45 protein-coding genes and 1 pseudogene are annotated in these 43,586 nt (G+C 60.6%); 19 read left to right on the top strand and 27 right to left on the bottom strand.

Going from position 1 to position 43,586, the window contains the following annotated elements:
- Both MPJ51_RS12590 and MPJ51_RS12585 read right to left on the bottom strand, forming a co-directional pair.
- The coding region (locus MPJ51_RS12590) for a nuclear transport factor 2 family protein (protein WP_298387050.1) at positions 1 to 718 on the bottom strand (718 nt) is incomplete at its 3' end.
- 215 nt (positions 719 to 933) lie between these two features.
- Complete coding sequence (locus MPJ51_RS12585) at positions 934 to 2,091, bottom strand: acyl-CoA dehydrogenase family protein (protein WP_298387047.1); 1,158 nt, start codon at positions 2,089 to 2,091, stop codon at positions 934 to 936.
- A 213-nt stretch (positions 2,092 to 2,304) separates the two neighbouring features.
- On the opposite strand from MPJ51_RS12585, the gene MPJ51_RS12580 reads away from it, so the two are divergent.
- The 5 genes from MPJ51_RS12580 to MPJ51_RS12560 all read left to right on the top strand — a co-directional run bounded on the left by MPJ51_RS12580 (position 2,305) and on the right by MPJ51_RS12560 (position 10,006).
- On the top strand, positions 2,305 to 2,937 hold the full coding sequence (locus tag MPJ51_RS12580; protein ID WP_298387044.1) for a pyridoxamine 5'-phosphate oxidase family protein: 633 nt from the start codon (positions 2,305 to 2,307) through the stop codon (positions 2,935 to 2,937).
- A 76-nt stretch (positions 2,938 to 3,013) separates the two neighbouring features.
- Positions 3,014 to 5,491, top strand: coding sequence for a heavy metal translocating P-type ATPase (locus MPJ51_RS12575; protein ID WP_298387041.1), 2,478 nt, complete (start codon positions 3,014 to 3,016; stop codon positions 5,489 to 5,491).
- Entirely contained in the window at positions 5,488 to 5,877 is a 390-nt protein-coding gene (cueR, locus tag MPJ51_RS12570; protein ID WP_298387039.1) for a Cu(I)-responsive transcriptional regulator, read from the top strand. Before MPJ51_RS12575 ends, cueR begins: the two co-directional genes overlap by 4 nt.
- Positions 5,878 to 5,968: 91 nt before the next feature.
- Complete coding sequence (locus tag MPJ51_RS12565; RefSeq protein ID WP_298387036.1) at positions 5,969 to 6,841, top strand: NAD(P)-dependent oxidoreductase; 873 nt, start codon at positions 5,969 to 5,971, stop codon at positions 6,839 to 6,841.
- A gap of 84 nt (positions 6,842 to 6,925) precedes the next feature.
- A complete protein-coding gene (locus tag MPJ51_RS12560) occupies positions 6,926 to 10,006 on the top strand; it encodes an aminotransferase class III-fold pyridoxal phosphate-dependent enzyme (RefSeq protein WP_298387033.1) in 3,081 nt (1,026 codons plus the stop codon).
- A gap of 65 nt (positions 10,007 to 10,071) precedes the next feature.
- Here the strand turns inward: MPJ51_RS12560 and MPJ51_RS12555 are convergent, their stop codons facing one another.
- Positions 10,072 to 10,548 carry a hypothetical protein gene (locus MPJ51_RS12555; RefSeq protein WP_298387030.1) on the bottom strand — a complete coding sequence of 159 codons (477 nt, stop codon included), beginning with the start codon at positions 10,546 to 10,548 and terminating at the stop codon, positions 10,072 to 10,074.
- On the bottom strand, positions 10,545 to 10,712 hold the full coding sequence (locus tag MPJ51_RS12550) for a hemin uptake protein HemP (protein WP_298387027.1): 168 nt from the start codon (positions 10,710 to 10,712) through the stop codon (positions 10,545 to 10,547). The genes MPJ51_RS12555 and MPJ51_RS12550 overlap by 4 nt, the downstream gene beginning before the upstream one ends.
- Positions 10,713 to 10,935: 223 nt before the next feature.
- On the opposite strand from MPJ51_RS12550, the gene gph reads away from it, so the two are divergent.
- The gene (gene gph, locus MPJ51_RS12545; RefSeq protein ID WP_298387024.1) at positions 10,936 to 11,607 is read left to right on the top strand and encodes a phosphoglycolate phosphatase; all 672 of its coding nucleotides are present in this window, start codon (positions 10,936 to 10,938) and stop codon (positions 11,605 to 11,607) included.
- 197 nt (positions 11,608 to 11,804) lie between these two features.
- On the opposite strand, the gene MPJ51_RS12540 is transcribed toward gph, so the two are convergent.
- The 8 genes from MPJ51_RS12540 to MPJ51_RS12505 all read right to left on the bottom strand — a co-directional run bounded on the left by MPJ51_RS12540 (position 11,805) and on the right by MPJ51_RS12505 (position 20,514).
- Positions 11,805 to 12,977, bottom strand: a complete 1,173-nt coding sequence (locus MPJ51_RS12540) for an acetate/propionate family kinase (RefSeq protein ID WP_298387021.1) — start codon at positions 12,975 to 12,977, stop codon at positions 11,805 to 11,807.
- 239 nt (positions 12,978 to 13,216) lie between these two features.
- Entirely contained in the window at positions 13,217 to 14,143 is a 927-nt protein-coding gene (locus MPJ51_RS12535; protein WP_298387018.1) for a 3-hydroxyacyl-CoA dehydrogenase NAD-binding domain-containing protein, read from the bottom strand.
- Complete coding sequence (locus tag MPJ51_RS12530; RefSeq protein ID WP_298387015.1) at positions 14,143 to 14,883, bottom strand: SDR family oxidoreductase; 741 nt, start codon at positions 14,881 to 14,883, stop codon at positions 14,143 to 14,145. Before MPJ51_RS12530 ends, MPJ51_RS12535 begins: the two co-directional genes overlap by 1 nt.
- Positions 14,884 to 14,925: 42 nt before the next feature.
- Positions 14,926 to 15,720: an SDR family oxidoreductase gene (locus MPJ51_RS12525; protein ID WP_298387012.1), complete on the bottom strand. Its 795-nt coding sequence runs from the start codon at positions 15,718 to 15,720 to the stop codon at positions 14,926 to 14,928.
- Positions 15,717 to 17,252 carry a choline-sulfatase gene (betC, locus tag MPJ51_RS12520; protein ID WP_298387010.1) on the bottom strand — a complete coding sequence of 512 codons (1,536 nt, stop codon included), beginning with the start codon at positions 17,250 to 17,252 and terminating at the stop codon, positions 15,717 to 15,719. The genes MPJ51_RS12525 and betC overlap by 4 nt, the downstream gene beginning before the upstream one ends.
- A complete protein-coding gene (locus tag MPJ51_RS12515) occupies positions 17,249 to 18,388 on the bottom strand; it encodes a ring-hydroxylating oxygenase subunit alpha (RefSeq protein WP_298387007.1) in 1,140 nt (379 codons plus the stop codon). The genes betC and MPJ51_RS12515 overlap by 4 nt, the downstream gene beginning before the upstream one ends.
- Positions 18,389 to 18,495: 107 nt before the next feature.
- Complete coding sequence (locus MPJ51_RS12510; protein ID WP_298387004.1) at positions 18,496 to 19,512, bottom strand: GlxA family transcriptional regulator; 1,017 nt, start codon at positions 19,510 to 19,512, stop codon at positions 18,496 to 18,498.
- Between the two features lie 27 nt (positions 19,513 to 19,539).
- Entirely contained in the window at positions 19,540 to 20,514 is a 975-nt protein-coding gene (locus tag MPJ51_RS12505) for a LysR family transcriptional regulator (protein WP_298387001.1), read from the bottom strand.
- 111 nt (positions 20,515 to 20,625) lie between these two features.
- On the opposite strand from MPJ51_RS12505, the gene MPJ51_RS12500 reads away from it, so the two are divergent.
- On the top strand, positions 20,626 to 23,052 hold the full coding sequence (locus MPJ51_RS12500; RefSeq protein ID WP_298386999.1) for an FAD-dependent oxidoreductase: 2,427 nt from the start codon (positions 20,626 to 20,628) through the stop codon (positions 23,050 to 23,052).
- A gap of 22 nt (positions 23,053 to 23,074) precedes the next feature.
- Here the strand turns inward: MPJ51_RS12500 and MPJ51_RS12495 are convergent, their stop codons facing one another.
- Complete coding sequence (locus MPJ51_RS12495; protein WP_298386997.1) at positions 23,075 to 23,344, bottom strand: DUF2312 domain-containing protein; 270 nt, start codon at positions 23,342 to 23,344, stop codon at positions 23,075 to 23,077.
- A gap of 166 nt (positions 23,345 to 23,510) precedes the next feature.
- Here MPJ51_RS12495 and MPJ51_RS12490 point away from each other — a divergent pair, with 166 nt between their 5' ends.
- Positions 23,511 to 23,729: a hypothetical protein gene (locus tag MPJ51_RS12490; protein WP_298386994.1), complete on the top strand. Its 219-nt coding sequence runs from the start codon at positions 23,511 to 23,513 to the stop codon at positions 23,727 to 23,729.
- A 9-nt stretch (positions 23,730 to 23,738) separates the two neighbouring features.
- On the opposite strand, the gene MPJ51_RS12485 is transcribed toward MPJ51_RS12490, so the two are convergent.
- The gene (locus MPJ51_RS12485; protein WP_298386992.1) at positions 23,739 to 24,032 is read right to left on the bottom strand and encodes a hypothetical protein; all 294 of its coding nucleotides are present in this window, start codon (positions 24,030 to 24,032) and stop codon (positions 23,739 to 23,741) included.
- Between the two features lie 161 nt (positions 24,033 to 24,193).
- Between MPJ51_RS12485 and MPJ51_RS12480 the strand changes: the two genes are divergently transcribed.
- The 3 genes from MPJ51_RS12480 to MPJ51_RS12470 are packed head-to-tail and all read left to right on the top strand — an operon-like array spanning position 24,194 to position 25,629.
- Positions 24,194 to 25,057, top strand: a complete 864-nt coding sequence (locus MPJ51_RS12480; RefSeq protein WP_298386990.1) for an MBL fold metallo-hydrolase — start codon at positions 24,194 to 24,196, stop codon at positions 25,055 to 25,057.
- Positions 25,054 to 25,191 carry a hypothetical protein gene (locus tag MPJ51_RS12475; RefSeq protein ID WP_298386988.1) on the top strand — a complete coding sequence of 46 codons (138 nt, stop codon included), beginning with the start codon at positions 25,054 to 25,056 and terminating at the stop codon, positions 25,189 to 25,191. Before MPJ51_RS12480 ends, MPJ51_RS12475 begins: the two co-directional genes overlap by 4 nt.
- Positions 25,192 to 25,200: 9 nt before the next feature.
- Complete coding sequence (locus tag MPJ51_RS12470) at positions 25,201 to 25,629, top strand: TIGR01244 family sulfur transferase (RefSeq protein WP_298386986.1); 429 nt, start codon at positions 25,201 to 25,203, stop codon at positions 25,627 to 25,629.
- Here the strand turns inward: MPJ51_RS12470 and MPJ51_RS12465 are convergent.
- From MPJ51_RS12465 to MPJ51_RS12445, 5 genes are all read right to left on the bottom strand, one after another.
- Entirely contained in the window at positions 25,624 to 26,733 is a 1,110-nt protein-coding gene (locus tag MPJ51_RS12465) for a flagellar motor switch protein FliM (protein WP_298386984.1), read from the bottom strand. The genes MPJ51_RS12470 and MPJ51_RS12465 overlap by 6 nt on opposite strands.
- Before the next feature lie 78 nt (positions 26,734 to 26,811).
- A complete protein-coding gene (locus tag MPJ51_RS12460) occupies positions 26,812 to 29,493 on the bottom strand; it encodes an ATP-binding protein (protein WP_298386982.1) in 2,682 nt (893 codons plus the stop codon).
- Positions 29,481 to 29,798 carry a hypothetical protein gene (locus tag MPJ51_RS12455; protein ID WP_298386980.1) on the bottom strand — a complete coding sequence of 106 codons (318 nt, stop codon included), beginning with the start codon at positions 29,796 to 29,798 and terminating at the stop codon, positions 29,481 to 29,483. The genes MPJ51_RS12460 and MPJ51_RS12455 overlap by 13 nt, the downstream gene beginning before the upstream one ends.
- Positions 29,795 to 30,175, bottom strand: coding sequence for a response regulator (locus MPJ51_RS12450; RefSeq protein WP_298386978.1), 381 nt, complete (start codon positions 30,173 to 30,175; stop codon positions 29,795 to 29,797). Before MPJ51_RS12450 ends, MPJ51_RS12455 begins: the two co-directional genes overlap by 4 nt.
- Before the next feature lie 77 nt (positions 30,176 to 30,252).
- Positions 30,253 to 31,536, bottom strand: a complete 1,284-nt coding sequence (locus MPJ51_RS12445) for a helix-turn-helix transcriptional regulator (protein WP_298386976.1) — start codon at positions 31,534 to 31,536, stop codon at positions 30,253 to 30,255.
- A 188-nt stretch (positions 31,537 to 31,724) separates the two neighbouring features.
- On the opposite strand from MPJ51_RS12445, the gene MPJ51_RS12440 reads away from it, so the two are divergent.
- From MPJ51_RS12440 to aat, 4 genes are all read left to right on the top strand, one after another.
- A complete protein-coding gene (locus MPJ51_RS12440) occupies positions 31,725 to 32,261 on the top strand; it encodes a LuxR C-terminal-related transcriptional regulator (protein WP_298386974.1) in 537 nt (178 codons plus the stop codon).
- Positions 32,262 to 32,410: 149 nt separating this feature from the next.
- The gene (accB, locus tag MPJ51_RS12435; protein ID WP_298386973.1) at positions 32,411 to 32,908 is read left to right on the top strand and encodes an acetyl-CoA carboxylase biotin carboxyl carrier protein; all 498 of its coding nucleotides are present in this window, start codon (positions 32,411 to 32,413) and stop codon (positions 32,906 to 32,908) included.
- A 9-nt stretch (positions 32,909 to 32,917) separates the two neighbouring features.
- Positions 32,918 to 34,267 (top strand): acetyl-CoA carboxylase biotin carboxylase subunit, encoded by a 1,350-nt coding sequence (gene accC / locus MPJ51_RS12430; protein ID WP_298386970.1) that lies wholly within the window; start codon positions 32,918 to 32,920, stop codon positions 34,265 to 34,267.
- Between the two features lie 48 nt (positions 34,268 to 34,315).
- Positions 34,316 to 34,948 (top strand): leucyl/phenylalanyl-tRNA--protein transferase, encoded by a 633-nt coding sequence (gene aat / locus MPJ51_RS12425; protein ID WP_298386968.1) that lies wholly within the window; start codon positions 34,316 to 34,318, stop codon positions 34,946 to 34,948.
- On the opposite strand, the gene MPJ51_RS12420 is transcribed toward aat, so the two are convergent.
- The 6 genes from MPJ51_RS12420 to MPJ51_RS12395 form a co-directional block, all read right to left on the bottom strand.
- Complete coding sequence (locus tag MPJ51_RS12420) at positions 34,912 to 35,271, bottom strand: DUF2155 domain-containing protein (protein ID WP_298386967.1); 360 nt, start codon at positions 35,269 to 35,271, stop codon at positions 34,912 to 34,914. The two genes, aat and MPJ51_RS12420, sit on opposite strands and share 37 nt — an antisense overlap.
- The gene (mlaD, locus tag MPJ51_RS12415; RefSeq protein WP_298386964.1) at positions 35,268 to 35,720 is read right to left on the bottom strand and encodes an outer membrane lipid asymmetry maintenance protein MlaD; all 453 of its coding nucleotides are present in this window, start codon (positions 35,718 to 35,720) and stop codon (positions 35,268 to 35,270) included. Before mlaD ends, MPJ51_RS12420 begins: the two co-directional genes overlap by 4 nt.
- Positions 35,721 to 35,731: 11 nt before the next feature.
- Positions 35,732 to 36,115: an NADH:ubiquinone oxidoreductase subunit NDUFA12 gene (locus MPJ51_RS12410; RefSeq protein ID WP_298386960.1), complete on the bottom strand. Its 384-nt coding sequence runs from the start codon at positions 36,113 to 36,115 to the stop codon at positions 35,732 to 35,734.
- A 79-nt stretch (positions 36,116 to 36,194) separates the two neighbouring features.
- The gene (locus MPJ51_RS12405) at positions 36,195 to 36,551 is read right to left on the bottom strand and encodes a RidA family protein (protein WP_298386957.1); all 357 of its coding nucleotides are present in this window, start codon (positions 36,549 to 36,551) and stop codon (positions 36,195 to 36,197) included.
- Positions 36,552 to 36,744: 193 nt separating this feature from the next.
- Positions 36,745 to 38,013 (bottom strand): ATP-dependent Clp protease ATP-binding subunit ClpX, encoded by a 1,269-nt coding sequence (clpX, locus tag MPJ51_RS12400; RefSeq protein ID WP_298386954.1) that lies wholly within the window; start codon positions 38,011 to 38,013, stop codon positions 36,745 to 36,747.
- A 133-nt stretch (positions 38,014 to 38,146) separates the two neighbouring features.
- Entirely contained in the window at positions 38,147 to 38,779 is a 633-nt protein-coding gene (locus tag MPJ51_RS12395) for an ATP-dependent Clp protease proteolytic subunit (protein ID WP_298386951.1), read from the bottom strand.
- A gap of 323 nt (positions 38,780 to 39,102) precedes the next feature.
- Here MPJ51_RS12395 and MPJ51_RS12390 point away from each other — a divergent pair, with 323 nt between their 5' ends.
- Positions 39,103 to 39,438 carry a metalloregulator ArsR/SmtB family transcription factor gene (locus tag MPJ51_RS12390; protein WP_298386947.1) on the top strand — a complete coding sequence of 112 codons (336 nt, stop codon included), beginning with the start codon at positions 39,103 to 39,105 and terminating at the stop codon, positions 39,436 to 39,438.
- Positions 39,439 to 39,536: 98 nt separating this feature from the next.
- Positions 39,537 to 39,674, top strand: coding sequence for an entericidin A/B family lipoprotein (locus MPJ51_RS12385; RefSeq protein ID WP_298386944.1), 138 nt, complete (start codon positions 39,537 to 39,539; stop codon positions 39,672 to 39,674).
- A gap of 1,071 nt (positions 39,675 to 40,745) precedes the next feature.
- Here MPJ51_RS12385 and MPJ51_RS12380 read toward each other — a convergent pair.
- Entirely contained in the window at positions 40,746 to 41,195 is a 450-nt protein-coding gene (locus MPJ51_RS12380; protein WP_298386941.1) for a hypothetical protein, read from the bottom strand.
- A 222-nt stretch (positions 41,196 to 41,417) separates the two neighbouring features.
- On the opposite strand from MPJ51_RS12380, the gene MPJ51_RS12375 reads away from it, so the two are divergent.
- On the top strand, positions 41,418 to 42,398 hold the full coding sequence (locus MPJ51_RS12375) for an AAA family ATPase (RefSeq protein WP_298386937.1): 981 nt from the start codon (positions 41,418 to 41,420) through the stop codon (positions 42,396 to 42,398).
- Positions 42,391 to 43,257: an SIR2 family protein gene (locus MPJ51_RS12370; RefSeq protein ID WP_298386934.1), complete on the top strand. Its 867-nt coding sequence runs from the start codon at positions 42,391 to 42,393 to the stop codon at positions 43,255 to 43,257. Before MPJ51_RS12375 ends, MPJ51_RS12370 begins: the two co-directional genes overlap by 8 nt.
- A 63-nt stretch (positions 43,258 to 43,320) precedes the next feature.
- Here the strand turns inward: MPJ51_RS12370 and MPJ51_RS12365 are convergent.
- Positions 43,321 to 43,586, bottom strand: a pseudogene (locus tag MPJ51_RS12365) (elongation factor 4); the annotation flags it as partial.

Below are 43,586 nucleotides of genomic sequence, written 5' to 3'. Positions count from 1 at the left end.
TCTCGACCGTGTCCCAATGTTCGACAATCCGGCCATTTGCCACGCGAAACAGATCGTAAAACGCGCTGTGAGCGCCGTCGAACCGGCCTTCGCACACGGTCAAGACGAAATCCCCTTCGGCGAGAACGCGATGCAGATGCTGATAGTCAACACCCCGCTCCTCCCCATGCTGCGCCATTAGAGATTGTTTTAAATCCCCCAGATCGTCGCCAAGCCGAGGATTGTGTTCAACGAAATGAACCGCGCCGATATCAAAGTCGATACGGGCCACGTCGCCGCCAATCAGGGCGCCTTCGACAAAAGCACGCACAAAGGCGCGGTTCTCCTCGGTCCGTCCCGGATCGCTGACCTCGGTCACACCATCCACCATGCTGTGCCCCGACCGGTTCGGACCAAGGCGTTTCTGGATATTGTCCCAATGCTCAACCGCCCGCCCGTCTTCGAAACGAAACACCTCAAACCCGATATTGCGCCGCGAGAAATCGTATTCAGTATGCGCAAAGACAAAATCACCATCTTCGAACGCCCGCACAATGTTCACCCGAGGCGACGTCTCGGAAAGGCGTTTGAACAGCACGGCCAACCCCTCACTGCCTTCATGGGTTTGCGGGTTGTGCTGGATATACCTGGCTTCGTTGACGACCGCGATCGGGCCGGGATCACCGGTCTCGATGCTCTTGAGCAAGGCGCGGATACGATCCTTGTTACTGGCTACCATATCAGACCCTTCAAAATGGTACGAAGACGCGTTCAGAATGCCCGCAAAGATGACATGCGACAACCAGTTGACGGAAAAGGGCTGCGCGGCCTTCGGCCTTGCGTCCTGCGGACGGCAGGGGGGCCAGGCTCACGCGGGCTGCGCCCGCGTGAGCCTGGCCCAACGGGAGGAGACGTTCCGACAGGAATGTCGACGACGGGCGGGAGCGCTTTGGTTCAGACGTCCAGTGAACGGGCGATCAGTTCCTTCATCACCTCATTGGTGCCGCCATAGATCATCTGCACGCGCGCATCCGCGTAAAGGCGCGCAATCGGGTATTCCATCATGTAGCCATAGCCACCAAACAGTTGCAGGCATTCATGCATGACCTCGTTCTGCACCTCGGAGCCCCAGTATTTCACCATCGAGGCGGTGGCCGCATCCAATTCACCCACCTCAAGCTTGGCGATGCAGTCATTGACGAAACTGCGCAGCACTTCGGCCTTGGTCTTGCATTCGGCAAGCTTGAACCGGGTGTTCTGAAAATCCATCACCCGCTGACCAAAAGCCTTACGCTCCTGCACGTATTTCACCGTCTCGGCGATGGCAAAGTCGATCGCGCCCAGCGCCATGATGCCGATGGTCAGACGCTCCCACGGCAGTTGCTTCATCAACTGATAGAACCCCTGCCCCTCTTCCGGGCCCAGAAGGTTGGTCATCGGCACTTTCACGTCCTCAAAGAACAGCTCGGCCGTATCGTTGCCCTTCATCCCCAGCTTCTTGAGGTTGCGCCCCCGGCGAAACCCCTCGGCCCCCTCAGTTTCAACTACGATCAGGGACACACCCTTTGCGCCCAAGGATTTGTCGGTCTTGGCCGCCACGATCACCAGATCGGCGGACTGGCCGTTGGTGATGAAAATCTTCGACCCGTTGATCCGGTAGGAGTTCCCATCCTGCTCGGCCACTGTCTTCACCGCCTGCACGTCAGAGCCGGTGCCCGGTTCGGTCATCGCCAGCGCGCCGATCATCTCGCCCGAGGCCAGTTTGGGCAGCCATTTTCTCTTTTGCTCGTCGCTGCCATAGGCGGTGATGTAATGGGTTGCGATGGACTGAATGCCGTATCCCCAGCCGGCATCCCCCCGCGCGCTTTGTTCGTACAAAGTCACCGCATCAAAACCCATGCCGCCGCCGACACCGCCATATTCCTCGGCAATCGAACCCGCCATCAGCCCGGTTTCTCCGGCTTGCCGCCAGAAATCGCGATCCACGGCACCGTTTTCGACCCAAGTCTCGGTGTTGGGTACAAGCGCGTCATCCAGAAACCGACCCGCCATATCGGCAAACATCCGGTGTTCGTCGGTGACCCAAGCGGCAGTGCTGGTGAACAGAGACATTGTGACCTCACTCAATCTGATACTGCCATGAATTTAGCCCTGACCACGTCTCTCGCCAATCCACGTGACGTGGCGTCCTGCAACGAGGCTACGCAACGTTTCGCGCGAATTTACATTACCGGATAAGGATTTGCTGCCGGACCAGAGTGTCCTAAATATTGACGGATGAATGATCGGTCACCTCGCCCGAGGCGGCCACGCAGAGGATAGTCCATGCCGCATACCTTTTACCAACTGACCTTCACCCCCGCCGTTCGCGCCCATCAGGACCGCATGGGGTCCGCCGGGTCCTACACCAAGTTCATCGAGCGTGGATCGCTGCATGGCAATGAAATCGGCCCGAATGAGAAAGGGTTTATCGAGGCGCGGGACGGGTTTTATCAGGCCACCGCCTCGGAAACCGGTTGGCCTTATGTGCAGTATCGGGGCGGGCCTGTGGGGTTTTTGAAGGTGCTGGACAGCCGCACCATCGGATATGCGGATCTATCGGGCAACAAACAGTATATCTCGCGCGGGAATCTGGACGACAATGATCGGGTTGCGATGATCCTGATGGATTACGCCAACAAACGCCGCCTGAAAATTCTGGGCCGGGTGTCCTTTGCCGAAGGGGCCGAGGCGGCAGCAGACCTCTACCCCGAAGGCGCCGAGACCGAGGCAGAACGCGCCGCCTTCATTCATGTCGAAGGGGTGGACTGGAACTGCCCGCGCCACATCACGCCGCGCTTTACCGAAGCTGAACTGCGCCCGCATTTGAACGAGTTGGGCCGTCAGATGGCCCTGTTGCAGGCGGAAAATGAGCAGTTGAAGGCCGAACTGGCCCAACTGAAAGGGACTGCCGGCTAAAATACCGGAAAATCCCTTGACCTTCCTGTGGCTGGAACCCCCATGTGAGGGGCAAACCGGTATCAGGACGACTCGGATGACGGACCACCTGCCTATTCAGATCAAGATCGAGGGTATGAGTTGCGCCTCTTGCGTGGGGCGGGTCGAGGGTGCTTTGCGCGCGGTGCCCGGCTTGAACAGTGCGTCGGTCAATTTCGCCACGAAGACAGCGCAGATTGATTATCACTGCAAGCTCTCGGTCATCGCAGATGCGCTGAAGACAGCGGGGTATCCGGCGACCACCCGGCAGGCGGTACTGCAGGTCGACGGGATGAGCTGCGCCTCCTGCGTTGGGCGCATCGAAAAGGTGCTGAATGCCAGCCCCGGCGTGATTGACGCCCATGTGAACCTTGCGGCGCAAACTGCGACGGTCACCTATGTCGAAGGCGCAAGCACCCCGGCGGCGTTGGCGGCAGGCGTGGCCAAAGCCGGATATACGGCGCACCCGGCGGACACTCAGCCCGGTCACGACAGGTCTGCCAAGACCGATGAAATTGCCACTCTGACCCGCGCAACATGGATTGCGGCATTGCTGGCCTTGCCCGTCTTTGTGTTGGAAATGGGTGGGCATATGATCCCCGCCTTTCACCATTGGGTACAGGCGACAATTGGTGGTCAGACCAGCCATTTGATCCAGTTCGCATTGACCTCGGTCCTGCTGCTGGGTCCGGGGCGGGTGTTCTATACCAAGGGCATCCCGTCGCTGCTGCGCGCGGCACCGGATATGAACGCGCTGGTCGCGTTGGGGACCGGGGCAGCCTATCTCTATTCCGTGGTGGCGACCTTCACGCCGCAACTGCTGCCGCAGGGCACCGCCAATGTCTACTATGAGGCCGCCGCCGTCATCGTGGTTCTGATCCTGCTGGGCCGCCTGATGGAGGCGCGCGCCAAGGGGCGCACCGGGGCTGCGATCCGCAAGCTGGTCGGGCTGCAACCCAGCACCGCCCGGGTCGAACGGGATGGCGTGTTCACCGACCGCCCGATTGCCGAGATCATGGCCGGAGACATCCTGCAAATCCGCCCCGGCGAGCGGGTTCCGGTGGACGGACGCGTTCTGGACGGCAGCTCTTACGTCGATGAAAGCATGATCACGGGTGAGCCTGTCCCGGTCGGAAAAGAGGCGGATGACGATGTGGTTGGTGGCACGGTGAACGGCACCGGAGCGTTGCGCATTCGTGCCACTCATGTCGGGGCCGATACGGTTCTGGCACAGGTCATTCGCATGGTCGAACAGGCCCAGGGCGCGAAGCTGCCCATTCAGGGGCTGGTCGATCGGATCACCCTTCGATTTGTCCCGGCGGTGATTGGGGTTGCGGTGCTGACCGTTTTGGTCTGGCTGCTGATCGGTCCCTCCCCCGCGCTGCCGCTTGCTCTGGTGGCCGGGGTGTCGGTGCTGATCATCGCCTGCCCCTGCGCCATGGGGCTGGCCACGCCGACCTCAATCATGGTGGGCACGGGCCGGGCAGCAGAACTGGGCGTTCTGTTCCGCAAGGGCGACGCGCTGCAACAACTGCAGCAGGCGCGCGTGGTGGCGCTGGACAAGACCGGGACGCTGACCCTCGGGCGGCCCGAACTGGTGGATGTGATCCCTGCCAACGGGTTTGACCGCGCCGAGGTGTTGCGTTTGGCAGCGGCAGTCGAGGCCCAATCGGAACATCCCATTGCCACGGCGATCACCCGGGCGGGACCGAAGGTTTTGCCTGAAGTGACTGCGTTTCAATCCCTGACCGGACTCGGCCTGCGGGCTGAGGTTGACGGGCGCTCAGTGCTGGTCGGATCGGATCGTTTGATGGCGCAAAACGGCATCAATCTGGGCGCTCTGGCGCCCGAGGCGGCCAAACAGGCCAGCGCTGGGGCGACACCGCTTTATGTGGCTGTGGACGGCAAAGCTGCTGCGGCGCTGGCGGTTTCGGACCCGATCAAACCCGGCACCCGCGCGGCTCTGGCGCGCCTGCACGAGATGGGGCTGACGCTGGCCATGATCACCGGCGACAATGCCCGCACGGCGCAGGCCCTCGCTGATGAGCTTGGCATCGACCATGTCACCGCCGAGGTTCTGCCCGACGGCAAACTAGCAGCAATCGACGCCCTGCAAGAAAAACTCGGCCCGGTGGCCTTTGTCGGCGACGGCATCAACGACGCCCCGGCCCTGGCTGCGGCGGATATTGGGATTGCCATTGGCACCGGCACGGACGTGGCGATTGAGACGGCAGATGTGGTGTTGATGTCCGGTGACCTGCGCGGCGTGGCCAATGCGGTCGAGATCAGCCGCCGCACCATGCGCAACATCCGGCAGAATCTGGGTTGGGCCTTTGGATATAACGTAGTGTTGATCCCGGTCGCCGCGGGCGTGCTCTACCCGTTTGGCGGCCACCTGTTGTCGCCCGCTCTGGCCGCCGGGGCCATGGCCCTGTCCAGCGTCTTTGTCGTCTCGAACGCCCTGCGCCTGCGCCGCGTCCGCGCCAGCGTTGCCGAGGCACCCGAAGCGCTGCAAACGCGCGAGGTTCACTCATGAATATCGGAGATGTCGCCAACCGGACCGGGCTGCCCGCCAAGACGATCCGCTATTACGAAGAGATCAACCTGATCAAACCCTTGCGCGACGCCAACGGCTATCGCCGGTTCCGTGAGCAGGACATTCACAAGCTGAATTTTCTGGGCCGCGCCCGGGCTTTGGGCTTCACCATCGAAGATTGCCGCACCCTGCTGGCGCTTTATGAAGATGAAAGCCGCGCCAGCGCCGATGTCAAACGAATCGCACGCGAACATCTGGGCCAGATCGACGCCAAGATTTCCGACCTGCGTGCGATGCGCGACACGCTGGGTCATCTGATCGACGCCTGCGCCGGGGATGACCGCCCCGACTGCCCGATCCTGCGCGATCTGGGCGGCAAGACGTAACGCGGGGTTGCCCTTTCGTCCGGGCTTTGCTTTGTCATGCCCCGAGACTCCGGCCCCTGTTTCGGGACCGGACAGAGGAGAGGATCAGCAAATGGCAAAAGTCGCATTCCTTGGCCTGGGGGTCATGGGTTATCCCATGGCCGGGCACCTTCAGGCCGCCGGGCATCAGGTCACCGTTTACAACCGCACATCCGCCAAGGCCGAGGCCTGGGTGGCCGAGCATGGCGGCACGATGGCCACCACCCCGCGCGCGGCTGCCGAAGGGGCAGAGTTTGTCATGGCCTGCGTCGGCAATGATGACGACCTGCGCATGGTCTGCACCGGAGAAGACGGCGCCTTTCACGGCATGTCCGACGGGGCGATCTTTGTCGATCACACCACCGTCTCGGCCAAGGTGACGCAGGAATTGTACGGCACCGCCAAAGGGCGGGGGATTGCCTTTGTCGATGCGCCGATCTCGGGCGGTCAGGCGGGGGCCGAAAACGGGGTTCTGTCGATCATGTGTGGCGGTGATCTACCCGCATATGAGGCCGCCGAGCCGGTGATGCAGATCTATTCCAAAATCTGCCGCCGCATCGGAGACTGCGGCGCGGGCCAGTTGACCAAGATGTGCAACCAGATCGCCATCGCCGGGGTAGTTCAGGGCCTCAGCGAGGCGCTGCATTTCGCCGAGAAAGCCGGTCTGGACGGGCGCGCGGTGGTTGAGGTGATCAGCCAGGGCGCGGCGGGCAGCTGGCAGATGGTGAACCGGTATGAGACCATGCTGGACGACCATTTCGAGCACGGCTTTGCCGTAGACTGGATGCGCAAGGATCTGGGCATCTGTCTGGACGCGGCCAATGAAAACGAGGCATCCCTGCCGCTGACGGCGCTGGTCGATCAGTTCTACAAGGATGTGCAAAAGCTGGGGGGTGGACGTTGGGACACCTCGGCATTGATCAAACGGTTGCGGGCGCTGGACTGAGGCAAGGGGGCGCTGCCCCCGTCGCAGCAAGCTGCGACTCCCCCGAGGTATTTTTGAACAGAAGAAGGCGGCTGGGCTGAGCATATGACAGACGGTTCGAAAGACGATTTGACGGCATTCTGGGCAAAGGCACTGCGCCGGGTTTGGGGGCTGGAGGCTCGGCTGACCCGGCTGGACGGAGAGTATGACCTGAACTTTATGGTCCGGGCGACCAACGGGCAGGATTACGTGCTGAAGGTCATGCGGGCGGGTTGTGCGCCGAACCTGGTCGATCTGCAGATCAAAGCGCTGGCGCATATCGCATCCGAGGCGCCAGGTCTGCCCTTCCCCAAGGTTTTTCCCAGCGTGGCTGGGGATTTGCTGCCGGAAATTGCCGATCAGGACGGGCAGCCGCGTCTGGTTTGGTTGCTGGAGCGCTTGCCCGGACGGTGTTACGCCGAGACCGCGCCGAAATCCGAGGACCTGATCCTGAAGCTGGGCCGGGTTCTGGGGGCGACGGATCGGGCGCTGGAAGATTTCGCACATGACGGCCTGCACCGGGCAGGTTTCAAGTGGGACATGATGCAGGCGGCGTGGATCGCACGACAATTGGGTGCCATCGCCGATCCGGGCCGACGTGCGCTGTTGCAAGAGATCACCGGCGCGTTCAGTGCGATTTCCGGCGATCTGGCGCGTTTGCCGCAACAGGCCATCCACAATGACCTCAATGATTACAACATTCTGGTCGAGGGCGAGTTGAGCGAACGCCGCAGTGTCTCGGGCCTGATTGATCTGGGCGATATGTGCGCCGCGCCGCGCGTGTGCGATCTGGCGATTGCCGGTGCTTATGTGGTGCTGGATCACCCCAAGCCCGAGCAGGCCTTGGCCGCCTTGGTGCGTGGCTATCACGCCGCCCATCGCCTGAGCGCTGATGAGGTCGATCTGATCTGGCCCCTGCTGCGCATGCGGTTGGCGGTTTCGGTGGTGAACTCGACCCTGATGGCGATCGAGAACCCGGATGATCCTTATGTGACCATCAGTCAGGCCCCCGCCTGGCGCTTTCTTGAGAATGACCGTATCAACGGCGACCTGATGACTGCGCGCCTGCGCGTGGCCTGTGGTCTGCCCGTGGTTGACGGTGCTGAGCGCATTCATACCTATCTGGAGGATCACCGGACCCATTTCGCGCAGCTGTTCGATCACGATCTTGGCGACGCGCCGATGGGGTCTTTGTCTGTTGAGAATTCGACCTGGCCACAGAACCCCTTTCACATGCCAGCCGAAGAATCCGCACGGGTTGGGGAAGAGCACAGCGATGACCTGTGGCTGGGATATTACAACGAACCGCGTCTGATCTATGCCGAACCCGGGTTCCGCAAGGGACCGTGGAAAGCCTCGGACCGGCGCACCGTGCATCTGGCGGTGGATGTCTTTGCCCCGGCGGGCAGCGTTCTGCACGCGCCGCTGAGCGGGCGGGTCGAGGTGGTCGAGAACCGCGACGCGCATCTCGACTATGGCGGGGTGGTGATCCTGCATCACGAAACGCCCGAGGGCGACGCCTTTTACACGCTCTACGGTCATCTGGACCCCGAGGTTTGTGACCGCCTGAAACCGGGCGACCCGGTGGCGCAGGGGGCGGCCTTTGCCCGGTTGGGGGATGCCAACCAGAATGGCGGCTGGGCGCCGCATGTCCATTTCCAACTGGCCCTGACCACTGACGGGATGGGCGCGGACTGGCCCGGTGTGGCTGACCCGGATGAGTTGGGGTTGTGGAATGCACTCTGCCCCAATCCGGCGGCCCTGTTGAACCTGCCGGACGACAAGGTGCTGTATCGCCCGACCGACAAACAAGCGGTTCTGCAGGGTCGGAGGGACCATTTCGGCGGCAACCTGTCGCTGACCTATGACGACCCGGTGATGCTGGTGCGCGGGTGGAAACATCACCTGTTCGACGAATGGGGGCGGCCCTATCTGGACGCCTATAACAACGTCCCCCATGTGGGCCACGCCCATCCCCGCATTCAGGCGGTGGCAGCGGATCAGTTGAAGCGGATGAACTCAAACACCCGCTATCTGCACCCGGCGCAAACCACTTTTGCCGACAAGGTGCTGTCCAAACTGCCGGATCATTTCGAGGTCTGTTTCTTCGTCAACTCGGGCACCGAGGCCAATGAACTTGCCCTGCGACTGGCCCGGGCCCATACCGGCGCAAAGGGGATCGTGACACCGGATCACGGCTATCACGGCAACACAAATGCGGCGGTGGCAATCTCGGCCTACAAATTCAACAAACCCGGCGGCGTGGGTCAGGCCGATTGGGTTGAACTGGTCGAGGTGGCGGACGACTATCGCGGCTCTTACCGGCGCGATGATGCGGAACGCGCCACAAAATTCGCGAATTTTGTGGACCCCGCAATCGCCGCTTTGCGCGACAAAGGTCAAGGCGTGGCAGGGTTTATCGCCGAAACCTTCCCTTCCGTCGGGGGGCAAATTATCCCGCCGAAAGGCTATCTGCCTGCGGTTTATGAGAAAATCCGCGCGGCGGGTGGCGTCTGCATCGCCGATGAGGTGCAAACGGGCCTTGGACGGCTGGGCGAGTATTACTTTGGCTTCGAACATCAGGGCGCGCTGCCCGATATCGTGGTGATGGGCAAACCCATCGGCAACGGGCATCCTCTGGGCGTACTGGCAACCACCCGCGCCATTGCTGACAGTTTCAACAACGGGATCGAGTTTTTCTCGACCTTTGGCGGCTCAACCCTGTCCTGCCGCATCGGGAAAGAGGTTCTGGACATCGTCGACGACGAAGGCCTGCAGGACAACGCCCGCGTCATGGGCGACCGCTTGATGGAAGGGCTGCGGCAGATTGAAACCGACTTCCCCTGCGTCGGCGACGTGCGCGGGATGGGCCTGTTTCTGGGTGTCGAACTGATCAACCCGGATGGCTCGGAAAGCACCGAGATCTGCGCTTACGTCAAGAACCGGATGCGCGACCACCGTATCCTGATCGGCAGCGAGGGGCCCAGGGACAATATCCTGAAAATCCGCCCGCCCCTGACCATCGAGGCCGAGGATGTGGACATGATCCTCTGGGCGTTACGGAACGTTCTGGCCGAGATGGGTGATTACTCCCCTGCCCCGGTCTGCGACCACGATCACCACCACGCCGGATGCGGGTGCTGCTGAAACGTGGCGATCGAGCGTAGAAAAACAAAACCCCGGCGATAATTGCCGGGGTTTTGCTGTGCCAATCAGTGCACCATGGCTGAGGGCGCATGATGCCCTGTTGTAGGCACGGGGGTTGCAGAGGTCATTCGTCTTAGAACCAGCCCAAGCTCCTCGGACAAAGAGGCCAGTGCCGGGGCAAAATCAGGCCGCACGATCAGCGAGGCCATCATCATTGCATCTTCGCGCGCCCCTTCCGAGGCGGCACCGATCATCTGCGCAAAGCAGTTTTCATCCGCACCCAGACAGGAACATCCCAGCCCGTGACGGATCAGGGGACGTCGTCCGTGATGGGCGCACAACGAGCACAGCCGGTCCAGCGTCATCATCGCGGCACGCCCCTGATCGGCGCCCAGCGCGATATCGAAATCGCTGGCCGCATCGGCGCGACCGGATTTCCCATCACCCCAAAGGCGCAGATACATGACCGCACCAGCCTCAATCGGGTTCAGGTCGGCGATACGCCCGACAGCGGCCCCGCCGCGCGAATTTGGTCCACTCATTTCGTCAGGATCAACTTACCGGCGCGGGTGATCCGCAGGGTGTAAAGCTGATCGCCCAGCTCGATATGGGCCAGGTTGCCGCCATTGGTCAGCTCTTCGGCCTTGTGGGCCGGCAGCATCGAAACAGCATAGCCTTGGGTCGGGGTCGGGTTTTGCGCGTTCATCGGGACATCTCCAGAGCGTGTCGGGCAAAGTGCCGTATCTGTTAATGGTTTTTGTGATCTGGCTGACCCTGAACGGGTTGGCTTTCTGTTCCTGAGCTTTAATCTGATTAATTTAGTAAGGAATGTCAAGTCCCGGTTTTCAAACCTTTTCGAATGCGCAGAGTTGCGCCGTGACACCTGCCCGGTTTAGGGCTGGAATCAACGGAAACCAAAGGCGACCCCTATGACTGCAACTGTTGTTTTCGATCTGGACGGTACATTGATCGACAGCCTCCCTGACCTGTCTCAGGCAGTGAACCGAATGCTGGCGGATGTGGATCATGCACCGCTGCCACAATCGACGGTCCGGCGATTCGTCGGCAACGGCCTGCCGAAGCTGGTGCAGCGGACGATGGATCATTGCGGGCTGCCCGCCGCGCGCCATGCGGAGCTGACGCAAACCACTCTGCGTCATTACAAGGCCGCCGCCTGCGACAAAACCACTGTCTATCCCGGCGTGCCCGAGGCCCTGATCCGGCTGCGCGATATGGGCTGCGTTTTGGGCATCTGCACCAACAAGCCCGAGGCCCCGGCCCGACATGTGCTGGACGCGCTGGGACTTGCCCCCTATTTCGATGCGGTTCTGGGCGGTGACACGCTGAGCATCCGCAAACCGGACCCTGCGCATCTGCAGGCCAGCTTTGACGCCCTGCCCGATGCCGGGCCCCGGATTTACGTGGGCGACAGCGAGGTCGACGCCGAAACCGCGCAGCGGGCGCGGGTGCCGTTTTTGCTGTTCACCGAAGGGTATCGCAAATCTCCGATCGCTGAACTGCCGCATCACGCCAGCTATGACCACAACAGCGCCTTGCCCGATCTGGTTCGTCGCATCGCAGAAACGCCCCCCGTCAAATAGAATTGAGGGGCCGGCCGAGGGGGTTTAGGCCGACCCCCCATAGGGGATTTCAAGTGAGAGTGGTTGGGCCGCTTGGGCCCTGGTAATGTATTCAACCTACCTTAGACGGATGGTTCGCGAAATTGGGGGTTTCCCGTAGTCGGGCAATTTTGTCAGATTTTTCCGGCGATATTTCGCTCAAAGTTCAGCGACCGGAGCTAGATCAGAAACCCCAACGCGGCGCGGGCGATGACCAGTTCCTCATTGGTGGGAATCACCATCACCTGAACGCGCGAGGTATCGGTTGAGATCACGCGCGCGTTGTCACCGTTGGCATCGGGGTTCAGATCTATTCCGAACCAACCCATATCGGTGCAGATCTGCTGACGCACCAGCGCCGAATGCTCGCCAATACCGCCGGTGAACACCACCGCATCCAGCCCACCCAGAACGGCGGTCAACGCACCCAGTTCGCGCCGGGCGCGGAAGGTGAAATATTCGATCGCCCTGCGGGCCTCGGGCCGGTCCGATTGCTCCAGCGTCCGCATGTCATTGGACAGGCCCGACATGCCCAGCAGGCCGGACTGGCGATACAGAAGGTCCGAAATCTCGGCCGCGCCCATGCCTTTCTGCTGCATCAGAAACAGCAGCGCACCGGGGTCGATCTGGCCACTGCGCGTGCCCATCGGCAGCCCGTCCATGGCGGAAAACCCCATGCTGGATCCAATGGATTCACCATTCTTCATCCCACACATCGAGGCCCCGTTGCCCAGATGCGCCACCACCACCCGCCCGGCATGGACCTGCGGCGCGGTCTCGGCCAGATGGCCCGAGATATAGTCGTAGCTCAGCCCGTGAAACCCGTACCGTCGCACGCCCATCTCGTAATACTCGATAGGCAGCGCAAACGTGTCGTTGACCCAGGGGTGGTGGCGATGAAAGGCGGTGTCGAAACAGGCGACCTGCTGCGCCTGTGGGAACCGCGCCATCGCGGCGCGCACGCCTTGCAGGTTGAACGGCTGATGCAGGGGCGCAAAGGGTTCCAGCATCTCAAGCGTGTTCAGATTGTCCGGCGCAAGCAGGATGGGCCTGTCGTGATCCGGCCCGCCATGCACGATCCGATGCCCGACCGAGACCACCCGGGCCGAGGGGAAATGCCCGGCCAGCAAGTTCAGCACACAGTCAATCGCACCCGCATGATCCTGCAACGCGCCGGGGGTCGCATCCGCAATCACCTCGCCATCGGCCATACGAGCGCAGAGATTGGCCGCAGGGCGCCCGATCCGCTCGACCGCGCCGGAACAGATCAGCGCAGGCTCCGGACCCTCTGCCGTGAACAGCGCAAATTTGAGCGAGGATGACCCCGCATTCAGCGTGATGATATGATCCATGCCCTAACCCGCCAGCACGGCCTTGAAAGGCCAGTCGGGAAGATCGGCTGCGTCAGCGATCTTCAACGGATCATATGGGGTAGTCCGGCTGTGCATCGGGTCACTCGGCGGCTTGTGTGGTCAAGGTCTAGCCCATGGATGCTGCGCATAGAAACAGGGTCTTTGAACGCGAACTGTAGGCAGTTTGAACCGGATGTCCATCCGCATTCCCCGACGGGAGACGACTGTCCAAAATCACCTCAGCGCAACCCCGCCACCGCCTTTTGCAAAGCCACGATCATCGCGTCGCGTTTTTGAGATAACTCGGCCGGTGACAGCCCCCCGGCCTCGGATGCGATGCCTTCGGTCAGTTGTCCGGTCACCTCGTCGGTCAGGTAGACTTGGCCCAGATCGTCCCACCAGCCATTGAAGGTGTCGGTGAAGTGGTCGCAAAAGGCCTGCAACCCGCCCTCACCCGCGCCAAGGTTGAACAACATGGTCGGCCCCATCGCCGCCCATCTCAGCCCCGGGCCGGACCAGATGGCCTTGTCCACATCCCCGACCGAGGCAACGCCGGTGGCGACCAGATGGATCGCCTCGCGCCAGATCGCGGCCTGCAGGCGGTTGGCGACATGGCCGGGCACCTCCTTGTGCAGGCGGATCGTGGTCTTGCCGATGCTTTCGTAAAATCGCTGCGCATCCTCGACCACGCCGGGGGCGGTGCGGTCATTTCCCAGCACCTCGACCAGAGGGATCAGGTGCGGCGGGTTGAACGGATGGCCCAGCACAAACCGCGACGGATCGGCCCAGCCCGGCTGCATCTGCCCCAGTGTCAGGCCCGAGGCCGAGCTGGCAATGATCGCATCCGGTGCCAGTGCGGGTTCGATTTCGGCAAAGGTGGCATGTTTGATCGGCAGTCGCTCGGGCACGCTTTCCTGCACGAACCCGGCCCCTTCGACCGCTGCGGCGGCGCTGGCGTGGAAGGTGATCGCGTCAGGGGTGCCTCTTGTCATCAGCCCCAACTCGGTCATAGCGGGCCATGCGGTTTCGATATAGTCGCGGACCCTGCCTTCGACTGCCGGGTCAGGATCGAACAGAGCAACCGACCGCCCCGAAGCCAGAAACAACGCCGCCCAGCTGGCCCCGATCACCCCGCCGCCCAGGCAGGCTGTATGCTGAAACTCCATCAGAACAACCCCGGATTAAGCGGAGAGGCCGCCGTCATGCCGCCATCCACAGTAAACATCTGACCGGTCGCGAACCCAGCCTCGTCCGAGGCCAGCCAGACTGCCATGCTGGCGATATCCTCGGGTCTGCCGAACCGGCGCGTGGCGTGGCGGGTCAGCGCGTCCTGCCGGGCGGCCTGCGGGTCGCGGGCCAGATCGAAACCTGCGTCCAACATGCCGGTCTCGATCCAGCCGGGACAGATCGCGTTGCAGCGGATACGCGGCCCGTGATCGACGGCAATCGAGCGGGTCAGCCCATGCACGAACGCCTTCGACGCGTTATATAGCGCCATGGACGGGTCCGCGACCCTGCCCGAGATCGAGCCGATATTGATGATCGACCCGCCTTGCGGCATGCGCGGAATAAACGCGCGGCACATGTTGAACACGCCCCGGCAATTGGTGCCGATCACCGCATCCCAATCCGCATCCGAACTGTCTGGCACGGTCTTTTCGACCTGAACACCTGCGTTGTTGACGAGGATATCAATGCCGTCCGCTTCATTCGCCAACCGCTCAACAGCATCCGCGTCGGTGACGTCCAGCGTGTACCAGATGACGTCTTCAGCCAGCCCATCCGGTCGGGGGCCACGTCCGCAGGTGGTGACCGCAGCGCCCTCACGCGCAAAAGCATCGACAATCCCGCGTCCGATTCCCTGCCGCCCGCCGGTGACCAGCGCCCGTTTTCCTGCCAACCGCATCAGCCTGCCCCTCTCCCGTGTCGCGCAAACATCACGCTGCCCTCACAGTTTCATCTGCTGCACCTGTGCGCTCAGCCCGCCATCCAGAACCCAAAGCTGCCCGCTGGCATAGCGCGCCTCGTCCGAGGCGAGCCAGTTGACCAGATTGGCGATATCCTCGGGCGTGCCGTAGGTGCGCATCGGATGCACGTCACGCACCGCCTGTTGCAACTGGTCAATGCTCTGACCGCCCCCGCCCGAGCCATCGCCGGTGAAGAAACTCTGCAACATGGGGGTGTCCACATAGCCCGGGCAGATGGCGTTCACGCGGATGCCTTCGGGTCCATGATCGCAGGCCATCGCCTTGGTCAGCGCGTGCACCGCGCCCTTGGTGGCGCAATAGGCGGCCAGCCCGGGATCGGCGATGAACCCGTCATAGCTGCCGAAATTGATGATCGAGGCCGAGGCGCCCGACGCCGCCGCCTTGCGCAGCAAGGGCAGCGCGTGTTTCGAGGTCAGGAATGTGCCGGTCACGTTCACCGCGAAGGACAGGTTCCATTCCTCCAACGTCGTCTGTTCGATGGTCTTCTCAATCTCGATCCCGGCGGCGTTGACCAGAATGTCCAACTGGCCGGATTCGGAACCTACCTGCTCCATCGCTGCAATCGCGTCATCCTCTTGCGTGACGTCCAGCTTAAGAAATGTGCTGCCGTCGTCGTCATGCGCCGCCAATGATCCCGGCGGCGTCAGATCAGCGGCATAGACCTTTGCCCCTTCGCGCAGGAAACGTGCCACAATAGCGCGCCCGATCCCGCCGCGCCCGCCGGTGACCAGCGCGGTTTTGCCTTTCAGCATCATTCGTCATTCTCCTTCAACGGCGGATAGCGATAGCGGGCCGCCGCAACGGTCCAGTCCATATGGTTGCGCACATATTCCTGCGTGGCATCGCGCGGAGGGTTGTAATCCCACGATTCACCCGCCCCAGCCTCCATCGCCGCATGCAGGGCGCGGCGGGATTTTTGCGTGGCGATCACATCAGCGCGCAGTTGTTCACTGTCCCATCGGCGCGCGACTTCGGCGGCAAATCCCGCCGATGCCTCGGCATAGGCCGGGTCGTCAGCCACATTCACCTTCTCCAACGGATCGACGTCCAAATCGTACAGCTGCGGCGGATCGGGATCGCAATGGATGTATTTCAACGACCCGCGCCGGATCATGAAGACCGGAAAGGGCGTCATCTCGGCGCAATATTCGCCGATGGCTTCGTCCACCGGATCGGCCTCTGCGCGCGCCAGCGGCATCAGGGAGCGGCCATCCACCGGCTCGCCAAACATCGCGTTGTTGCCGCCTGCGATTTCGACGAAAGTCGGCAACAGGTCCAGCAGGGAACAGGCATTCGGGGCCGAGCCCTGCGCCACGCCCGGCCCCGCCATGATCAGGGGAACTCGGGCCGAATGTTCAAAGAAGTTCATCTTGTACCACAGGCCGCGCTCACCCAGCATGTCGCCGTGATCGGCGGTAACGAGGACGATGGTATTGTCCAGCTCTCCGGTCTCTTCGAGCGCCTTGACCATCGCCCCCACCTTGCTGTCGAAATAGCTGACATTGGCCAGATATGCGCGGCGGGCGCGGCGGATTTCTTCTTGGGTCAGAGGGATATAGCTCGCCTCGATCCCGTCCATCACCCGGCGCGAGAACGGGTCTTGTTCCTCGGGCGTCAGGGTGAAATCCGGCATCGGCACGTCGGTGTCGTCATACAGGTTCCACCATTCGGGCTTGGCCACATAGGGGTCGTGCGGGTGGATAAAGCTGGCCACCAGACAGAACGGAGCCTCATCCCCCGCCGCCCGGTCCCGCCCCCGGTCGATCAGCCAGCGGCGGGCGGCGAACTCGACCTCGTCGTCATAGTCGGTCTGAAAGGTGGCAACCGCCACGCCGCTCTCCTTGACCGTTTGCATGTTGTGATACCACTTGTCGATGCGCTCATCCGGGGCCTCCCAATCCGGGGTCCAGGCGAAATCGGCGGGGTAGATATCGGTGGTCACGCGGTCCTGAAACCCGTGTTTCTGGTCGGGGCCAACAAAGTGCATCTTGCCCGACAGGCAGGTCCGATAGCCCAGCGCCTTGAGGTAATGCGCAAAAGTGGGGACCGAGGCGCGGAACTCGCTGGCATTGTCATAAGCGGCAATCCGGCTGATCAACTGCCCGGACATGAAGGCAAACCGCGACGGCGCGCAGAGGGGTGAGTTGCAATAGGCCCCATCAAACCGCATCCCCCGCGCGGCCAGCGCATCGATATGGGGGGTCTTGACGGTCGGGTGGCCGTAAGCGCCGCAGAAATGCGGCGCCAGTTGGTCGGCCATCACCACGACGATATTGGGTCGCCTCATGGGGCGGCCTGCGCGTAGGCGTCTAGCACCAGACCGTGAAAATGGTGCACCGCGTGTTCCGATTTCCCCGATCCGTTCGGATCATGGACGATGCGGCCTTGGGTGAAGGCAGGCGTGCTCATCCCCCGCTGTACGCTTTCGACGATGTCGATATCCTCGCGTTGCAGAACCTCGTCCAGATAGCGGATGGCTTCCAGTTCCGCTTCGTCCGGTTCGGGGGTTTCGAGGAAGAAATCATAGGTCTCCAACGTCCGGTCGGGGCCAATCGGAATGATGTTCAGCACGATCATCGAGGATCGCCCGGGGTATCGCATCAGACAAGTCGTCGGCCACAGCCACCAAACCGCATGGGTCCGCACCGTGGCGTTCGAGACGTCATAGGCGGTGTTCGCGCCCTTGCCCGCCTCGGCCATGTGGCTGGAATAGATGCCATAGGTCGTCACCTTATAGGTGTCCATATCGACCAGATCGCAGAAATCCTTATGCGCGGTCGGGCAGTGGTAGCATTCGAGGAAATTGTCGACGACATTCTTCCAGTTGGATTTGATATCATAGGTCAGCCGATGCCCGAATGTCAGGCTGTCGATATCCGGGGCCCAGTGGCGAATCTCGGTTTCCAGATTGCCTGACACCTCGCGCAGAGGGCGCGCCTCGGGGTCAAGATTGACGTAGATGAATCCCGCGAATTCCTCGACCTGCACCTGATCCAGACAGATGTCCGAGGTGTTGAAGTCGTTCAGGTTCTCGGTCTCGGGCGCACGGACCAGTTGGCCGTCCAGCTTGTAGACCCAGGCATGGTAGGGGCACATGATCCGGGTCGTCTCGCCCTCACCTGACAGCAGATGATGAGCGCGGTGCTTGCAGACATTGTAGAAGGCACGCAGCGCGCCCTCGCGATCACGCACCACAGCGATGGGGCGGCCCGCGATCTCGACCGTCACATAGGACCCCGGCGCGCGCAGCTTTTCCACATGGCAGACCCACTGCCATGTCTTGGCGAGAATCCCGTTCTGATCCACCTGAAACCAGGCCGGATCGACATACGCCTCGGCCTTCAGAGATTGAGTGTTGAACGGGTCAGGGCTGTAGCCGTCAGCAATCCGCGCGAATTGGGTTTTGGAGGGCAGCTGGGTCATGGCGGTCTCCGCGATTTAGGGCCGGGTTTGGCGTATGGTGTTCATGATCTTCGGAAAATCGAACCACGTCTTAACTTTTTCAGCCTCTATTTTGCCTAAATACGCCATCACAAACCGGCCTTGCGATGCATCGGCCAGGCCCTGTATTCGAACGGTACGCGCCCCTCGATCCGATCGCGGCTGGGCGGTAATCCGAACCTGTCCTTGTAGGCCCGGCTGAAATGCACCTGACTGGCAAAGCCCGAGGCGATGGCGACCTCGGCAATCGGCATCTCGGTCTGCGTCACCAGCCCCCGTGCCCGGTCCAGCCGGATATCGCGATAATACAGCGCCGGTGTCTTCTTGATATAGATGGCAAATAGCCGGTCCAGTTGACGGTGAGAGATCCCGGCCCGTTTGCAAATCTCAGGCACCGGCAAGGGGTCTTCCAGATGGGCCTCCATGATCTGGATCGCCGATTTCAACGTGGCCGGGACGATTGCGCCCAAGGGCTCACTGCCTTCGGGCTGTTGTTGCGCGGCAGGGCCACGCAGGCGGTCGTGGAAAATGTAACGGGCCGCCGCATTGGCCAAAGCACTGCCATGGATGCCCTGCACCATCTGCAGCCCGAAATCTACCGCTGCGCTGCCGCCGCAGCAGGTGACCCGGTTCCCGTCCAACTCATAGAGATTCTCGACCACCTCAATATCTGGATAAAGCTCCTGAAAGGCGTCGATATGCTCGTAGTGGACGGTGGCGCGGCACCCTGCCAGCAACCCCGCCTGCGCCAGAATGAACGCGCCGGTATCCAGCGCGCCAAGCGTTGCCCCACCGCGCGCCCAAGTCCGCAGGGCGGTGCGCAGCCGTGTGGTCAGGTGCCGTTCCGGTGTCCAACTGGCAGAGACGATAACGATATCCGCCGGATGGGCCGTAACATCTGCCAAAGCGGTGGTGTCGATACCCGCCCCGTTGCTGGCTGCGCAGTATCCCCCGGCCTCGGACACGAAATCCCATTTGAAATAGGTCTTTCCGTCCAGATAGTTGGCTGCGCGAAACGGATCGATGAACCCCATCGTCGCCGAGATATTGAAGCTGGGCGCAACGATCACAAGCAGGCGGGTTTCAGCCTCAGCACCTTGTCCCATGTCGCCGCCACCTTGGATTACCGGAAATCAGCCTTCAGAAGACCGCGTTTGCCCCCCGCGCGCAAGCCCGGCCTGCGCCAGCGGCGTCACGATCAGACGACCTGCATCCTGACTTGCGAACAGATCGCGCAGATTGTCGGCAAAATGCCTCACGATCCGCCGGGGGTTCTGCGGCAGATAACCCAGACCGATCTTCAGCGGATCAACCGAAGGGCTCAGCGGCAGGGCCACAACCCTGTCCCCGCCATAGGTCACATCCGTGGCCGGGCGCATATGCAGGATCGAACATCCCACCCCTGCCCCAACCAGACTGCGCACCATCTCTAGCGAGGTCGCCGTGCTGGCAACCCGGGGCGCAATACCGGCCCTTTCGAACAGACGGCTGTAATATTCGCTAACCACCGGCAGGTCGAGCAGCACCATGTCCTCTGACCCCAGATCGGACAGGGCGACGCTGGCACGCCCCGCAAGCCGATGCCGCTGCGGCACAAGCAGATAGGCTGGAACTTCGATCAGCGGTTCGAAACTGACATCAGGCTTCATGCTGTCCGCCACGCACAGGATGACGTCGAACCGACCCGAGGTCAGCCCCGCCTGAGCCGTCTGGTTGTCGCATTCGGTGAACTTGATATCGACGCGCGGGTTATCCGCCAGCATCGCGCGCGCAATCGCGGGCATGAAGGCGGGCGCAACCGGCGCATAGTACCCAACCCGCAGCGTGCCGGTCAGCTGCGTGCGCATCTCGGCACCCGCGCCCATCAGCCCTTCGTATTCGTCCAGCAGATGCTGAATGCGCGGCATCACGATCCGCCCGGTGGCCGTAGGGGCGATGCCCTTGGCCCGGTGCCTTGTGATCAGTTGCAGGCCAAAGGCGTCCTCGACCTGATTGACCGCCGCCAGAATGGCCGAGGGCACCACATGCATGTCCCGCGACGCCTCGGTAATGCTGCCGCATTTCACGGCGGTCATAAAATAGCGCAGGGCTTTCAGGCTGACATCCATGGCGATCCCTTTATTCAGAAATTTCGACTTTAGTATTCCTATTTTTCTTTTTTTCAAAAGAAATGCTTTGCGCTTTATTGACCGCATCGGGACATCGAAAGGGTAAAGACGATGCAAACGCATGCACGTGTCGTGGTGATTGGCGGCGGGATCGGCGGGCTATCCGCGCTCTACCACCTGACCCTTGAAGGTTGGACCGATGTGGTTCTGCTGGAACGGAATGAGCTGACCTCGGGCACCACATGGCATTCCGCCGCCCAGTGCCCCAGCGTCGCCTTCAACCAATTGCTGCTGTTGCTGCGCCGGTACACGATCGACCTGTACAAGGAACTGGCCGAGGACCCCGCCTATCCGATCAATTACCACCACGCCACCGGCGGCATGCGCCTGCTGACCAGCCCCACCCATGTGGACGAGGTGCATCACATCATGTCCGTCGCCAAGGGGCTGGGGATCGAGTTCGATCTGTTGGACGCCGCCGAGGCCAAACGGCGCAATCCGTTGCTGGAGGTCTCGGACGTGCTCGCGGCGCTATGGGATGAAAAGGACGGCGATATCGACCCCGCGCAGCTGTGTCAGGCGCTGGCGGCCCGGTCGCGCAAGGCGGGCGCCGCGATCCATCGGAACACGCCGGTGACGAGACTGAAACAGCAACCCGGCGGTGAATGGCTGGTATCCACCGACAAGGGCTCAATCACCGCCGAACATATCGTCATCGCTGCAGGTTACCGCGTGAATGAGGTCGGCGCGCTGATGGGCATCAAATACCCGGTCATCGCGATGGAGCATATGTATTTCGTCACCGACGACATCCCCGAACTGGTCGCCCGCGACGGTCGGGTACCCATGGTCCGCTGCCCGCGCGACACGTTCTATATGCGGCAGGAAAAGAACGGGCTGCTGGTCGGCATCTATGAACATGACTGCAAGACCTTCGGCATGGATGGCATCGACCCGGACTTCGTGAATGCGCTCTGCCCCAATGATCTGGACCGGCTGTTGCCCAAGATGGAGCCGATCTTTGACCGCTTCCCCTGCTTGCAGGAGGTCGGCATCAAGTCCGTGGTCAACGGGCCGATTTCCTATGCTGCCGATGCGGGCCCTCTGATCGGGAAACAGCCGGGGCTGCGCAATTGCTGGTCGATGAACGGGCTGCGCGTGGGCATTGGCGAAGGTGGCGGATACGGCAAGATGCTGGCTCAGATGATCGTGCATGGCGAAACCGAATGGGATTGCTGGCAGCTGGACCCGCGCCGGATCACCAGCCATGCCACCACCGAATACACCGCCCTGAAGGCCATCGAGGATTATCAGAACGAATTCCGCTGGCATCTGCCCCACGAACACCGCCCGGCCGGGCGACCGGCCAAAGCCTCACCTTTGCACCCTGTGCTACAGGCCAAAGGGGCCGCATTCGGCGTGGTCAACGGGTGGGAACGGACAAGTTTCTACAAACCCGGCCCCGCGTTTACCGAAAGCCATGGTTATCGGTTCCAAAACTGCCACGATGTGGTCGGGGCCGAGATACAGGCGCTGACGGAAAACGTTGGTCTGGCCGAACTGTCAGGTTTCAACCACTACCGCATTACCGGCCCAGACGCACTGGACTGGCTGAGCGGCCTCACGTGCTCACCCGTATCCGCGAAACCAGGCAAGGCGTCGCTGTGCTATTTCCTGACCCCCAAGGGCAATATCGCGGGCGAGGCCACGAGTGTGCCGCTTGACGAGCATGAGGTCTTCTACGGCTCTGCCGCAACGGCGGAATATCACGATATGGACTGGCTGACCGAGAACCTGCCGCACGGCTCGGACATCCGCATCGAGAGCCGGACAAACACGCATACAATGCTGGTGCTGGCCGGTCCGAAAACCCGCGACCTTCTGGCCTCGGTCTCCCCCCGCACCGATTGGAGCCAACAGGCTTTCCCATGGCTAAGCGCGCAGCGGGTCTTTATCGGCCATGTCGAGGCGCTGGCCATCGCCATCAGCTATTCCGGCGAACAGGCATTCGAGCTGCACATCCCCAACTCCCAACTGCTGGCCGCCTACGACATCCTGACCCGCGCAGGTGAGGCATTCGGCCTGACGCATTTCGGAATGTACGCCATTGAGTCCATGCGGTTGGAAAAAGGCTATGGACACTGGAAAGGCGATTTCATCACCGAATTCAACCCGGTCGAGGCCAAGCTGTCCCGCTTTGTCGATCTGAACAAGGATTTCCCCGGCAAACCCGGCCTTCAGGCACAAATGGCGGCTGGCAATCGCAAAGAACGAGTTGTCCTTGAGTTGCACAGCACCGAGGCCCCGGCGCAACCGGGCGAAGGTGTCTTTGTGAACGGAAAGCCCATCGGCTCGATCACCTCAGCCGCTTGGGGATATCGGGTGAACAAGAACCTCGCGATGGCCTATATCGAACCCGAACATGCCGGAACCGGGTCGGTCGTCGAAATTCTTCTGTTCGGAAAAACCGTGCAGGCGACCGTGCAGCAACTGTGCCTGTTCGACCCGCAAAACCACCTGCCCCGAGGGCTGGCCTGACGGCCAGCCGTCCAGCGCGAGTTCAGGTCATGCCCAGCGCTTCTTTGTACATCTCGATGACGGCTTCCTGTTCGGCAATGTCATCCTTGTCTCGCTTGCGCAGGGCGATGATGCTGCGCATGGCCTTGACGTCGTAGCCGCGCGCCTTGCTTTCGGCGTAGACCTCTTTGACCTGATCGGCGATATCCTTCTTTTCCATCTCCAGACGCTCGATGCGTTCCACGAACTGGCGCAGCTCACCTGCGGTCACCCGGTAGTTGGCGGCGGCCTGGTCTTCGGTGATGTCTTCCATCTAAGTCTCTCCCACGGGCTGATCGGCGATGCGAAGGTTATCGGGCACCCTGCCGGATACATCGACACCACGCGGGGCGCAAGCGCGCAATCGGGCCGCCGGGCTTGTCCCGGCACCGCCGATCCGCTAAGCGCGGTCGCAGGAAAATTGGCAAGCGTTGGAAACCATGTTCGACATCATCGTCTGGGGCGGGGCCGCCCTGTCCGTGGCCGGGTTGATCGGCCTTGTCTGGTGCATTCTGCGGGTGATGAAAGCCCGCAAATCCGGCCTGTCCGACGATGAGTTGCGCGCCGCCGTCCAAAGCGTGCTGCCCTGGAACATGGGCGCGCTGTTTTTGTCGGTGATCGGGTTGATGATGGTCATCCTCGGCATTTCACTGGGATGACCACCCCGGTCAGACCGGCATATTGTCAAATCGCGCCTCGATCGCATCCTCGCACAGCGCCGCATCCAGACGCCGCAGACGCGACGGAATATTCACGCCGCTTGCGCGCATCCGGTCCAGAACTTTGCTGACGCTGGGTTGCAGGGCCAGCCGGGTATCAAGGCATGCGCCGTCCAGCTTTTGTTCCAGCTGTTCGGCTTCGGAAAAAAGATCCTGAGCAGTCATGGCATCCTCCCACATGTCACCACTGTGTCCGATATATGTAACGACATTAAGACCAATTTGAGACTCGGTGAACTTCACGCAATTTCTTGCCTGTCGCCGCAGAAAATTGGCCCCAAGCCGCCCGATGATGAAAGATTAGGCGAAATCACCTATGATCGCCTTGAGCGACATCAAAACGTGATCTGGAATTTTCGACACATTCCATTACCTGTATGGGAATGCGCCGACAGGAGGAGCCCATGACGCCCAAAGTGCAACCCTTCTTCGACCCTGAGACCTTTACGGTGTCCTATGTGGTGCAGGAACCCGAAGGTTCGGCCTGCGCCATCATCGACAGCGTGCTGGATTTCGACCACGCCTCGGGCCGGACGAACACGGCATCGGCGGATCGGGTCATTGAGTATGTAAATGATCAGGGTCTGCGGGTGGACTGGATATTGGAAAGCCATGTGCATGCCGACCACCTGTCCGCCGCCCCCTATCTGCAACAGAAACTGGGCGGCAAGATCGGCATCGGTGCCAATATCGTGGTGATCCAGGACACGTTCGGTAAAATCTTCAACGAAGGGACCGAGTTTCAGCGCGATGGCAGCCAGTTCGATGCGTTGTTTTCCGAAGGCGACAGCTTTCACATCGGTCAGATGCGTGGGGATGTTCTGCACACGCCCGGCCATACACCGGCCTGCATGACCTATGTGATCGGGGATGCGGCTTTTGTCGGGGATACCCTGTTCATGCCCGATTTCGGCACCGCGCGCTGCGATTTTCCCGGCGGGTCATCGGCGGATCTTTATGCGTCGATCCAGAGGATTCTCGCACTGCCGGATGAGACGCGCATCTTTGTGGGCCACGATTACAAGGCCCCCGGGCGGGACGAATACGCATGGGAAACAACTGTCGGAGAGCAAAAGGCCCTGAACGTCCATATCGGCCAGGGCCGCAGCATCGAGGACTTTGTCGAGATGCGCGATGCCCGTGACGCCACACTTGCGATGCCCCGGCTGATCCTGCCGTCGCTGCAGGTGAACATGCGCGCAGGGCAGATGCCGCCTGCGGACGAAAAAGGCGATGTGTTCCTGAAGATACCCGTCAACAAGATGTGACCCACAAAACCGTGGCGCGCGAGGGCGATGTGATCGTCCCCAACCCGGTGCAGGACGCAATGCCAACGCTTCGGGGCCTGCCGTTTGCCCTGAAACCCGGCGCGCAACTGGACAGGCTGGCCAACGCGGCCTAAGCATTCGCCATGGAGATTCGCCCGATTACCCCCCGCTACGCCGTCTCGCCCCAAATCTCGGTCGAAGACGTGCCCGCCATTGCCGAGGCAGGTTTTGTCAAGGTGATCTGCAACCGCCCCAATGCCGAGGTTCCGCCCAATCAGCAGTCGGACGCCATTGGCGAGGCCGTGCGGGCCGCGGGGATGGAGTATGAGGTGCTGGAACTGACTCACCAGACCATGACCCCCGAAAACGTCGCGCTTCAACGGGATCTGGCCGAAAGCTGCGCGGGGCCGGTTCTGGCCTATTGTGCCTCGGGCACGCGGTGTTCGGTGGTTTGGGCGCTGGGCCAATGCGACCGGCTAAGCACTGACGAGATTCTGGATGCCACCGGCAAGGCCGGATACGCGCTGGACGGTCTGCGCCCGGCGCTGGACCAGCTGCGCGAGACGTCATAGTCCGGTCAGATCACCATCCTCTCCATGCTCTGACAGCCCCGCTAGTTGCGAGATTTCCGAAACCATTTGGTGGGAATCAGTTAAAGTCAGCTCCTCTTCGTCCGGGATCATCAGATCGGCGGACAACAATGTATCAGGCAAGGCATCCGCATCCTCGGGCGGGATGACCTCGGAAACCTCGGCTGGCCGTCCCGTCCGGCTTTCCAGAAAACCACTCTCAAGCCCGTCCGCCAAAGCTGGCAGCGGCGCATGTTCGTTAAGCCGCACCGCGCGCATGCCACCGCATTGACCGAGCCTGCCGATGGCCGCGCGGGATCGGTCGATTGTCTGCACCTCAGTCCGGTCCAGACGTGCGCCGGTCAGGGGCAATACATCCCCCGCTTTCAATTCGGAAAAACTCGAAAGCGGCAACGCCATCCGGCAGATCATTGCATGCAGCTCGGCCCGCATCACGCCCGAGGCCTGACCCAGACTTATCCCGGCGTCCACGGCTTCGGGGCTGTGGTCCACCTCGGCTTCAGACAATTCCGGCAGCAAAAGCGTCAGATGCCCTTGCCGCAACCCACCCGCCAGATCGACGGTCAAGTCAAACACCCGGTAGGTTTCATTCACCAACCCCAGTAGCAACGCGCGCGCATCCTCGGCCCGTGAGGCATATTCGAAACCGGAGAAAAGCGCGATGTCTGGCGGAGCCTCAACCAGACCCTGCGTGCGCGTGAACAAATCCTCGATCAGTGGCGCGGCCATTGCCGCGTCGGTATCGGTGAAAGGTCGAGGCTGCGGCTCACCGCCCATCACCTCTCCGATGGTTTGGGTCTGCACGATGGCCGAAACGCACCCCGCATCGATGCAGACCGCCGCCGCCCGGTCACCGGCGGCAAAGTGCAGCAGCATCCAACCATCTGCGATCACCTCGGTCAGGTCCTCCTGCATGCGCACGGCCTGTTTGATGCCGATCACCGACAGGGGCAGGTTCAACCGCTCTCCCGCCGCGCGGGCCAATGCCAAACGCAAGGCGCGCAGAATCGAGCGGGGGTTGTTCCCGGCACTGTCCTGTCCCGCCGAGAGTTTGCGCGCCAAGGCTGCGTTGGGATGTTGTGTCATGGCATTGAGCCGCCCCAGAAATCCTGATCCGACCCCCGGTGTAACCCGCAGGGGGTTACGAATGTCTTTATACTACCGCTATTGCGCGGCCTGCTGATAAGCCAGCGGCAGGCTGATGCGAAACGCCGCGCCGCCCTGCCCGGGCAGATAGGCAATCTCTCCGCCCAGACGTTGCATGATCTCGCGGCAGATCGCCAGACCCAGCCCGGCTCCACCGGCCTTGTCCGAACCGACGCGGGCGAATTTCTCGAACACCATCGATTGCGCGTCGGGCGGGATACCGCTGCCATTATCGACGAAATCCACCACCATCTGGCCGCCCACATCATGGGCGGAAATGGTCAGCACAGGCTCTGCCGCGTCACAGTATTTCTGCGCATTCGAGATCAGGTTGATGAACACCTGCCCCAGACGGTCCAGATCGGTATGCAACGCCATCCGTTCCGACGCCCGCGTGCGCCGCACCTGCAACGTCGCGCCGCCGCCCGTCAGCGCACTTGACACCGCGCGGTCCAGCACCGCGCGCAAGGTGCCGTCGCCCATATTCAGACTGACTTGCCCGCTTTCCAGGACGCTCAGGTCCAGCAGATCGTCCAGCAGGCGTGTCAGACGCAGCGCCTCATCATGGATGATGGCCGCGTATCGGGTCTGTTCATCCGCGCTAAGCCCGTCCGTATCCCGCATGATCTCGGAAAACGCACGGATCGAGGTCATGGGCGTGCGCAACTCATGGCTGACCTGACTGAGGAACGCGTCCTTTTGCATCGACACCTGCGTCAGCTTGGCATTCGCCTCGCGCAATTGCCGGGCGGTGCGGCTAAGCTCGGCTGATTTCGCCTCTAACTGGCTGGAATATTCCAGCATCTGCGCAGATTCGTCGGCCACAGCCAGCAGGTCCTCGACCGAGACAGAGGCCCCGCCGACGATCTGCCCGATCATCGCATGCGCCGTGGCCGCACCGACCGAGCCGCTCAGTTCGCGTTCCAGCCGTTGCAGAAAGCCCGGGGTGGGTTCCGGCAGCCGCCCGGGGCGGCCGTTCTGACGCTCGGCTTCGGCCTGAAAGAACTCCTGCGTAGGGGTCGGGCCCAATATCCGCTGGGTCATGATCATCAGATCTTCGCTTTGGGCCACCGACCCTGTCCAACCACGCGGTGCGACTGAGTGGTCAAAGACGTTGACGAATTGCGCGCCCTGAAGCCGTTCCATCGGGCTGGGGAAACTCAGCAACGAGGCCAAACAAAACGCGATGGTGTTCAGCAGCAGCGACCACATCACCGTATGCACCATCGGGTCAATCCCTTCGATCCCGAACAGCGCCTGCGGGCGTAGCCAACCCCAGCCGAAGGGACCGTGTTCAATGACCGAATGCGGGATGATCCCACCGTCCATGCCCGGCAGCAATAACGTGTAAATCCACAGGCCGAAGCCGACGCTCAGCCCCGCCAGAGCACCTGTTCGCGTGGCCCCACGCCAGAACAGGCCACCCACCAGCGCGGGCAGGATCTGCGAAATCCCGGCAAAGGCCACCAACCCGATCGAGGCCAGCGCAGCGCCGCCGCCCGACAGGCTGTAATAGAAATAGCCCAGCGCCATGATCGCGGCGATGGACACCCGCCGGGCCAGCAAAACGATGGTCCGCACATCGCCCGGAACCGCACCCGGGCGGTCCTGCGTGTTCAGCCAGATCGGCATGACCACGTGGTTCGACACCATCGTCGACAGCGCCATTGCGGTCACAATCACCATCGAGGTAGCCGAAGAGAACCCACCGATGAAAGACAGCACCGCCAGCCCGTCATTGCCCTGCGACAGCGGCACGGTCAGCACGAACAGGTCCGGATTCGACCCTTCGGGCAACAGGTCCAGCCCGACCACGGCGATGGGCACGACGAAGAGGCTCATCAACAGCAGATACAGTGGAAAGGCCCAGGCGGCGGTGCGTAGATGGCTTTCGTCGTCGTTCTCGACCACCATGACCTGAAACATCCGCGGCAGGCAGACGAAGGCGGCCGCCGACAGGAAGGTGAAAGTGGTCCAGCGGCTGGCGTCCACATTCCACTGCCCGATTTCCGAGGCGTCAATCCGGTCCATCATCGGCCCCAGCCCTCCGGCGATGCCCCAGACCACGAAGATGCCCACCGCCAGCAGGGCCACCAGCTTGACCACCGCCTCTAGCGCGATGGCGGTGACGACGCCGTGGTGACGCTCATTCGCGTCCAGATTGCGGGTGCCAAACAGGATGGCGAACAGGGCCAGACCGGTGGCGACCCAGAAGACGCTGGAGCCTTCGCGGTAAAGCCCCGTGGGGTCCGCCTCGGCAAAGATCGAAAAGGACAGGGTGATCGACTGCAATTGCAGCGCGATATAGGGCGTACCGCCCAGAACCGCTAGAATGGTGACGCAAACCGCCAGCGTGTTGGACTTTCCATAGCGGGACGAAATCAGGTCGGCGATTGAGGTTACCCTTTGGCTGCGTGCCACGCGCACCAGTTTGCGCAGGCCCCACCACCATCCGACCATGACAAGCGTTGGGCCCAGATAGATGGTGACGAACTCCAACCCCGACCGCGCGGCGTTGCCGACAGCGCCGTAAAAGGTCCAGGCGGTGCAGTAGATCGACAGCGATAGCGTATAAATCAGAGGGGAACGTAACCACTTGCCCTTCCCCACCGCCGCCATCCGGTCGGCAGCAAAGGCGACACCGAACAGCAGCACCACATACCCGAGACAGACCAGAATCAGGACATTCAGCGTGGCCATTGATCCGCCTCCGGCGCGGAGCCATCGCGCGTGGACAGACGCCGGGCGGCGATGCCGAAAAGTACGGCAATCAGGATCAGAGCGCCCCAACAGGCAAAGATATAGAACATCGCCGAGGACAGGGGCACCGCGCCAGCCCCACCGCTGTCATCCGGCCACAACAGCGGCAGCGCCAGCATCGCAGCCCCCAGAAACGGCAGCAACCGCGCCGCATCGGCCAGCCTGCGACGGCGATAGCTTTGGCGTTCCAGAAAAACCGACGGGCGCGTCGGGGTTGGCTGTTCGTCGTCGTCCGGGGACGTCATGACCGCGATGCCTGCGCGTGCAGGTCACGCACGGCGGTCAGGACCTCGGCATTGGAAAAGGGTTTGGTCATGAACCGGCTGACACCGGCGCGCTCGGCCATTTCGCGGTCGCGGCTCTGGCCGCGCGCGGTCAGCATCAGCACCGGCAGCGCCTGCAACTCTGCGTGATCCCGCAGGTCGCGCAGGATATCCATGCCGCTTTTGCCCGGCAGCATCACATCCAGAATGACCAGATCAGGCCGCGCGGCCGCGATGACCTGTATCGCATCCGTGCCTTCGTCATGAGTTTCAACCTGCCAACCCTCGCGCGTCAGCAGAAAGCGGATCGCCTCGGTGATGTTGGGCTCATCCTCGATCAACAGAACCTTGCGGCTCATATTTACTGTCCTCCCCATGGCCGGTTGTGGGTCCGGCCACCCGTCGGGTCCAGACTAAGCGCTTGGCCCTGAGCCTGTCAAAAACCTTCGCTCAGAATCGATGGCTCGCGCCGGGCGGCGCAATCACGTTTCGGACAGACCCGGCAACTGGTCCCGGCTTGCGTCACGGGTTCCGGGGGCTGTGCCCCATCCCCGACCGGCAGCACCAGCATGACCGAGCGATATACGGGATCAGCCCCGAAGGTTTGGGCCGGTAGCGGCGAGGCGATGGCATAGCAGTCGAATTCGGCAGCGCTTCGGCCCAGTTGCACGACGCGCTTGCGGATCGGCACCAGCGGGCGGTTCAGCGCCGTGTAGACCGGCCAGAGCGGGCAGGCCTCGCCATAACGCGGCAGGGCGAATCCGGGGGTGGGTTTGTAGAACAAGACACTGCCCGAAGCGTCGCAGATCACCAGCCCAGCGGGGCGCGAAAGGGTGCCTTCGGGCAGGAAGGCTAGCCGTCGCAGGACGGTCGCCAAATTGGTGGAAAACCTGATGGCCAGTGCCAAAGGGTCTGCTTCGCCGTCGTCGAGGGCTGCCAGAAACGGCTGTAGCGGCAGGGCCTGCGCGTCAGAGGCACAGGCTTTCAGGACGTCCCCGGCGATTGATCTGGCTGCCGAGTCTAGAGCGTCTAATGCAGGTGCAGATCCAGCTTCGACTTCCGGGAAGTGGAACCCATGTTCGGCAAAGAACGCCTCGACCACATCCAGCGGGACGCCGCGCCGGTCGCCCTGCCCGTCGCTGTCATCCAGAAACGCCACCAGAGCCTTGGAGCTTTCGGCCAGACGTTCCGCATCCTGATGCAGGTTCCGGTGGAACCGGTTGCGCCATTCGGCGTCGATCTCGCCCGGTTCGGCCAGAATCGCCGCGGTGGACCGGATGGCGGCGGCGGTCGACAGAACCTCATGCATGGACGCCGCCAGATGCGGATCGTGGGTCAGCCGGTCCGACAGGGTTTCCACCGTGCGCTCCAGCGAGACCACCCGACGATGCATCTGCGCCAACACGCCGGACCAGCCGGGGAAACGACCGGCGAATTCCTCAAGCCCGTCCAGTTCCGCCTGCTGACCAACCGAATCCGCCGCAGCCTCGCGCAAAGCAGCGATCAGCGTGGCCTCGACACCTTGCGTCAGTAGCGATGGTTCGACCGACAGCGCGGCGGCGATATCAACCAGCAGCTTGCCCCCGATGCGGCGGCGATTGTGTTCGATCAGGTTCAGATACGAGGCCGAAATCCCCACCTGCCGCGCCAGCTCCGCCTGCCGCAGCCCCGCGATCTGCCGCCTTTCGCGTATCCGACTGCCGGTCAGCGTGTCGCGCATGATCCTCTGGCCCTTTTCTGGCGCGCACCCCGATCCGGGATGCTGTGGCTGAAGTTTTCAGAATAATATCGCAAATATTGGGGATTGCCCGTAAATTTTCAAACGAAGTTTACAAAGTTGACAACTGCCGCCCAAGGTTTCTGCAACGCCCCCTTCTCAATCCCTCAAATACGCGTCACCATAGGTATATGAGCGATCCTGCCTTCGAATATGCCCCCATCGGCCTTGTGGAACTGGAAAACCGCATCATTCGCCGCTGCAATCTGCAATTCGCCCGCACCTTTGGCGGCGACGAAGGTGAGTATCGCAACATGCCGCTGCTGCACCTCTACCCCTCGGTCGCGGATTGGGAACGCATCGGCGCGCGCAGCCTGCAGGTGATGCGCGACACCGGCTATTACACCGATGAACGGGTCATGCGGCGGCGCAATGGCGATCTGTTCTGGTGCCGCGCGCGCGGACGCTCGCTGACCCCAGACGACCCCTTCCGCCACGGCATCTGGAGCTTTACCGACATCTCGGAAGAACGGCCATTGGTTGAACTGACGCCCCGCGAGCGCGAGGTGGCGATCCTGTCCTGCCGGGGGCTCTCGGCCAAGGAAATCGGCGCGGAACTGGGCCTGAGCTATCGCACGATCGAAGCCTACCGCGCCCGCCTGCTGGAAAAATTCGGGGCCCGCAAGCTGCCCGAACTGGTAGCGAAACTGTCAGGAATGCCGCTGTAACAGCGACGCACCCCTGAATTTACGGTGAAACCCCATCTTTTCATGGTCAGACGGCGCTTTTCATGGCCGGGCGCATGGCTTATAACCCTGCGTAATCAGACCAAGCCCGCGCGAACAGACGGGCCATAGGGGAACCTTCGAGGACACTCATGACAGACACCAAACACGAAGCGGACGTGGCGTTCATCAAGGCACTGGCCGAATTGCTGCGCGAAAACGACCTGACCGAGCTGGAGGTTGGGCGTGAATATGGCGATGATGACAGCCTGAATGTCCGCGTCAGCCGAGTGGTGCAGGCTGCGCCTGCCCCCGTTCAGGTGGCCGTTCCTGCCGCAGCCGCACCGGTAGCTGCCGCTGCCGCCCCTGCCGCAGCGCCCGAGGCACCTGCCGCCGCCGAAGACCCGGCCAGCCATCCCGGCGCTGTGACCTCCCCCATGGTGGGCACCGTCTATATGCAGCCCGAACCGGGTGCCCCCTCGTTCATCAGCGTCGGCGCATCGGTGTCCGAAGGCGATACGCTGCTGATCGTCGAGGCGATGAAAACCATGAACCACATCCACGCGCCCAAATCGGGCACCATCAAGCGCATTCTGGTGGGCGACGGCGACGCCGTGGAATTCGGCACCCCTCTGGTCATTGTTGAGTAAGGCAGGCCCATGTTCGACAAGATCCTGATTGCCAACCGAGGCGAGATCGCCCTGCGTGTGATCCGTGCCGCGCGCGAGATGGGGATTGCGACGGTTGCCGTGCATTCCACCGCCGACAGCGACGCGATGCATGTGCGCATGGCAGACGAATCGGTGTGCATCGGCCCTCCACCCAGCCCGCAAAGCTATCTGTCGGTGCCCGCGATCATTTCGGCCTGTGAAATCACCGGCGCGCAGGCGATCCATCCCGGTTATGGTTTCCTGTCCGAGAATGCCGAATTCGTGCAGATCGTCGAGGACCACGGCATCACCTTCATCGGCCCCACCGCCGAACATATCCGCGTCATGGGCGACAAGATCACCGCCAAGGACACGATGAAGGCGCTGGGTGTGCCTTGTGTTCCGGGGTCGGACGGGGGCGTTCCCACTCTGGCCGAGGCCAAGCGCATCGGTGAGGAATTCGGCTATCCCGTCATCATCAAGGCCACCGCCGGCGGCGGCGGGCGCGGCATGAAAGTCGCGATGAACGCCGATGAGATGGAAAGCGCCTTCATGACCGCACGGGCCGAGGGCAAGGCCGCCTTTGGCAATGACGAGGTCTATATCGAGAAATACCTGACCACGCCGCGCCATATCGAGATTCAGGTCTTTGGTGACGGTAAGGGCAAGGCGGTGCACCTGGGCGAACGCGACTGCTCGCTGCAGCGCCGCCACCAGAAGGTGTTCGAAGAGGCCCCCGGCCCCTGCATCACCCCCGAAGAACGCGCCAAGATCGGCAAGGTCTGTGCCGATGCGGTTGCCAAGATCAACTATATTGGCGCGGGCACCATCGAGTTCCTGTATGAAAATGGCGAGTTTTACTTCATCGAGATGAACACCCGCCTGCAGGTGGAACACCCGGTGACCGAGGGCATCTTTGGCGTCGATCTGGTACGCGAGCAAATCCGCGTCGCCGCCGGAGAACCCATGTCCTTCGGGCAAGACGATCTTGAGATCAACGGCCACGCCATCGAAGTGCGGATCAACGCCGAGAAACTGCCGAATTTCTCGCCCTGCCCGGGCAAGATCACGGCCTATCACGCCCCCGGCGGTCTGGGCGTGCGGATGGATTCGGCGCTCTATGACGGGTACTCGATCCCGCCCTATTACGACTCGCTGATCGCCAAGCTGATCGTTCAGGGCCGCGACCGGGCCGAGGCGCTGGCACGGCTTGAACGCGCGTTGGGAGAGCTGATCGTGGACGGCATCGATACCACCGTGCCCCTGTTCCACGCACTGTTGCAGGAACCCGACCTGCACAGCGGTGACTATAACATCCACTGGCTGGAGCGCTGGCTTGCGGAGAATATGGCCGACTAAATCAGAAAGGCCGGGGGGCTTAGGCCCTTCGGCCTTCGGATATTCTGCATGAGCCTGTCCCCGGAACTTTTACTCCACGGCTATTCCATCGGCATCTTCCCGATGGCCGAGCACCGGGACGACCCGGAATTATTCTGGGTCGATCCCAAGTTTCGCGGTGTCTTCCCACTGGACGGGTTTCACATCTCGCGCAGTCTGGCGCGCCGCATCCGCAGCTGCGGCTACACAATCACCATCAATCGGGATTTCGACGGGGTTGTCGATGGCTGCGCCGACCGGGCGGATACCTGGATCAACCCCGAACTGCGCCGCCTGTATCGCCACCTGCACGGCACCGGCCATGCCCACTCGCTAGAGGTCTGGGACGGTACGGCATTGATTGGCGGTGTGTATGGCGTGGTGCTGGGCGCGGCGTTCTTTGGCGAAAGCATGTTCTCACGACGTACCGATGCGTCAAAAATCGCGTTGGCCTATCTGGTGGACCGTCTGTGCCAAACCGGCTTTGCCCTGTTCGACACGCAGTTCCTGACGGCGCATCTGGCCTCGCTCGGCGCTATCGAGATTTCCCGCGCCGCCTATCAAGTTGAATTGCGGCAAGCGCTGGAGGCCGGCGCGGATTTCGCGGCGGAGCTGAACCAAACCCCTCAGGGCGTCATACAGCGGATCACCCAGACATCGTAACGCGCATGATCCAGCGCATTCAGGGCCGGAGAGGTCGCGATCATCCAACCGTCGAACAATTGCTGGGCCTTATCCTGCTCCCAAATTGTCAGATAAGCGAAAGCGTCGCCGGTCGGGTTATCGACCGGATAGCGGCAATCGCCTAGCGCGACATCCAAGCCAAAGATCGTCTCGGTCTGCCCGGTCTGCACCTCGACATCCGCCGTCTGGCCGCTGACCTTGTCCAACCCGCGCAGCATCGCACCGGGGCCGGATTCGACCTTCTGCTGGGCAGCGGCGCCGGATGCCGCCAAAAGCAAAGCCGTCAGCAGCCCATATTTCATTCGCTGCCGTCCCCGGCCACAAATTTCACCAGCAGGGAAATCAGACTGACGGCGCCTTGCGTGTCTTCGACCTGATCCCCGGCCTCGAAATAGAAGGGCGATCCACCGGGCATAACCTCGACGAAATTCCCGCCCAGCAGACCTTCGGAAGAAATCACAATCGCGCTGTCATCCGGGATCAAAATGCCATCCGCGACAGAGAAACTGGTATCGGCGCGATAGGTGTCGGGGTTGAGCGTGACATCCGTCACTGTCCCGATCTTGACGCCCGCCAGACGCACATCGGTGCCCACACCGACGCCTTCCAGCGACCGGAAGGACGCACCCAGCTCATAGCCATTGCTGGCCTGCGACAGCCCCGTGGACTGGCTGGCATAGACGCCAAATGCGATGGCACCGGCAAGCACGACGCCGCCGACAAGAACTTCGGTCTTTGTATGTGTCGACATGGGGGTCTCGCCTATTCCGGGCTCCAGGCCTCGTAATCCGAACGCTCAACCGGTTCCGGCCGCCGCAGCGACCCGGCCGGAGCATAGGCCAGCGCGGTTCCGGTCAGGTTCTCCTGATGCGGCTTTTCCCACGATTTGTGGGACAGCGGCTTGTCGGTCGGTGGCTCATCCCAGGTGCGGTGCAGCCAGCCGTGCCAATCGGGATCGATGCGGCTTGCTTCGGCCTCACCATTGAACATCACCCAGCGTTTGCTGTCGTCGGCATTGCGGTAGAACACGTTGCCTTCGTTGTCTTCGCCAACCTTAACGCCCTTGCGCGCGGTATAAATCTGCGTGTTCAGGGTGCCCCCGTTCCACCAGGTCACGGCCCGCAAAAGAGTGTTCAGGATTCCCATCGGCTGCCTCCGGCATTTCTGTTCCCGAAGATATGGACCAAAGGCAGGCCAAGGTCCAGTACCACGAGGTCCCCCTGCGTCATTCCGGCAGGAAAGCGGTCACTTCGATTTCGATCCGGTATTTCGGATCGATCAACCCACATTCGATCATCGTAGCCGCCGGAGGGTTTTTCCCAAAGGTTTCGGCCAGAATGGGCCAGCACGGTTCAAACTCGGTCCGGTCCGGCAACATGTAAGTGACCCGCACGACATCGGAAAAAGAGGCCCCGGCTTCCGCCAGCGCCTTTTCGATGATCGCAAGGGCGGACCGACATTGTTCCACCGCATCCCGACCCTGCCCGACCGTTCCCGCAACATGAACCCAACCGCCTGCCACAACGGCGCGGCAATAGCCCACCTTGGTTTCAAATTCACTGCCGGACGATATCCGCTTCATTGCCTTGTCCCTGCCTGTATTGGATGGATTCTCAGCGAGGCTCTGCCTCGCGCTCCGGGATATTTGGGGCCAGATGAAGAATGGATCCCCTGCTTCATCTGGCCCCAAATATCCCGGGGGAGTCGCGGCTAGCCGCGGCGGGGGCAGCGCCCCCACGTGCCCCAAATAGGGGCACGGTATCTTCCAAGAGATATCAGCCTGCCGAAGCCGTTTCCTGGCCCGGCTCTGCATAAATCACCAGAGGTTGGGAGTCCGAGGTCACAGCCTCTTCGTTCACGACCACTTCGGTGACATTCTTCAGCCCCGGCAGTTCGAACATTGTATCCAGCAGGATATCTTCCAGAATCGACCGCAAGCCACGGGCGCCGGTTTTGCGTTCGATGGCTTTCTTGGCAATGGCTTTCAGAGCGTCATCCGTAAAGGCCAGTTCAGCGTCTTCCAACTCGAACAGGCGCTGATACTGTTTGACCAGAGCGTTCTTGGGCTTGGTCAGAATGGTGACCAGCGCGTCTTCGTCCAGATCCTCGAGCGTCGCCAGAACCGGCAGGCGGCCAACGAATTCCGGGATCAGGCCGAATTTCAGCAGGTCTTCGGGCTCAAGATCCTTGAAAATCTCGCCCACACCGCGTTCGTCATTGTCGCGCACATCCGCGCCAAAGCCCATGGCAGAGCCCTTGCCGCGCTGCGCGATGATCTTGTCGAGACCGGCAAAGGCACCACCGCAGATGAACAGGATGTTCGTGGTATCCACCTGCAGGAATTCCTGCTGCGGATGCTTGCGGCCACCTTGCGGCGGAACGCTGGCCACGGTGCCTTCCATCAGTTTCAGCAGCGCCTGCTGCACGCCCTCACCCGACACGTCGCGGGTGATCGAGGGGTTTTCGGATTTGCGCGTGATCTTGTCGACCTCGTCGATATAGACGATGCCGCGCTGCGCGCGTTCGACATTGTATTCGCTGGCCTGCAGCAGCTTGAGGATGATGTTTTCAACATCCTCACCCACATAACCGGCTTCGGTCAGCGTGGTCGCATCGGCCATGGTGAACGGCACATCCAGAATCCGCGCCAGCGTTTGCGCCAGCAAGGTCTTGCCGCAGCCAGTCGGGCCGATCAGCAGGATGTTGGACTTCGCCAGTTCGATATCGCTGCCCGCTTTCTGGGCGTGGTTCAGGCGCTTGTAGTGGTTGTGGACGGCAACAGACAGCACCCGCTTGGCGGTGGCCTGACCGATCACGTAATCGTCCAGCACCTCGCAGATGTCCTTAGGTGTCGGCACCCCGTCCGAGGATTTCAGACCGCTGGCCTTCGTTTCCTCGCGGATGATGTCCATACACAGTTCGACGCATTCATCGCAGATAAACACGGTCGGACCCGCGATCAGCTTGCGCACCTCATGCTGGCTTTTGCCGCAGAAGCTGCAGTAGAGCGTATTCTTACCGTCACCGCCTGAATTCGTCGCCATGTTCTACCTTTCGGACCCTATCCGAGCGGCCCGCCCCGGGCCGCGTTGCCGCCTTTGCCTGCAGCTTAGGCCAGCGCTGTGGCCGCTACAATCTCAAAATCATGCCCCGCACCCGTTGCGCGGGGATTTGAACCTAGCCTTCGTCGCCATCCATCTTGGCGCGATTCTCGACGATTTCGTCGATATGGCCCCATTCCTTGGCCTCTTCCGGGCTCATGAAATTGTCACGATCCAGCGCCTTTTCAACCGCCTTTTTGGTCTGCCCTGTATGGCGCACGTAAATGTCATAAAGGCGATCCTTCAGTTTCTGCGTCTCGGCCGCGTGGATCATGATGTCGCTGGCCTGGCCCTGATAACCGCCGCTGGGCTGGTGCACCATGATGCGGCTGTTGGGTAGCGAAAAGCGCATTCCCTTCTCGCCACCAGCCAGCAGAACCGACCCCATCGAGGCCGCCTGACCGATCACCAATGTGGAACATTTCGGCTTGATATACTGCATTGTGTCGTAAATCGACAAACCGCTGGTCACCACACCGCCGGGCGAGTTGATGTAGATCGAGATTTCCTTGCTGGGATTTTCCGCCTCAAGATGCAGCAGCTGTGCCACGACCAGATGGCTCATCCCGTCATGGATCGGGCCGTTGATGAAAATGATCCGCTCTTTCAGAAGGCGCGAAAAGATATCGTAGGCACGTTCCCCCCGGCTGGTCTGTTCGACGACCATAGGGACGAGCGTGTTCATGTAAGTGTCAACTGGATCGAACATTCTGGACCTGCCTGCTTTGCCATGGATCGGGACCATACCCGAGGAAATGTTACCCGAGTCTTAGTGCCGCCACCGGGGGGCTGCAAGGGGTGCGGCAGAGTTCAACGTATTCTGCTGCCAGCAAGGCGCAGATTACGCCCGATGCGCCGCTGTTTCCGGTCACGGAATCGTTGGGTGAAATTGATCGCTGAAAGCGGGCTCCATCACGCTATTTTGATCCGTTCATATAGAAATACATGCTCAAAACATGTACTTAAATGGTTCGCCGACAGGGTTGGTCCGCAACGCCGGATGCGCCCGCTGGACTTGTAAGGAATACGAAAATGGCCCTTCCTCAATTCTCACAGGATATGCCGATCCAGGACTTGGATCAGATGGTGGAAAATGCCACCCAGGCATCCAACTTCCTTAAGGCGATCAGCCATGAAGGGCGGTTGATGATCCTGTGCCATCTGACTTCGGGCGAGAAATCGGTCACCCAGTTGGAGGAATTGCTGTCCGCCCGGCAAGCCGCCGTATCCCAGCAATTGTCACGCCTGCGGCTGGAGGGGCTGGTAGTGCCCCGGCGGGAAGGCAAGGCGATTTACTACCGGTTGGCGGACGACCGGCCGCGTCGCATTCTCGAAGTGGTTCACGCGATGTTTTGCGGCGCTAAGTAACCCCTAATTCTGTCCCCCGAACTGCCTTTCCAAAACCAGTGGCTCTGGTTTCGGAAAACTGCTAACCAAAGCGGGACAGACATTAATGGAGTTACTCAATGATCCGCGCAATTCTTGTTGGACTGGCCCTGTTTTCCCTGACCGCCTGTGAAACCGCCAAAGGGGCCGGCAAAGATATCGAAAAGGCCGGTGACGCCATTCAGGGCGCCGCGACGGACGTTCAGGAAAGCCTCTGACCCTACCACAATATAGCGGGCAGGCATCAGCCACCCGCAATATCTGGTTGCAGCACCTATCAGAACGGGGTAATATCTGGGGTACAGGTGCATAGACGCGGCATTGCATCATCTGACACTCAGACGGGGTTCTTTTGCACATGCGAAAGAACCCCGTTCCCATCAGAAGGGTGATGAGTGGTAGCCTGTACGAACCCTGAAGTTCAAAAAGGAAAAGGCGTCAGGTGCGCAGACGCGGTCTTTGCATGTATCCTTGCGGACACCCCTGACGCCTTGCCGGTTCGACACGCCCCGAAGGCCGTCCCGATCCAGTTGCCCCGGCCCCCGAAGGAACCAAAGCCACCACGCCGCGCACTCAGTCGCGCCGCAGCACGCACCGACCTTCTGAGAGGCTGATCATCTGATCCGGACATGACGCCCAACTCAGCCGATTAACCACCGGTAAGTCATTGCAAAACGGGACAAATCCTAAAATCCGCCCTGATCGCCGCGACCCCCTAGGTCTTTGCGTCCCGCCCTGGTCCCGAGGAACCGTTGCGGTGATCAGACTGTTGCATCTGCCCCCTGATCCGACAAGAAAATAGCACTGCAGCATGAAAATTAGACGGGGATAAACTGTTGATATCCGGCGGGAGAGCGATGTGGATAACTCCAGAACCCACGAAACCCCGCGCGGTTGGGTGTGGAAAACCTCAAATCTGCCGACCGGCCCGGATTTTCGCCGATTTCTGCAGGTGCAAAGGTCTGGGTGCTGCGTTTCGCAGCCAAACCCACCTGCTTCGCGCCCCCTCAAGACGCAGGAGATCGAATCGTCAGAGCAGGATTCGCGGACAAATCAGGGCCGGACGGCGCGTCCACCCGCAATGACGCGCTGAAGGACCGCGTGGTTCGGCCCGGACATCGCCGCATCCCCAGGCCCGAACCTGTCACAGGCGGTGATCTGACCGCCCGGCCCGTCTCCTCCCCGAGGAGACTTGTATTGAGAAGCGCTCCGGCCCGGACGGGGTAACCTATTACGCTCTGCCCGAAGGACAGCCTGTACCCCCTACAACCGCCCGGGCCAGAGGCGCTTCAGTTCACCTGACGTTCCAGAACAGTGCTGTAGGTCGTTCCGTTCCGCAGGCTACGGAAATCGGCATAGATCCTGCCGTCCTCATACCGCGCATCGATCAACGCATTCGCGCCGATCACCAGGGGTGAGGTCTCAATGATCCCGATAGAGCCCGAGCCATCCAGACTGATCGTCCCGGTGGCCTCGTATTCATTCCATTCGGTATCGCCATCGCGACGCCACATGCTGGGACCCCAGAAGACATTGTCTTCCTGCATCTGGACATCCAGCATCCACTCGGCCTGATTGAACCGGGGCTGATCACCTTTGTAGTAATGGCTGGGCGCGACGGTTGTGTAAGACCCAATCCACGTGCCCCGCAGGTCCGGCGTGTTATCGGCCAAGGCGGCCGTTCCTAGGGTGAGGGTCGTGGCCAGAGCGGCTGCTCCGGCAGTCATATATCTGGTCATGGCTCTCTCCAGTGTTTTGGCCGTTGCTGGCCTGCTGAACAGATTGGGAGAGGGCGCGCCGGTTACAACTTACCTAAGGGAAACTTCATGATTGACTCATTCAATTGTAAGTATGCACTCTGCAATCAAAGAATACTCCAAGAGCACCCTCATCTCGTTGCAATCATTGATTTATTTTGATATCAAAACGACTGAAAAGAAACAGATTCCTAAGAGGATTGAATGAAGTCAATTGCATTTTTCAACAACAAAGGCGGCGTAGGAAAAACAACACTTCTCTGCAACGTTGCTGCATACTTTTCGTCTGAATACAACAAACGCGTCCTAATAATTGACGCCGACCCTCAGTGTAATTCAACGCAATACATACTTGACGATCATCAAGTAGATTTCTTCTACGAGCAGAGAAGGGGCTTCACACTATATGACATTATGGATCCCTTGTACCAAGGGTCCGGATATTCAGAGGATGCTAGATTCTATAGGGCTCAAAACTTTGGAGTTGGGCTTCTGGCTGGAGATCCGAGAATATCACTGATGGAAGATTTGTTGTCGGAAGACTGGGGAGCAGCTTCCGCAGGACGGCCAAGAGGAATCAAGACAAGTCTTGTTTTTAAAGACTTACTCTCAAAATGCACAGATTATGATCTTGTTTTCTTCGACGTGGGTCCATCGCTAGGATCAATCAATCGCTCCATTCTTTTGTCCACCGATTACTTTCTTAGCCCTCTGTCAACGGACATATTCAGCATTCGCGCTTCAGAGAATATTGCTACTTGGATGAAAAGCTGGCAGCGGCAATGGAGTAACGGCGTGGATACCGCCATATCCGGGGGTTATAAATTCGACAAAACATCTTCTGAAGTAAAATTTGCCGGATATGTAACTCAACAGTACGTCCAAAAGTCTGTTCGAGGAACGAAACGACCGGTAAAAGCATACGATCAAATTCTACAAACTGTTGACAAAAAGATTCGCGAACAATTTGGTAAGTTTACTCCAATTGCGGAAAGAAAAGACTACGACTTAGGCTCAATTCCTAATTTGTACAGCCTGATACCGATGTCACAACGGGCGCATGTGCCGATTTTCAAACTGAAGTCAGAGCACGGTGTAGTTGGCGCGCATTTCTCCAAAGTCGCGGAATCCAAAGAGCTCTTTCATTCAATTTGCAATAGAATACTGGAAAATATTGATGATTGATTGGCCGGACGAATTAGTCACCGACTTGGCTAGAAGAAAAGCAATTATCTTACTAGGTTCTGGTGTTTCTAAGCATGCAGAAGGGCGACACGGGATAAGACCACAAGATTGGAAAGGATTTTTAAAACAAGCATTGAACGATTGCCCCGCCGACGACGTTCAGCATATCGAAAAGGCTATCAAAGAAGGTGATTTCCTTCACGCCTGTGAGTGGTTGAAGAGCCGATACGACGAATCATGGCCAGCATATCTACGCAAGCACTTTCTGGAACAGGGTTATCAGCCCGGAGAAATACATCGTTTACTTGTCGCCCTCGACAGTCGAATTGTATTTTCCCTTAATTTCGACGACATCTATGAAAGATGCGCAAATCACCAGCACGCCGGCGCCCTTATCGTAAAAAGCTATTTTGATGATGACATTGGTGAAATATTGCGAGGCACTGGAAGGTATCTCGTTAAGGTCCATGGTGCATTAAACACTCCACAGTCTCTTATTTTCACACAGAAAGACTATGCACATGCAAGAATAAAACATGCTCAGTTCTATCAGGCCTTTGATGCTTGCCTGCTAACACACTCATTTTTGTTTGTAGGCGCTGGATATTCCGACCCCGACATAAATCTTGTTTTGGAGAATCAAAACTTTGGCTTTCCCCACTCTCGCCCACACTACTTTCTCACAAGTTCTGATTTGCCGGATGACAGGATCAGCTCCCTTAGGGCAAACAGGAATCTCAAAACAATAAAGTATGACAAAATCGACGATAACCACTCGGGGTTGGTCAACGAAATCAAAAACCTGGTTAGCTTGGTTGACGAAGAACGTCAGATAGTTCGCGACGAAACCAATTGGTAGCCATTCCATCCAATTGAAGGAAATGAATGTGGAATAAAATATATGTCTTGAAGATGGACAGTCCTAACTGTCCATCTTCAACGCCGAAATAAACGCCTCCTGCGGGATATCCACTTTCCCGAACTGGCGCATCTTCTTCTTACCCGCCTTCTGCTTGTCCAACAGCTTCCGTTTCCGCGTGGCATCCCCACCATAACATTTCGCGGTCACGTCCTTGCGCAGGGCCGAGAGGGTCTCGCGGGCGATGACCTTACCTCCGATGGCGGCCTGGATCGGGATTTTGAACATGTGGCGCGGGATCAGGTCCTTGAGCTTTTCGCACATCGCCC

It is taken from the genome of Ruegeria sp., from assembly GCF_028066395.1.
Taxonomy (GTDB): domain Bacteria; phylum Pseudomonadota; class Alphaproteobacteria; order Rhodobacterales; family Rhodobacteraceae; genus Ruegeria.
This window is presented reverse-complemented; position numbering and strand designations above follow the sequence as displayed.

Coding starts and splice junctions, on each gene's coding strand:
- MPJ51_RS12585 (WP_298387047.1), bottom strand. CDS start 2,091: ATGTCTCTGTTCACCAGCACTGCCGCTTGGGTCACCGACGAACACCGG.
- MPJ51_RS12580 (WP_298387044.1), top strand. CDS start 2,305: ATGCCGCATACCTTTTACCAACTGACCTTCACCCCCGCCGTTCGCGCC.
- MPJ51_RS12575 (WP_298387041.1), top strand. CDS start 3,014: ATGACGGACCACCTGCCTATTCAGATCAAGATCGAGGGTATGAGTTGC.
- cueR (WP_298387039.1), top strand. CDS start 5,488: ATGAATATCGGAGATGTCGCCAACCGGACCGGGCTGCCCGCCAAGACG.
- MPJ51_RS12565 (WP_298387036.1), top strand. CDS start 5,969: ATGGCAAAAGTCGCATTCCTTGGCCTGGGGGTCATGGGTTATCCCATG.
- MPJ51_RS12560 (WP_298387033.1), top strand. CDS start 6,926: ATGACAGACGGTTCGAAAGACGATTTGACGGCATTCTGGGCAAAGGCA.
- MPJ51_RS12555 (WP_298387030.1), bottom strand. CDS start 10,548: ATGAGTGGACCAAATTCGCGCGGCGGGGCCGCTGTCGGGCGTATCGCC.
- MPJ51_RS12550 (WP_298387027.1), bottom strand. CDS start 10,712: ATGAACGCGCAAAACCCGACCCCGACCCAAGGCTATGCTGTTTCGATG.
- gph (WP_298387024.1), top strand. CDS start 10,936: ATGACTGCAACTGTTGTTTTCGATCTGGACGGTACATTGATCGACAGC.
- MPJ51_RS12540 (WP_298387021.1), bottom strand. CDS start 12,977: ATGGATCATATCATCACGCTGAATGCGGGGTCATCCTCGCTCAAATTT.
- MPJ51_RS12535 (WP_298387018.1), bottom strand. CDS start 14,143: ATGGAGTTTCAGCATACAGCCTGCCTGGGCGGCGGGGTGATCGGGGCC.
- MPJ51_RS12530 (WP_298387015.1), bottom strand. CDS start 14,883: ATGCGGTTGGCAGGAAAACGGGCGCTGGTCACCGGCGGGCGGCAGGGA.
- MPJ51_RS12525 (WP_298387012.1), bottom strand. CDS start 15,720: ATGATGCTGAAAGGCAAAACCGCGCTGGTCACCGGCGGGCGCGGCGGG.
- betC (WP_298387010.1), bottom strand. CDS start 17,252: ATGAGGCGACCCAATATCGTCGTGGTGATGGCCGACCAACTGGCGCCG.
- MPJ51_RS12515 (WP_298387007.1), bottom strand. CDS start 18,388: ATGACCCAGCTGCCCTCCAAAACCCAATTCGCGCGGATTGCTGACGGC.
- MPJ51_RS12510 (WP_298387004.1), bottom strand. CDS start 19,512: ATGGGACAAGGTGCTGAGGCTGAAACCCGCCTGCTTGTGATCGTTGCG.
- MPJ51_RS12505 (WP_298387001.1), bottom strand. CDS start 20,514: ATGGATGTCAGCCTGAAAGCCCTGCGCTATTTTATGACCGCCGTGAAA.
- MPJ51_RS12500 (WP_298386999.1), top strand. CDS start 20,626: ATGCAAACGCATGCACGTGTCGTGGTGATTGGCGGCGGGATCGGCGGG.
- MPJ51_RS12495 (WP_298386997.1), bottom strand. CDS start 23,344: ATGGAAGACATCACCGAAGACCAGGCCGCCGCCAACTACCGGGTGACC.
- MPJ51_RS12490 (WP_298386994.1), top strand. CDS start 23,511: ATGTTCGACATCATCGTCTGGGGCGGGGCCGCCCTGTCCGTGGCCGGG.
- MPJ51_RS12480 (WP_298386990.1), top strand. CDS start 24,194: ATGACGCCCAAAGTGCAACCCTTCTTCGACCCTGAGACCTTTACGGTG.
- MPJ51_RS12470 (WP_298386986.1), top strand. CDS start 25,201: ATGGAGATTCGCCCGATTACCCCCCGCTACGCCGTCTCGCCCCAAATC.
- MPJ51_RS12465 (WP_298386984.1), bottom strand. CDS start 26,733: ATGACACAACATCCCAACGCAGCCTTGGCGCGCAAACTCTCGGCGGGA.
- MPJ51_RS12460 (WP_298386982.1), bottom strand. CDS start 29,493: ATGGCCACGCTGAATGTCCTGATTCTGGTCTGTCTCGGGTATGTGGTG.
- MPJ51_RS12455 (WP_298386980.1), bottom strand. CDS start 29,798: ATGACGTCCCCGGACGACGACGAACAGCCAACCCCGACGCGCCCGTCG.
- MPJ51_RS12450 (WP_298386978.1), bottom strand. CDS start 30,175: ATGAGCCGCAAGGTTCTGTTGATCGAGGATGAGCCCAACATCACCGAG.
- MPJ51_RS12445 (WP_298386976.1), bottom strand. CDS start 31,536: ATGCGCGACACGCTGACCGGCAGTCGGATACGCGAAAGGCGGCAGATC.
- MPJ51_RS12440 (WP_298386974.1), top strand. CDS start 31,725: ATGAGCGATCCTGCCTTCGAATATGCCCCCATCGGCCTTGTGGAACTG.
- accB (WP_298386973.1), top strand. CDS start 32,411: ATGACAGACACCAAACACGAAGCGGACGTGGCGTTCATCAAGGCACTG.
- accC (WP_298386970.1), top strand. CDS start 32,918: ATGTTCGACAAGATCCTGATTGCCAACCGAGGCGAGATCGCCCTGCGT.
- aat (WP_298386968.1), top strand. CDS start 34,316: ATGAGCCTGTCCCCGGAACTTTTACTCCACGGCTATTCCATCGGCATC.
- MPJ51_RS12420 (WP_298386967.1), bottom strand. CDS start 35,271: ATGAAATATGGGCTGCTGACGGCTTTGCTTTTGGCGGCATCCGGCGCC.
- mlaD (WP_298386964.1), bottom strand. CDS start 35,720: ATGTCGACACATACAAAGACCGAAGTTCTTGTCGGCGGCGTCGTGCTT.
- MPJ51_RS12410 (WP_298386960.1), bottom strand. CDS start 36,115: ATGGGAATCCTGAACACTCTTTTGCGGGCCGTGACCTGGTGGAACGGG.
- MPJ51_RS12405 (WP_298386957.1), bottom strand. CDS start 36,551: ATGAAGCGGATATCGTCCGGCAGTGAATTTGAAACCAAGGTGGGCTAT.
- clpX (WP_298386954.1), bottom strand. CDS start 38,013: ATGGCGACGAATTCAGGCGGTGACGGTAAGAATACGCTCTACTGCAGC.
- MPJ51_RS12395 (WP_298386951.1), bottom strand. CDS start 38,779: ATGTTCGATCCAGTTGACACTTACATGAACACGCTCGTCCCTATGGTC.
- MPJ51_RS12390 (WP_298386947.1), top strand. CDS start 39,103: ATGGCCCTTCCTCAATTCTCACAGGATATGCCGATCCAGGACTTGGAT.
- MPJ51_RS12385 (WP_298386944.1), top strand. CDS start 39,537: ATGATCCGCGCAATTCTTGTTGGACTGGCCCTGTTTTCCCTGACCGCC.
- MPJ51_RS12380 (WP_298386941.1), bottom strand. CDS start 41,195: ATGACCAGATATATGACTGCCGGAGCAGCCGCTCTGGCCACGACCCTC.
- MPJ51_RS12375 (WP_298386937.1), top strand. CDS start 41,418: ATGAAGTCAATTGCATTTTTCAACAACAAAGGCGGCGTAGGAAAAACA.
- MPJ51_RS12370 (WP_298386934.1), top strand. CDS start 42,391: ATGATTGATTGGCCGGACGAATTAGTCACCGACTTGGCTAGAAGAAAA.